Genomic DNA, 57,671 nt, shown 5'->3' with positions numbered 1-57,671 from the left:
GGGGCCGCCGAGCCCGCCCACCTCGGCGGGCCAGCCGTAGCGGATCCAGTCCGCGTCGAAGAGCGCGGCCCTGACCCGCAGCAGCTGCGCGACCTGCCCGTCCAGCGAATGGTCCGGCCCTGGGGTGAGGTCATTGGCCGCCAGCCAGGCCCGCAGCCGGGTCCGGAATTCGGCGACGTTCATCCCTTGGAGCGCTCGAAGGCGTGCGGGATCCCGGAGTCGTGATCCCCGCTGCGCCGGATGAAGGTCATCCGCCGGGTCTTGATCCGCCACCCGTCGGCGGTGCGCACCAGCGCGTCGGTGTAGTAGCCGATGCGCATGTCGTGCGTGCTCTGGTCGATGAAGCAGAGCGGCTGGGTGCCCGCCGCGGTGTCGCCGTCGATCTCCAGCACCGGCAGCCCGGTGAGGAAGAGCCCCTTGGGCGCCGCCGCGACCAGGTCGGGGAAGAGGTCGAGGGTGTAGGTGTCGCCGAAGGCGCTGTAGCTGCCGTCCGGGGTGAAGACCGCGAGCAGCCCCTCGATGTCACCCTTGGTGATGGTCACCGCGTAGCGGGCCAGCGTCTGCTGGATCTCCAGCAGGTCGTCACTTCTGGACATGGATCTTTCCGCCCTTCATCACGAAACGCACGTCCCTGGTGTGCGTGATGTCCTCGATCGGGTCGCCGGGGATGCCGATCACGTCGGCCAGCAACCCCTCGGCGAGCCGCCCGCGATCCTCGACGCCGATCAGCTCGGCGCCGCGCACGGTGGCGGCGCGCAGCACGTCCACCGCGGGCAGCCCGCGATCCACCAGCGCCACCAGCTCGTCGGCATTGCGGCCGTGCGGGATCGCCGGCGCGTCGGTGCCGACGGCGATCTTCACCCCGGCCTTGTACGCGGCCAGCACCGAGGTGCGGGCCTTGGGGAACATGAGCGCGGCCTTGGCCTGCAGCTCCGGCTCGGCCTTGGAGATGTCCATGGCGTCGGCGAGCCGGGTGGTCGGCACCAGCCAGGTGCCGTGCTCCACCATGAGGTCGATGGCCTCGTCGTCGATGAGGAAGCCGTGCTCGATGCAGTCGATGCCCGCCGCGACGGCGTGCTTCACCGCGTCCGCGCCGTGCGTGTGCGCCGCCACCTTCAGGCCGCGCCGGTGCGCCTCGTCGACGATGGCGCGCAGCTCCTCGTCCGAGTAGTGCTGCGCGCCCGGCGCCCCGGTGAGCGACATGACCCCGCCGGAGACGCAGATCTTGATCAGCTGCGCGCCGTGCTTGATCTGGTAGCGCACCGCCTTGCGCACCTCGTCCACGCCGTTCGCGAGCCCCTCCTCGACGGTCAGCTTGAGCACGTCGGGGGCGAAGGCGGCGAACATGGTGGGGTCCAGGTGCCCGCCGGTGGGGGTGATGGCGTGCCCGGCGGGCACGATCCGCGGCCCCTCGATCCAGCCCTGGTCGATGGCCTTGCCCAGCGCCACGTCGAGCAGGTAGCCACCGGTCTTGACGAAGAGCCCGAGGTTGCGCACGGTGGTGAACCCCGCGCGCAGGGTGCGCCTGGCATTGCCCACCGCGCGCAGCACGCGCAGCGCCGGGTCGTCCTTCACGCTGGAGGAGAGCCCGGTCTCGCCGCGCCCGCCCATCAGCAGGTTGACCTCCATGTCCAGCAGCCCGGGCAGCAGCACGAGATCGCCGAGATCGACGACCTCGCCGGTCACCGGGCCGCCGACCCCGACGATCCGCTCGCCCTCGACGCGCAGGATGCCGGGCCGGACGATCTCGCCGGAGTCGACATCGAGCAGCCCGGCCGCCTTCAGCGTCAGCACCGTCATCGGCGGCACCTTCCTTTCCTGCAAGGAGAATTACGTTCTCAAAAGTCAACTAGTAGATTTCCACGCAGGCGGGGCCCTGTCAACGCCGGGTCGCGGTCCGGCCGCGCGGGGCCGGCGGATGCATGATGCATAGTGTCACTCTCGCAAAATCAGATATTGATTATCCAATTCTGAGAAGATAGTTTCCGTTGCAGTGCAGCGGCAGAGGAGGACCACGGTGAAACCGCAGCGAACAGTCGTCGCCCTGATGGCGATCGCGCTCCTGATAGCGGGGTGCGGTCGCGAGGGCGGCTCCCGCGAGGAGACCCCGGCCGGTGGCGGCAACGCCCCCGCGGCCTCCGGTGATTTCGGCTCCCTGACCGATGTCTGCAAGTCCGGCGACCCCAAGAGCTCGTCGGCGCAGGGCGTCACCGACGACGAGATCGAGATCGGCGTCTTCTCGGATATCGGCTTCACCAAGAACCCCGACTTCGTCGACGCCGCCAAGGTCTTCACCTCGTGGTGCAATGCCGCGGGCGGCATCAACGGCCGCAAGATCAGCACCAACCTGCGCGACGCCAAGCTCATGGAGGTGCGCCAGCGCATGCTGGAGGCCTGTCGCGAGGACTTCTTCCTGGTCGGCGGCAGCGCCGCGCTGGACGGGCTCGGCGTGAAGGACCGGCTGAACTGCCTGCTGCCGGAGTTCCCCGCGCAGGTCACCCAGACCGCGAACACCGGCTCCGACCTGCAGCTGAACGCGGGCACCACGATGTCGGAGAACGTGAACCCCTACACCGGCTTCCAGGATTGGCTGATCAACACCGCCTACCCGGACTCCAAGGGCGCGATCGGCATGATCAACGGCGACAACCCGATCACCAAGGTGATGGGCGACAAGCTCACCGAGTCGCTGACGGCGGCGGGCGGGAAGATCACCTACAGCGATCTGTACCCGATCTCCGGCGTGCCGGACTGGACGCCCTACGCGCAGGCGATCAAGGCCGCGAACGTCAAGGGCCTCATCTTCCTGGGCGAGTTCCGCTACCTGGCGAAGCTGGAGGAGGTGCTGACCGGCATGAACTACAAGCTGGACTGGATCGACGCGAACTCCAACTCGTACAACGAGATCTTCCTGGATGCCGCGAAGACCTCGCTCGGCTACCAGAACAACGTGGCCGACCTGACCGACACCGCGCCGCTGTCGGCGGCCGACAAGCTCCCCGCGGTCCAGCAGCTGAAGGACCTGTACGAGCAGTACGCGCCGGACGCCGACATCACCTTCCAGGGGCTCAAGTCCTTCGGGGCCTGGCTGCTCTTCGCCAAGTCGGCCACCGCCTGCGGTGACGACCTGACCCGCGCCTGCGTCTACAACACCGCGGCCAAGGAGACCAAGTGGACCGGCGGCGGGCTGCAGGCCCCGGTCGATCTCTCCAAGCCCTTCGTGGATCAGAAGCGCTGCTTCAACGTGCAGCAGGCGACCCCGGAGGGGTGGAAGGCCGCGGACTTCAAGCCGAATACCGACGGCGTCTTCAACTGCGGCTTCACGCCGTACAAGTACACCGCCGACTTCGGCAAGCCGCTGACCCTCGCCGACGTCGGCAAGAGCCTCGCCGATCTGAAGTGATGCCCTGATGGAGCAGTTCCTCGCGTTCGGCATCGTCGGTCTGAGCACCGCGGCGATCTATGCCGTGATCGGCAGCGGTCTGGTGCTCACCTACACCACGACCGGCGTGTTCAACTTCGCGCACGGCGCGGCCGGCATGGTCTCGGCGTTCGTGTACTGGCAGCTCTCGGTGGGCTGGGGCTGGCCGGTGCCGCTGGCCCTCGCCGCCGTGCTGCTGGTCTTCGCACCCGGGTTCGGGCTGCTCTTCGGCAAGGCGCTGGCGCCGACCCAGGGGCTCGGCGACGCCGAGAAGCTGGTGATGACGATCGCGCTGCTGAGCGGGCTCATCGTGCTGGCCCGCTGGATCTGGAATCCGAACGAATCCCGCTCGCTACCGCGGTTCTTCGCGGACCAGCCCTCCATCGACCTCGGGGTGGTGACGCTCACCTGGCACCAGGCGCTCACCATGGTCGTCGCGGTGGCGGTCGCGGTCGGGCTGCGGATCCTGCTGACCCGCACCAGGACCGGCACCGAGATGCGGGCCACCGTCGACGACCGCGCGCTGGTCGGGCTGACCGGCGCCGACCCGCGCCGGGCCAATCGGATCGCCTGGATCCTCGGCATCGAGCTGGCCGCCATCGGCGGCATCCTGATCGCGCCGACGGTCACGCTGGACGCCGCGCAGCTCTCGCTGCTCATCGTCTCCGCCTACACCGCCGCCATCTTCGGGCGGCTGCGCAACCTGCCGATGGTGTTCCTCGGCGCGGTGGTGGTCGGGCTGCTGGAGAGCTACCTGACCGGCTACCTGCCGCAGAACGAGTACCTGCCCGGGCTCCGGCTGGCGGCGCCCGCGCTGCTGCTCTTCCTGGCGCTGCTGGTGTTCCCGCACGGGCGGCTGCGCGGCCGGGACCGCAAGCTCGGCGCGGTGCCGCTGCCAACGCTCGGCGGCTCGGCCGCCTTCGCCGCGGCGGTGGTGGTGCTCGGGCTCATGCTGGCCAGCATGCTGAGCGAACCGGACATGATCACCTACGGCGCCATGTTCGCCTGGGGCATGATCGCGCTCTCCTACGTGCCGCTGCTCGGCTTCGCCGGACAGATCTCGCTCTGCCAGCTCAGCCTGGCCGGGATCGGCGCGGTGGCCTACGGGCACCTCGGGCCGGACGGCCAGTGGTGGGCGCTGCTCGCCGCGATGGGCATCGCCGGCGTGGTCGGGGCGGTGATCGCGATCCCGGCGCTGCGGCTCTCCGGCGTCTACATGGCGCTGGCCACCGCCGCCTTCGCGGTGATCCTGGACCGCTGGATCTTCACGCTGCCCTCGTTCGAGCTGTTCGGGATCGAGATCTCGCTGTTCGACCAGGGGTCGGTCTCCGTCGTCGGGCCGGATCTGTTCGGGCTGAAGGTCGAGACCACCGCGGGGATCACGGTCTTCGCCGCGGTCTGCCTCGCGGTCGTCGGCGTCGGGATCGCGCTGCTGCGGCGCAGCAAATTCGGCCGCAGGCTGATCGCGCTGCGCGACAGCGAGGCCGCCTACGCCACGCTCGGCGGCAACCTGCTGGTGGCCCGGGTGCTGGTCTTCGCGCTCTCGGCGGCCATCGCCGGGCTCGGCGGCGCGCTCTACGGCATGCAGATCAGCGCGGTGGCGCCGGAGCAGTTCAACCTGGTGGCGGGGTTGCCGATCTTCCTGATCGTCACCATCGCCGGGCTCGGCGCGGTGGGCGCGGGGCTCTTCACCGGCCTGGTCTTCGCCGGGCCGCTGAACGTCATCCCGGTGCTCTGGCCGGGGCTGCTCAACCTCTCGCAGGTGCTGCCCTCGCTCGGCGGCATCCTCTTCGGCGGCGGCGCGCTCAAGGAGGGCGCGATCGCCCCGATGCGGCGCCAGTGGTTCCCGATGCTGCGCGACCCGCTGGTCTCCCCGGTGCTGATCGCGGTGATCCTCGGGCTGTGGGGGCTGCGGCTGCTGGAGACCATCGACGGCTGGGAGTTCACCGGCGGCGTGCTGCTCGCGCTGATCGCCGCCCGGGTCTGGCACGGCTCGCGGACCGCGCCCGCCCCGGACCCGGCCGTTGTCCCGGTCGAGTGGTGGGGCGTGAAACGGCCGTTCACCAGCGAGGACGAGGAGGTGCTCGACCGTGCCGTCACTACTGGAAGTTGACGATGTGACCGTCGTGTTCGGCGGCAACCGGGCGCTGGACGGCGCCGGGCTGCGCGCCGAGCGCGGCGCCGTCACCGGGCTGATCGGCCCGAACGGCGCGGGCAAGAGCACGTTGTTCGACGTGATCTGCGGCCTGCGCAACCCGACCACCGGCAGCGTCGCCATCGGCGGCAAGAATGTCACCAAGCTCGGTCCGGCCCGCCGCGCACGACACGGGCTGGCCCGCACCTTCCAGCGGCTGGAGCTCTTCGGCCGGCTGAGCGTGCGGGACAACCTGCTGGTCGCGGCGGAGCTCGGCCCGGCCAAGCGCAAGGCGGCGCAGGTCGTCACCGAGATCATCGAGCGGCTGGCGCTGCACCACGTCGCCGACCACTCGGCCGACGAGCTGCCCACCGGCACCGCCCGGCTGGTCGAGGTCGGGCGGGCCATCGCGGCCCGGCCGCAGCTGATCCTGCTGGACGAGCCCGCCGCCGGCCAGGACCACACCGAGACCGACCGCTTCGCCGGGCTGCTCCGCTCGCTCGCCGACGACGGCACCGCGGTGCTGCTGGTCGAGCACGACATGGGGCTGGTCATGAATGTCTGCGACGAGCTCTACGTGCTCGATCTCGGGAAGATCATCGCCTCCGGGCCGCCGTCGGTGGTCCGCTCGGACGCCTCCGTGCTCGCCGCGTACCTGGGGGAAGTATGACCACCGGATTCACCGCGGCGGCGGTGTCGCGCAACGGCTCCGGCCCCGCCCCGCTGCTCGCGCTGGACGGCGTCAAGGCCGCCTACGACGCCATCACCGTGCTGCACGGCGTCGACCTCGAGGTCAAGGCCGGACAGGTGGTGGCGCTGCTCGGGCCGAACGGCGCGGGCAAGACCACCGCGCTCAGCGTCATCTCCGGCACGCACCCGGCGGCCGCGGGCCGGCTGCTGCTCGGCGGCCGCGACGTCACCGGCGCCAACCCGCGCGACCTGGCCAGGGCGGGCGTCTGCCTGATCCCGGAGGGGCGCGGCGTCTTCCCCAACCTCACCGTGCGCGACAACCTGCTCATGATGACCTTCACCGGCCGCCCGCGCGCCGAGATCGAGGAGATCGCGTTCCGCCGCTTCCCGATCCTGGGCCAGCGCGCGAATCAGCTGGCGGGCACCATGTCCGGCGGCGAGCAGCAGATGCTGGCGCTGGCCCGCGGGCTGGTCACCGACCCGGCGGTGCTGCTGCTGGACGAGCTCTCCATGGGGCTGGCGCCGCTGGTGGTCGGGCGGCTCTACGAGGAGGTCGCCGAGATCGCGCGGCAGGGCGTCGCGGTGCTGGTGGTCGAGCAGTTCGCCGCCGCCGTGCTCGACCTCGCCGACCACGCCGCCGTGCTCGTCCGCGGCCGCGTGGTGCGCCAGGGCCACCCGGACGACGGAATCCGCAACGAATTGGCCGCCCTCTACCTAGGAAGTCACACCCCATGACCGAAACCCGCGCCGACCGTTTCGTCCGCGAACTGCAGGAACTCAAGATCCCCGACCCGGCCGCGGGCCGCAGCGGCCTCTGGCTGCGCACCGGCGTCGTGCTCCTGGCGCTCGGCCCGGTCGCGGCGGTGATCGCCTACTTCATCTCGCACGGCACCACCGACCCGCTGGTGCAGCGCGACGCCATCACGATCGGGCTCGCCGGCATCGCGGTCACCGTCGCCGGCTCCGCGCTCTTCCTGCGCTATTCCCTCACCAACTTCCTCCGCTTCTGGCTGGCCAGGCAGTCCTACGACCTGGACGCGCTCGGGCACCGGGTGGCGGGGGAGCAGCGCCTCGACGATGCGGCGCCGACGCCGGTGAACTCGGCGTCGCACTGACCCCGGTGCCGTCGGCACCAGGGCGACCCGCGCTCGTCCGCGCGCACCCGCCTCGGACTGGGGAGGCACAGTGGTGCCGCGCCGGATGGACGATCGCCGGTCGGAAGCCGCCGGTGCGGGAGGTTGGATCGGCCTCCCGCACCGGCGTGCCCCGGCCCGCACGATGCGAGAACTGGAGGTGCGACAGTGTCCGAAGGCATGAACTTCGACCTGTCCGAGGATCAGGAACTGATCCGGTCGTCGGTGGCCGAGCTGTGCCGCAAATTCGACGACCAGTACTGGATGGAGAAGGACCGGGCGCACGAGTTCCCGGCGGAATTCTACGAGGCGGTCGCGAGCGGCGGCTGGCTCGGGATCACCATCCCGGAGGCGTACGGCGGCCACGGCCTCGGCATCACCGAGGCGACGCTGCTGGCCGAGGAGGTCTCGCGCTCCGGCGGCGGCATGAACGCCGCGAGCTCGATCCACATGTCGATCTTCGGCATGCACCCGGTGGTGGTGCACGGCTCCGAGGAGCTCAAGCAGCGCACGCTGCCCCGGGTCGCCGCCGGTGACCTGCACGTCTGCTTCGGCGTGACCGAACCCGGCGCCGGGCTGGACACGCCGCGGATCACCACCTCGGCCAAGCGCGACGGCGACCACTACGTGATCAACGGCCGCAAGGTGTGGATCTCCAAGGCACTGGAGTCGGAGAAGATCCTGCTGCTCACCCGCACCACGCCGTACAGCGAGGTGAGCAAGAAGACCGACGGCATGACGCTGTTCCTCACCGACCTCAACCGCGACCACGTCGACATCCGGCCGATCGCCAAGATGGGCCGCAACGCCGTGAGCTCCAACGAGGTCTTCATCGACGACCTGCGGGTGCCGGTGGCGGACCGGGTCGGCGAGGAGGGGCAGGGCTTCAAGTACCTGCTCGACGGGCTGAACCCGGAGCGCATGCTGATCGCCGCCGAGGCGCTCGGGCTGGGCCGGGTCTCGCTGGACCGGGCCGCGCGGTACGCGAAGGAGCGGGTGGTCTTCGACCGGCCGATCGGGCAGAACCAGGGCATCCAGTTCCCGCTCGCCGACTCGCTGGCGCACCTGGACGCCGCCGAGCTCATGCTGCGCAAGGCCACCTGGCGCTACGACAACGGCAAACCCTGTGGCCGCGAGGCCAATACGGCCAAATACCTGTGCGCGGACGCCGGCTTCACCGCGGCCGACCGCGCGCTGCAGACGCACGGCGGCATGGGGTACTCGGAGGAGTACCACGTCTCCCGCTACTTCCGGGAGGCGCGCGTCATGCGGATCGCCCCCGTGAGCCAAGAAATGATCTTGAACTACCTGGGCACGCACGGCCTGGGACTACCGAGGAGCTACTGATGGCGCCGCGCAACCTGTTCGACCTCACCGGCCGCTCGGCCCTGGTGACCGGCGCGGCCGGCGGCATCGGCTCGGCGGTGGCCGAGGCGCTGGCCGCCGCCGGCGCCGCGGTGCTCGTCACCGACCTGGACGGCGCCGCGGCCACCGCGGTCGCGGAGAAGATCACCGGAAACGGCGGCACGGCGGCGGGTTTCGCGCTGAACGTCACCGACCGGGACGCCGCGGGCGAGGCAGGCGAGCGCGCGGCCGCGCTGACCGGCGGCACGCTGCACATCGTGGTGAACAATGCCGGGGTCACCGCGCCCGCCATGTTCAAGGACACCACCGCCGACTCGGTGCGGCAGCTCTTCGAGATCCACGCGCTCGGCACGGTGAACGTCACCCAGGGGGCGCTGCCCTTCCTGGCCACCGACGGCACCGGGCGGGTCATCAACGTGACCTCGGCGGCCGGGCTGGTCGGCACGCTCGGGCAGGTGAACTACTCGGCGGCCAAGGCCGCCATCATCGGCATCACCAAGTCGCTGGCGAAGGAGTTCGCGCGCAAGCAGATCCTGGTGAACGCGCTGGCCCCGCTGGCCGCGACGCCGATGACCCAGACCATCCGCACCGACGACCGCTTCGCGCCGCAGATGCTGGACCGGATCCTGCTGCGCCGCTGGGCCGAGCCGGAGGAGGTGGCCGGCGCCTTCGTCTTCCTGGCCTCGGACGCCGCGTCGTTCATCACCGGGCAGGTGCTGCCGGTGGACGGCGGCACGGTGATCTGATGGGGCCGCTCGCGGGCGTCACCGTCGTCGCGCTGGAGCAGGCGGTCTCGGCGCCCATGTGCACCCGCACGCTGGCCGATTTCGGGGCGCGGGTGATCAAGGTGGAGAACCCGGCGGGCGGGGATTTCGCCCGGCACTACGACGATGTCGTGCTCGGGCAGGCCGCGCACTTCGTCTGGGTGAACCGGGGCAAGGAGTCGGTGGCGCTGGATCTCAAATCCGAGGCCGGGGTCGCCGTCCTGCACCGGCTGCTCGCCGGGGCCGATGTGCTGGTGTCGAATCTGGCGCCGGGTGCCGTCGGGCGGCTCGGGTTATCCTCGGCCGAGCTGGCGGAGCGGTATCCGGAGCTGATCTCGGTGGAGATCGACGGTTTCGGGGCCGGGGGGCCGCTCTCGCACAAGCGGGCGTACGACCTGCTCGTGCAGGCGGAGTCCGGGGTGTGCGCGGTGACCGGCACCGCCGACGCCCCCGCCAAACCCGGGCCGCCCATGGCCGACGTCACCACGGGGCTCTACGCCGCCCTGTCCATCCTCGCCGCGCTGTACGAACGGGACCGCGCGCGCCCGGCCGCGCCGAGCGGCGCGGCGAAGCGCGGGAACGGCGGTGCCGAAGGCACGAGCATCGCGGTGAGCCTCTTCGACACCATGGCCGAGATGATGGGGTATCACCTGACCTACGCCAGGCACTCCGGCATCGACCAGCTGCCGCTGGGCATGAGCTCGCCCGCCGTGGCCCCCTACGGCGCGTACCCGACCCGCGACGGCCGCACCGTCGTCCTCGGCACCACCAACGACCGCGAGTGGCAGCGGCTCGCCACCGCCATCCTGGACCGCCCCGACCTCGCCGCCGACGAGCGCTTCCGCACCAACCCCGGCCGCACCGGGCACCGCGCCGAACTCGACGAGGCGATCGCGGGTTGGTGCGCGCAGCACGATCTCGCCGAGATCCAGCGCATCGCCGACGCCGCCGGAATCGGCAACTCCCAGTACAACCGCCCCAGCGAGGTTTTGGACCATCCCCAGCTGGTCGAGCGGAACCGCTGGCGCGACATAGAGACTCCCGCAGGGTCCATCCCCTCCCTGCTGCCCCCGGCGATCCTCTCCGGCTACGACCCACCCATGAACCCGGTCCCGGGGCTGGGTGAGCACACCGCCGCGGTGCTGGCCGAGTTCGGCTACGCCGCCGAGGAGATCGCCACCCTCCGGGCGTCGTCCGTAATCGGCGGCGAAGCCCCAGCCGAGGCCATCTCATGAACACCCCGCCGCCCGATCCCGAGCCGAAAGGCGAGGGATCGGGCGAAAAAACCCAGGCCGCCGTGGCGGCCGGCCGCACATCCGGACGCGACGGCACCGTCCTGCTGACAGCCGACCACAACGGCGTCCGGACGCTGACCCTGAACCGCCCGCACCGCAGAAACGCCATCGACGCCGAACTCTGGCAGGCCCTGGCCGACGCCTTCCGCACGGTGGCGCAGGACAGGACCGTGCGCGCCCTGGTCCTCCAGGGCGCGGGCCCAGCCTTCTGCTCCGGCGCCGACATCTCGGTCCCGGACAACGCCCACCCCATCTACCGCATGCGCGCCCTCACCGACGTGGCAACGCTCCTGCACGAGCTCCCGCTCCCGACCATCGCCAAGGTCACCGGCCCGGCGATCGGCGCAGGCTGGAACCTGGCCCTCGGCTGCGACCTCGTAGTGGCCGCCGAATCGGCGACCTTCGCCCAGGTCTTCACCAAGCGCGGCCTCACCATGGACCTCGGCGGCTCCTGGCTACTTCCGAAACTGGCCGGAATGCAGCAGGCCAAACGCCTCACCCTGCTCGCCGAGACCATCGGCGCCGCCGAGGCGAAGGAGCTCGGCCTCGTCACCTGGGTCGTCCCGGACGACGAGATCGACCCGTTCACCGGCGATCTCGCGCAACGACTGGCCGAGGGCCCACCCGTGGCCCTCGCCCAGACCAAAGCCCTCCTGCACGAGGGCGCCGACAACACCCTGCGCCAGGCCCTCAGCGCCGAGGCCAGAGCCCAGGGCCTCAATTTCGCCACGGCGGACGCACCCGAGGCCTTCGCCGCGTTCGCCGAACGACGGGAGCCGCGATTCACCGGCCGGTGGACCATCCACCGCCCGCCGATCCGCCCCGAGAACGGGAGCTGAACATGCCCGAGGTAGTCATCGCCGGAGCGGTCCGCACCGCCGTCGGCAAACGCAACGGCGGCCTGTCCGAGGTGCACCCGGCCGACCTCTCCGCCGTGGTGCTGACCGCGCTCGCCGAGCGCACCGGGCTGGACCCGGCCCTGGTGGACGACGTGATCTGGGGCTGCGTCTCCCAGGTCGGCGACCAGTCCAGCAATATCGGCAGGTACTCGGTGCTGGCCGCGGGCTGGCCGGAGAGCATCCCCGGCACCACGGTGAACCGCGCCTGCGGCTCGTCGCAGCAGGCACTGGATTTCGCCGCGCAGGCGGTGCTCTCCGGCCAGCAGGACGTGGTGGTCGCGGGCGGCGTCGAGTCCATGAGCCGGGTGCCGCTCGGCGCCGCCAAGGCGGGCGGCGCGCCGTACGGGCCCCGAGCCCTGGCCCGCTATAACGGCTTCGAGTTCAACCAGGGCATCGGCGCCGAGCTGATCGCGGAGAAGTGGGGCTTCGACCGCACCCGGCTGGACGAGTTCTCCGTGCTCTCGCACGAGCGCGCCGCCGCCGCCCAGGACGCGGGCGCCTTCACCGACCAGATCGTCCCGGTCGACGCCGTCACCGCCGACGAGGGCATCCGCCGCGGCAGCACCGTCGAAAAGCTCGCCGGGCTGAAACCCGCCTTCCGCGAGGACGGCGTGATCCACGCCGGCAACTCCTCGCAGATCTCCGACGGCGCCGCCGCCCTGCTGCTCACCACCCCGGAGAAGGCCCGCGAACTCGGCCTGACCCCGCTGGCGAAGTACCGGGCGGGCGCGGTGGCGGGCTCGGACCCGGTGCTCATGCTCACCGGACCGATCCCGGCCACCGAGAAGGTGCTGCGCAAGACCGGGCTCGGCATCGGCGATATCGGCGTCTTCGAGGTGAACGAGGCCTTCGCCCCGGTCCCGCTGGCCTGGATCGCCGAAACCGGCGCGGACCCGGCCCTGGTCAACCCGCTCGGCGGCGCCATCGCGCTCGGCCACCCGCTCGGCGGCTCCGGCGCCGTGCTCATGACCCGCATGCTGCACCACATGCGGGACAACGGGATTCGCTACGGCCTGCAGACCATGTGCGAGGGCGGCGGCACCGCCAATGCCACCGTCGTCGAGCTGGTGGGCTGAGCCGTGCGCCGCGAACTCTTCACCCCCGACCACGATGCCTTCCGCGAGCTGGTCCGCACCTTCGTGGAGAAGCAGGTGGTGCCGAACTACGTCGGCTGGGAGAAGGACGGCAAGCTGCCGCGCGAGCTCTTCGCCGAGATGGGCGAGCTCGGCCTGCTCGGCATCGCGCTGCCCGAGGAGCACGGCGGGGCCGGGCTGCGCGACTACCGCTACAACGTGATCCTGCAGGAGGAGGCGTACCGGGCCCAGGTCACGCTCGGCACCGTCCGCACCCAGCTGGACGTCATCCTGCCGTACTTCCTGGAGTACGCCGACGCCGCCCAGCGGGCGCGCTGGTTCCCCGGGCTGGCGAACGGCACGCTGCTCACCGCCGTCGCCATGACCGAGCCCGGCACCGGCTCCGACCTGGCGGGCATGCGCACCAGCGCGGTCAGGGACGGCGACGACTACGTGCTGAACGGCGCCAAGACCTTCATCACCGGCGGGCTCCTCGCCGACCTGGTGGTCGTGGTCGCCCGCACCTCGACCGACCCGGAGAACCGCCGCGCCGGGCTCACCCTGCTCGTGGTGGAGGACGGCATGCCCGGCTTCGAGCGCGGCCGCATGCTGGAGAAGATGGGCTGCAAGGTGCAGGACACCATGGAGCTCTCCTTCACCGACGTCCGCGTCCCGGCCCGCAACCGGCTCGGCGAGGAGGGCGCCGCCTTCGGCTACCTCGGCCACAACCTGCCGCAGGAGCGGCTCACCGTCGCCGTGGGCTCGGTGGCGCAGGCGCGCGCCGCCATCGCCGCCACCATCGACTACACGAAGGAGCGCAAGGCCTTCGGCACCCCGGTCGCCTCGTTCCAGAACACCAAGTTCGAGCTGGCCGCCATGAGCGCCGAGGTCGAGGCGGCGCAGACCATGATCGACCGGGCCGTGCTCGACCTGGTCGACGGCGTGCTCTCCGGCGCCGACGCCGCCCGGGTCAAGCTCTTCTGCACCGAGACGCAGGCCAGGGTCGTCGACCGCTGCCTCCAGCTCTTCGGGGGGTACGGCTACATGATGGAGTATCCGATCGCCCGGCTCTACACCGATGCCAGGGTGGCGCGGATCTACGCCGGGACCAGCGAGGTCATGAAGATGATCGTCGCGCGCGACCTCGGGTTGAAGTAGCGCTCCGCGCTCCGCGACGGCCGGTCGGGCCTCTCCAGCGGGAGGGACCCCGATCGGCCCTTCGGCGTGTCCGCGGCACGGCGGTTCTCCCGGATATTGACGATTTCCGCTTGGAGTGGAAGTCTGTTGTTCGGATATGAGAATGCTATTCTCATAGCGGAGACGGCCACTGCCCGTACAAGAGGAGACCGACAATGCCCTTCTTCCCGAAGCCCGAGGCGGGTACCTGGACCGAGAACTGGCCCGAGCTGGGGACCGCTCCGGTCAACTACGAGGACTCGATCGACCCCGAGCACTGGCTGCTGGAGCAGCAGGCCATCTTCAAGAAGACCTGGCTGCAGATGGGCCGCGTGGAGCTGCTGCCGAAGAAGGGCAGCTACGTCACCCGCGAGCTGCCGTCGGCCGGGCCGGGTGTCTCGCTGATCATCGTCAAGGACACCGACAATGTGGTGCGCGCCTTCTACAACCTGTGCAGGCACCGCGGCAACAAGCTGGTGTGGAACGACTACCCCGGCGAGGAGGTCTCCGGCACCTGCCGCCAGTTCACCTGCAAGTACCACGCCTGGCGGTACAGCCTGAAGGGCGATCTGACCTTCGTCCAGCAGGAGGGCGAGTTCTTCGACCTGGACAAGAACCAGTACGGCCTTGTCCCGGTGCGCTGCGAGGTGTGGGAGGGGTTCATCTTCGTCAACCTCGACGACAACGCGGTGCCGCTGGAGGAGTACCTCGGCGAATTCGGCGAGGGGCTGAAGGGCTACCCGTTCCACGAGATGACCGAGCACTACAGCTACCGCTCGGAGATCAACGCCAACTGGAAGCTCTTCATCGACGCCTTCACCGAGTTCTACCACGCGCCGATCCTGCACATGAAGCAGGCGGAGCGGGAGGAGGCGGAGAAGCTCGCCAAGTTCGGCTTCGAGGCGCTGGCCTACGACATCAAGGGCGACCACTCCATGGTCTCGTCCTGGGGCGGCATGTCCCCGCCGAAGGACCTGGGCATGGTGAAGCCGATCGAGCGGATCCTGCACAGCGGGCTCTTCGGGCCGTGGGACCGGCCGGACATCAAGGGCATCCTGCCCGACGAGCTGCCGCCGGCCATCAACCCCGGCCGCCACAAGTCCTGGGGCACCGACTCCTTCGAGTTCTTCCCCAACTTCACCCTGCTCTTCTGGGCGCCCGGCTGGTACCTCACCTACAACTACTGGCCGACCGCCGTCGACAAGCACATCTTCGAGGCCGACCTGTACTTCGTGCCGCCGAAGAACCTGCGCGAGCGGCTCTCCCAGGAACTCGCCGCGGTGACCTTCAAGGAGTACGCGTTCCAGGACGCGAACACCCTGGAGGCGACGCAGACGCAGATCGGCACCCGGGTCGTCACCGACTTCCCGCTCTGCGACCAGGAGATCCTGCTGCGCCACCTGCACATGACCGCCCACCAGTACGTCGACCGCTACAAGGCCGAGCGCAACGGCTCGGCCACCGCCGCCACCAACGGGAAGGATCGCGCCAATGTCTGAGCTGCCCGAGGAATTCGCCGATCTGGAGCGGTTCAGCGACTGGTGCCTGCCCACCGAGGAGGAGCGCTACCGCAAGCGGCTGAACTCCACCATGGACGAGATGCAGGAGCTCTACGACGCCGGCATGGCGCGGCTCGAGGAGATCATGGTCTACGTCGACGCCCGCTTCCCGCTCGCCTCCATGCCGGACGACGCCAAGGCGCTGGTGCACCTCGGGCAGTCCATCGTCATGGTGAGCTTCCCCATCGAGGTGTGGAAGCAGCCGCGGGTGCTGGACAGCGGGGCCGCCTACATTCAGCTGGTCAAGGAGCCGGTTGTGTGAGTTCGGCCAGGAGGGCCTCGAATACCGGGATCGGCACGGCCGCGAGGGGGATGGTCCATGACGCGATCGAGAGCGCCTCGACCAGCAGTTCGTTCGAGCCGGGGACGCCGAGTCCGGCCAGGGCGGTGAGTGCGACGGCCCGCTGCGTCGCATCGTGAATCTCCCTGGCGATGGCGGTCGCCCGGACCGGGTCGGCCGGGGCGAGGGTACGGGCGACGGCCGCCAGGGGGAGCGCGTGGTGACGCGGTCCGGTGAGTTCGCGGGCGAGCGCGAGGGCGCGCTCGGGGTCGGTCTCCGCGATCGCGAGCGCGACCCGCATGAGTGCGAAGGACCGCTTCTCGGGTGGGAGGTGGCGCCGGGCGGTGACCTCGGCCCGGTCCGGATCGAACTCGACCAGGGCGCCGACGATGCGGTTCAGCGCGGCATGGCGCCTCGTCTCGTCGGGGATGGTCAGGGCGATCTCCTCGGCGCGGCCGGGGTTCGTGCGGGCCACGGCCTCGGCGACTCCCGGCAGCGCCCGGTCCATCTCCTCGGTATCGGTGATCTCCCGCGCCAGTGCCTCGGCGCGGTCGGCGAACGCGCGGGATCGCTCGGGGTCGCTCCGGGCCAGGGCGGTCGCGGCCCAGGACAGGTTCACCACGCTCGGGTCCCGCTGGGTCGCCGACTCCGCGGGGGCGGGGTCGGCCGGTGTCGCGCGGTGATCCGGCCGGGCGATCACGGCGAGCGTGTACCCGCGCGTCTGATCGTTTGCGATGTGCTCGGCGACGGCACCGGCGCGGACCGGATCGCGCTCGGCGAGCGTGCGGGCGAAGCACAGCAGGGTGAGGTCGCGGTCGTATCCGGTGAGCTGGTCGCGGCGCCTGGCCAGCCGGGCGGCCGCGAGCAGGTCGGGCGCGGGCTGCGCCCTGATCCGCTCGAACTCGGCCGCGATCAGCTCCCGCTCACGGAGCTCGGCCGGGCTCGGCGTCGGTGGCTCGGGACGCACCTGCGCCCCCTGTTGCCGCAGCAGCCGGGCGATCCGCGCCTGCACGTCCTCCGGTTCGCCGGACATCGCCACCTCCTCCCTGCCATCGAACCCGAAAACGGTGCGCGGGGTGGCGATGGCCCCGCGGGCGCGGGTCAGGAGGGCAGCAGGGCGGCGCTGGCGTAGATGGTCTTGTACTCCAGGAACTGCTGGAACCCCTCCGGTCCGAGTTCGCGGCCGATGCCGCTGCCCTTGACGCCGCCGAACGGGGCGTAGAAGTCGTTGAGGTAGTAGTTGACCCCGATGGTGCCGGTGCGGACCCGGCGGGCGATAGCGAGGCCGTGCTGTTCGTCGGCGGTCCACACCGACCCGGCCAGGCCGTAGTCGCTGTCGTTGGCGAGCGCGACGGCCTCGTCCTCCCCGGTGTAGGGGATGACCGCGACGATAGGGCCGAAGATGTCCTCGCGGGCGATGCGGTGGGTATTGGCGACATCGGCGAAGACGGTGGGTTCGATGAACCAGCCGCGGGTCAGCCCCTCCGGCCGCCTGCCGCCGTAGACCAGGCGGGCGCCGTCGGCGGTGGCGTTGTCGATGCTGCGGCGGACCTTGGTCAGGTGGCGCTCGTTGGCCAGCGGGCCGATGGTGACCGCGGGGTCGAGCGGATTGCCGATGGTCTGGGTCGCGGCCCACTCGGCGAGCGCGGCGACGATCTCGGCGTAGCGGGAGCGCGGGGCGAGCACGCGCCACTGGCCGGTGCAGGTCTGGCCGTTGTTCATGAACGCGGCGGTGGCGATGCCGGTGACGAAGGCGTCGATATCGACGTCGTCGAGCACGATGGCGGCGGAGTTGCCGCCGAGCTCCAGCGTCATCCGCTTGAAGCGGCGCCCGGCCTCGGCGCCGACCCGCTCGCCGCTGGCGGTGGAGCCGGTGAAGGCGATCTTGTCGACCAGCGGGTGGCGGGTGAGCAGGCTGGCCGGTTCGCGGTCGGCGAGCACGATATTGAGCACGCCGGGTGGCAGCCCGGCCTCCTCGGCGGCCTCGCCGATGACGTAGGAGTCCAGCGCGGCGTCGGGGGAGTGCTTGAGCACGACGGAGCAGCCCGCGGCGAGCGCGGGCGCGATGGAGATGAGCGCTTTGGCCTGCGGGTAGTTCCACGGCGTGATCACCCCGACCACGCCGACCGGCTCCCGGCGCACGATGGTGGAGCCCTGGGCGCTTGGCCGGATCTCCTCGAACTCGGTGGCCGCGGCCAGGTCGGCGTACTGGCGCAGCAGGTGCGCCGGGGCCTGGCCGTTGAACGCCTGCGAGAGCCCGATCGGCATGCCGTTCTCGCGGGTGGCGAGTTCGCTGGTGACGTCGCCGCGCGCGGCGAGCGCGTCGGCGAAGCGGTGCAGCACCTTCGCCCGCTCGCCGGGGGCGGTCGCCGCCCAGTCGCCGCGCTGGTGGGCGGCGTGCGCGGCGGCGATCGCGGCCTCGATATCGGCCTCGCCGCCGAGTGCGGCGACGCCGATCGGCTCGCCGGTCGCCGCCTCGATCGCCTGCCACTCGGCGGAACTCTGTGGGGCGACCCATTTTCCGTCGATGAAGAAGGTCCGGCGGTCGATCGCCGGGGTCGACGGATCGGCAGTAGGCATGCGCAGCTCCCGCTGAATCGTACGGCTCAAGATCTCAATCATTATAGGGATAGTGGGCAGCTGGCCGGAGCGGAATGGCCGTCGCGCCGACGGCCCCGCGCACTCGTGACCGATCACGGCAATGCCCGCAACTTTGTGGGCTGACCCTCCGGCCCATTCCCCGATAAACAGGGCGGGCGTCGGGTTTACTCGAGCGAGCGAATCACGTCGGGCGGGTGGCTGGGAGGCGTCTTGGAGGTGCTCGGAGCGGGCGGTGGGAAGGCGGCCGGGCTGCAGGCCCTGGTGGCGGCGGGGGCGCGGGTGCCGGAGTGGACGGTGCTCGGGACCGAGGTGTTCGCCGGCTTCCTGGCCGGAGCCGGGCTGAGCGAGCGGTTCGCGGCCTTCGCGAGCGCCACGGAGCTGGAGCCCGCACTGACCGCAGCCGCCGACCTGCGCGCGGCGATCACCGAGGCGGAGCTGCCTGCCCCGACCCGGGCGGCGATCGATGCCGCCTACGGGCAGGTGGGCGGCACGGTGGCGGTGCGCTCGTCCGGGGTCGGGGAGGACGGCGGTGCCGATTCCTTTGCCGGACAGTTCGATTCCTTCCTGCACGTGACCGGCGCGAGCGCGGTGGCCGAGCGGGTGCGGCGGTGCTGGGCCTCCGGTTTCGCCGAGCGGGCGGTGCGGTACGCCTTCGCCCGCGACCGGCCGCCGATCACCGAGCTCGCGGTGGTGCTGCAGCGCTTCGTCGCGGCACGGGCGAGCGGCGTGCTCTTCACCGTCGACCCGGTGACCGGGGACGCCGATCGGCTGGTGGTGAGCGCCGTGTACGGCCTCGGCGAGGGGCTGGTCTCCGGCGCGGTGGACGCCGACACGGCCGTCATCGACGCCGAGGGCGCCGTGCTCGAGCTGACCGTCGGCGCCAAGGAGCAGGAGTATCTGCCCGGCCCCGGCGACGGTGTCCAGGCCGTCGAGGTCGCCGCCGAACGCCGGGCGGCCGGGGTGCTGGACGCCGCCGAACTGGCCGAGCTGGCCGACCACGGCCGCGCGCTGGCCACCGCGCTCGGCGGCCCGCAGGACATCGAGTGGGCCATCGACGCCGACGGGCTCTGGTTCCTCCAGGCCCGCCCGATCACCACCCTCGGCGCCCCGGCGCCGAGCCTGGACCAGGCGCTCGACCAGGGCGCGGGCGAAATCGTCCCCGCGGGTGAGTTGCGCATCTGGGACAACTCCAACATCATCGAGAGCTTCAACGGCATCACCTCGCCGCTCACCTTCACCGTCGCGGCAGGCATCTACGGCCGGGTGTACCGGGGCTACGCGAAATCGCTCGGCGTGCCGGAAGAGCAACTGCGGCAGCTGGATTCGTGGACGCCGCATCTGCTGGGCCGGTTCAACGGCCGGGTGTACTACAACCTGCTGCACTGGTATCGCATGGTCGGCATCGCGCCGGGCTACCCGCTGAACCGCAGGGTGCTGGAGGCGGCGCTCGGCGTCGCCGAGCCGCTGCCGGACGAGATCGCGAAGACCCTGCGGCCCTTCACCTTCGGCTCCCCGCTGCGGCGGGCGCGGTCCCGGCTGCGCACGGCTGTTATCTATCGGCGCCGGCTGCGCGATATCGACGGCATGATGGCGGAGTTCTGCGCCGAGTTCTACCGGGTCTACGACCGCTACGAGGCGGTCGAGTACTCCGGCGGGGCCGAGGCGTATGCCGCCTACCGCGCGGTGGACCGCGACCTGGTCGAGCGGTGGGGCCCGATGATGGTGCTCGACGCCATCCTGCTCACCCTCACCGGCACCATGTTCCTGCTCACCAAGCTCTTCCTGCCGCGCGCGCCGGAATCGCTGCTCTACGCCCTGCTCGGCCCCGGCGCCGAGGTGGAGTCGGCCGAACCGGCGCGCGCCATGACCGAGCTGGCCGAGCGCGCGCACGCCGAGCCCGCCGTCGCCGAGCTGGTGCGCACCACCGACCCCGGCGCGACCTACGCGGCGCTCGGGGACCACCCCGAATTCCGGCGCGACGTGGACGCCTACCTCGACCGCTACGGCTACCGCAGCCTGGACGAGCTCAAGCTGGAGATCCCCGACCTGCGCGAGGACCCCTCGGGGCTCTTCGTCCTGCTGCGCAGCGCGCTCGGCCGGCTCGGCGCCGACGACACCGCCGTCCCCGGCGCCATCGACCCCGACGCCTACCTGGACGCGCACCTGCACGGCATCCGGCGCCGCGTCTACGACCGGGTGCGGGCCAAGACCGCGCGCTGCGCCGCGCACCGGGAGCGGCTGCGGTTCTGCCGCACCCGCGCCTTCGGCATGGTCAAGCGGATGATCCGGGCCATGGGGCGCGACCTCGCCGCGCGCGGCGTGCTGGACGACTTCACCGACGTCTTCACGCTCACCGTGGACGAGCTGTGCGAATGCTACGACAGCGCGCCCGCCCCGGAGCTGCGGGACCGGATCGCCGCGCGGCGGATCGCCCGCACCGCCGATGCCGGGCTGGTCGCCCCGGCCCGGTTCGAGACGCGCGGAACGGATTTCACGCCGGGGGCGCTGGCCGCGCAGGGCTGGGTCCCGGTCGCCGAGGTGCCCGCGGCGGCGCCCGGCGATGTGCTCGGCGGGATCCCGTCGGCGGCGGGCGTGGTCGAGGGCTACGCGGTGGTGGTGGACGAGCCGCGCGACGTGGCGGGCGGCATCCTCGTCACCTACCGCACCGACCCGGGCTGGGTGGCGGCGCTGCCGTCGGCGGCGGCGCTGGTGATCGAGCGGGGCAGCCCGCTCACGCACGTGGCGATCGTCGCGCGCGAACTCGGGGTGCCGACCGTGGTGCAGGTGCCGGGCAGCACCCGCAGGCTGCGGACCGGCATGCGGATCAGGGTGGACGGGACTGCGGGCACGGTCACCGTGCTCGCCGATGGAGGAGCCGAGAGTGCAGCCTGACGAGCACGTCGCGACGATCCGGAACTGGCTGGCCGCGCCCGCCACCGACGCCGGGGTGTACTTCGCCGAGGAGGGCGACGGCTGGGAGTACCGCAGTTACGCCGAGCTCGCCGACCTCAGCTGGTCCATCGCCGCGCTCATGCGCGAGCGCGGGCTGCCGGGCGGGGCCGGGGTCTGCGTCATCATGCCGACCGGATTTCCCTGTGCCGCAGCCTTCTACGCGGTCTGGGCGTGCGGGGGGATCTTCACCCCGGTGGCGCCGCCGCTCTTCGGCGACCTGCAGCAGTACATCGCGCACGTCGCCGCCATCCTGGAGCAGGCGCGGCCCGCGCTGGTGGTGACCTCGGTGGAGTTCGCCGACCTCGCGCGGCAGGCGAACGCCGCCGCGGGCCGCACCGACGAACCGCTGGTGGTCGACCCGGCCACGCTGCTCGCCGGTGCCGAGCGGGAGTTCTCCGATCCGGACGAGTGCGCGCTGCTGCAGTTCACCTCCGGGTCGACCGGGACGCCGCGCGGGGTCCGGGTGAGCTGGCCGAACCTGGCCACGAATGTCGCCATGATCTCGGCGCTGGTGGATTGGCGGCCGGGCGAGGCGATGGTGTCGTGGCTGCCGCTCTACCACGACATGGGGCTGGTCGGGGCGTTCCTCACGACCGTCACCAACCAGGGCGATCTGTATCTGATGCGGCCGGACCAGTTCGTCCGCGATCCGGCGCGCTGGCTGCGGGCCATGACGAAGGCGCAGCACTCGCCGTCGCCGTCGTTCGCGCTGGGGTATGTGGCGCACCGGGTGCGGCCGGAGGAGATCGCCGGGCTGGATCTCTCCGGGTGGCGCACGCTCGCGGTCGGCTCGGAGCCGGTGGAGCTCGCCGACCTGCGCTCCTTCGCCGCGCTGACCGGGCCGCTCGGGTTCTCCATGCGGGCCTACACGCTGGCCTACGGGCTGGCGGAGTCGACGCTCATGGTGACCTCGTCGGCGCGGGATCGGCCGATCACCGCGCTGCGGGTGGATACGGCCGGGCTGCGCTTCGGGGCGGCCGTCCCGGTGCTGGAGGCGGCGGAGTTGCGCGACGGGGCGGGGGTCGAGGGGTCGGGGTGGATCACCGGGCTCGGGTTCTCCACTCCGGAATCCACGGTGCGGGTGGTGGATTCGGAGGGGAACGAGCTCCCGGACGGCACGCTCGGGGAGATGACGGTGGCCGGCGGGTCGGTGGCGCTCGGGTACTCCGGGCCGCCCGGGCCCGCGTCCTCCACCCGGATCGAGGATGGGGTGCTGTACTCGGGGGATGCCGGGTTCCTGTATCGCGGCGAGGTCTTCGTGCTCGGACGGATGGGGTCGAGCCTGAAGGTCAGGGGGAAGCCGGTGTTCATGGAGGACATCGAGTCGCGGGTGGCGCGGGAGGCCGGGATCACCAAGGGGAAGCTGGCGGCGGTCGCCGTTCCCGATGCCGGGCAGCAGGGGATCGTGCTCTTCGCCGAGTCGGCGCCGGGGGAGTGGTTGCCGAAGGCGCACACCATTATTCGCGGTGAACTCGGTCCTGCGCAGTCGGTGCGGATCGTCACTGGGCCGCGCGGGATCATCCAGCGGACGTCGAGCGGGAAGCCGCGGCGCAGGCACATGTGGGAGCTGTTCCGGGCGGGTGGGATTCCGGGCAGTGCGGTGTACGAGCCGGATCGGGGCGAGATCGCACCGAGCGGTGGCGGGCCGGACCCGGCGGCGGACGCGCGCGGATCCGTGCGGGAGCCCGCGCTGCCCGCGGAGCGGGTCGCGGGGCTGCTCGAGGCGGCGCTGCGGCACGTCCGGGTGCCCGCGGGGGCGGCCGTGCTGTTCGAGGGGTCGCTGGCGGAGGGGTTCGGCAATGCCGGGTCCGATGTGGATTTCCTGGTCGTGGCGGCGGGGGACGAGGAGTTGCCGACCCTGCCGACCGTGCTGTTCGTGGATGGGCGGCGGGTGGAGATCCGCACCCGCTCGGTCGCCCAGCTGCGCGGGCAGCTGGCGACCGTCGCCGCGGGTTCGGCGCTCGACGAGGACGTGCTCAACCGGTGTCAGCGGTTCCTCGGCGCCACCGTGGTCAAGCCCGGATCCGAGGTGGATCTGGACGCACTGCGTGCGGTACTCCCGGCGGCGGAGCTCGCCGCCCGGCTCTCCGGCTGGTGGAGTGCGCGGGCTCGGCAGGCGCTGCGGTACGCCGTGCTGTGGCGGACGCTCGGCGCCGATGCCGAGGCGCTGGAGTGGGCGCGGGACGGAGTGAATCAGGCGCTGAAGGCGTGGGCGGCGCGGGCCGGGGAGACGTACCTGGAGGCCAAGTGGCTGCCGCAGCAGCTGGCGCGGGCCGGGGGCCCGGCCGTCCCGGCCGCCGCCGACGTCGCCGGGTTGCTCGCCTTCGCGGCGGAGCTCGGGGTCGATCCGGGGCCGGACGATCCGGCGCCGCTGCTCTTCGCCCGGCGTCCGGGGGTGACCACCTGGCAGATCGGTGACCGGGTGCACGTGCTGCGCGGGGACGATGTCTTCGTGCTCACCGACGCGGCGGCGCGGGCCTGGCGCTCGGTGGTGTTCCGGCGGCCGGTGGGCGCGGTGCTGGAGCGGGGTGGGGCGATCGGCGCCGAGCTGGCGGAGTTCGTGCGGCTCGGGTTCGTCGCCGTCGAGTGGCGGGGGGACGGGGTTCTCGCCCCCGCGCTGGCCATGTGTGACCCGGTGCGGCCGTACACGCCCGTTCCGTACGGTGCCGCTCCCGCGCTCGGCGTGCGCGGGGCGGTGCGGGGCGGTGCGCCGGTGACGCTCTCGCCGTTGCCCGCGCGCCGCTTCACCGAGTGCGCGCTGCGGCTGGTGTGGTCGAACATCGTTCTGGAGAATGCCAGGGAGGATCTGGCCGGTGCGGTGAAGGACGGTCAGTGGGCGGTCGCCGATATCGCGGCGCACCGCATGCTGGCGATGGGTGTCCGGGTGCTGCTGTCCGCCTTCGGCATGCACCCGCTCCCCGCCGACGTCGCGGCCGCCGCCACGCTCGAGCGGCTGCTGCCGCCCGCCGCCGAGCACCGCGCCGAGCTGCTCGCCGCCCTGGCGGTCGCCCAGGCGGTGCGGTTCGGCGCCGCCGACGACCCGGCGTCCGCCCTGACCCTCCTCGACGACTTCGTCACCCTGGTCCGCCGGGTGGCGGGCGGCAGCGACTTCCCCGCCTCCTTCGACTCCAGGGAGCAGTGGCGCCGCACCCTCGCCATCGGCTACGACTGGCTGCGCATCGCCGGATACCTGAACACCGACCTCCCGCTGGACGAGGCCCGCGACCTGCTCGCCTCCGGCGGACAGCAACCGCATCTGCGGGAAGGAGCCGAGGCATGAGCGACCCCACCGTGCCCACCCGGGTGCGCGACATGGTCGCCGCCATGGCGCCGCGCCCGGCCGCCGAGCTCACCGCCGAGCACCGCCTCATCGAGGACCTCGGCTACGACTCGCTGCGGCTCATGGAGCTCACCGTCGTCCTGGAGCGCACCTTCGGCCTGCCGGGCTACAAACCCGAGCAGCTCGCGGGGGTGCTCCGCGTCGGCCAGGTGGAGGCGCTGATCGGCTCCTCGCTCGCGGAGCGCACCGCGTGACCGGCGCCGTGCTGGTGACCGGCGCCAGCGGGCTGGTCGGCGCCGAGGTGGTGGCCCGGCTCCGGGCCGCGGGGCGCCCGGTGATCGCGCTGCTGTACGCCGCCTCCGCCATCGTCCGCAACGACGGCACCGTGCTGGAACCGGACGAGCGGCTCGCCGGCGATATCCGCGAGCCCGAGTTCGGCGGCGCCGCGGCCGGTCTCGACGGCCGGGTCGCGATGATCGTGCACTGCGCCGCAACCACCGCCTTCGACGCCACCGAGCGGCAGTACGCGGAGCTGAACGTCCGCGGCACCGAGAACGTGCTGGCGCTCGCCCGCCGCCTGGCGGTTCCGCTGGTGCACGTGAGCACCGCCTACGTCTGCGGCATGCGCGGCGGCACCGTGCTCGAGGCGGAGCTGGAGCACGACCAGGGCTTCGGCAACGGCTACGAGGCGAGCAAATACCGGGCCGAACAGCTGGTGCGCGGGTCCGGGCTGGAGTGGGCGGTGGTACGGCCCGGCATCGTCACCGGCGCGAGCGGCACCGGCGCCATCCGCGACCACAAGAACCTGTACACCGTGCTCAAGCTCATGGTCGAGGGGAAGCTGCGCTCGCTGCCCGGCCGCTACGACGCCACCCTCAGCCTCGCCCCGCTCGACCACGTCGCCGAGGTGATCGCCGCCGCGGCCACCGATTTCGACCGGGTGCGCGGCCGCACCCTGCACGCGCTCGGCCGCGACACCCTCTCGCTGCGCGAGGTCTCCGACGTGCTGGCCGAGTATCCGTCGTTCGCCGTGGCGACCTTCGTCCCGGAGTCCACCTTCGACGAGGCCGACCTCCCGCCCATCGAGCGCGAGTACTACCGGCGCATCGGCGCGCTCTACACCAGCTACTTCGTCCGCAGGCTGCGCTTCGACACCCGCGGCGCCGACCTGCTGTGCCCGGCCCCCGAGTCCGGCGCCGACTACCTGCGGCTGCTGCTCGACCACAGCCTGGAGGTCGGCTACCTCGGCGACCCGCTGCCCTCGATCGAGGAGATCCTGGCCAGGAGCGGGTCGTGAGTGAACTCGAGCCGCTGCTGGCCCGGCTGACCCCGCAGCCGGAGAAGGTCGCCGCCTACCGCGGCGACACCTACGTGGCGGAGACCGTCGAGCAGCTGGAGCGGCTCGGCGTCGACCCGGCCGCCTTCGCGACCGGCCACTCCATGCTGCTGCTGAAACCGGACGCCATCGTCGCGCGGGCCGTCGAGCCGACCCTGAAGTGGCTGGCCGACAACGGCTATGGCGTGGTGGCGGCCGAGATCGTCCCGGTGAACCGGCATCTCGCCCGCGCGCTCTGGTACTACGCCTGGAATATCGCCTCACCGGAGCGCCGCCGCCTGGCCGACCTGCTCGTCGACATCTCCGACGCCCTCGTCCTCGTCGTCACGGCCCCCGACGACCCCCTCCCGGTCCCCGTCCGCCTGGCCCGCGCCAAGGGCCCCACCGATCCGCGCAAGCGCCGCCCCGGCGAACTCCGCCACCTCCTCGGCCGGGACAACTACCTCCTCAACCTGGTCCACACCCCCGACGACCCCGCCGACGTCCTCCGCGAGCTCGCCATCTACTTCCCGGAGCCGCTGCGCGCCCGGATCATCGCGGCCAGCGGACAACCAAGCCGAGCAGCCGCAGGCGATGCGAGAGTCACCCCGCTGGAACGCGCCGGTGCCCTGGCCGCGGAGCTGTACGCCCGGAGCCCGGAACGCTCCTTCGACCGCGACACCGCCCTGGCGCGGATACTGCAGGACCTCGGCCCGGCCGAACCAGACCCCGCCACCCTGCTCGATACCGCGCTCACCAACGGCACCCCCGTCGACCCCTGGTCCGCCATAGTCCTCGGCTCACGGGAACTGCCCATGCGCACCGGCACCGGAGCGCAGACCCTGCGCCCGGTGACCGCCACCGACTGGACGGAGAAATTCGGATGAGCCTGGAAGCGGTCGTCGCCGGCGTCTCCCACCAGCAGCCCGTGCGCCGCGAGCTGACCCACCGCGCCGCCGTCGCCGAGGTCTTCGTGACCTCGCTGGCCGCGCGGGACGGCGGCGGCTACCTGGCCGGCGCCCAGCTGCCGCGCATGCACGCCTACTACGGCGACCACACCGGCACCCCGGCGCGGCTGCACGACCCGCTGCTCGTCATGGAGACCGCGCGGCAGGCGTCGATCGCGCTCTCGCACGAGTTCTTCGGCGCACCGCTGGACTCCGCGTTCCTGGTGCGCACCTTCAATGGGGCCGGTGTCGCGGGCGTCGGCTGGGAGTGCACCCCCGAGCCGACGAATCTCGTGCTGTCGGTGGATGTCCCGCGGGTGCACCGGCAGGCCGGTGCGGTGTGCGGCCTGGACATGGTGCTGGAGATCTCCTGCCCCGCCGGCCCCATCATGACCGTGGACGGCTCCTTCTCCTGGACCTCCCCGGACCGCTGGTCCCGGCTGCGCGGCGCCTTCCGCCGGAGCCTCGGCCTCCCGGTCGCGGTCGGCCCGGAAGTCGCGGCCGCACCGGTGTCCCCGGGCACGGTGGGCCGGGAGAACCGGCGCAATGTCATCGTCGGCGCCGCGCGGCCCGACGGCTCCGCCGTCGTGCTCCCGCTCGCGGTCGATCCCCTGCACCCCTTCCTCTTCGACCACCGGCTCGACCACGTACCGGGCAGCGTCCTGCTGGAGGCCGCCAGGCAGTCCGCCGTCACCCTGCTCGGCGCGAACCCGCAGCTGCTCGCCGTCGCCAGCCGCTTCGACCGCTTCGCCGAGCTCGACCTCCCCACCGAGTGCCGCGCCGAGGTGACCGCCCGGACCGGCGACCGGGTGACCGTGCGCTGCGTGATCGGCCAGGAGGGCACCGCCGCCGAGATCGACCTGACCTTCCTGGGCCCGGTGTGATCGGCACCGTCACCCGGCTGGCCCGCTTCACCCGGGTCATGTACAAGCCGCACTACCTGCTCTACGGAGTCCTGTGGGTCTGCGCGCTGGAGGCCACGCTGGCCCTGCTCGCGGGAGCGCCGTGGCGCCCGTCCTGGTCGACGGGGCTGCGCGTAGTGATTGTCGCGGTGGTGCTGCTCTACCTGCGCATGGTGGACGAGCAGAAGGACCTCGAGTACGACCGGGTGCACAACCGGGATCGCCCGCTGGTCACCGGCGCGGTGACCGCGACCGACCTGCGGAGCGGAATGGCGGTGATCGCCGTGCTCGCCGTGGCCGGGAGCCTGCTGCTCTCGGTGAACTCCGCGCTCGCCATCGCCGCGGTGCTGCTGTACGGGCTCGGGCTGTGGGGGCTGGAGCGGATCTCGGCGCGGGTCAGGGACGACATCCTGCTCAACCTCGTGGTCACCTACCCGGTCCAGCTCCTGGTCACCGCCTACGTGCTGGTGTCGGTCCTGGACACCGAGGGGTTGGCTGCCGGGTTCTGGCGGCTGGCCCCGGCGGCGCTGATCTTCGCCGGTGCGTTCCTGCAATTCGAGTTCGCCCGGAAGACGGCGCACGAGCCACGCCCTGGCGAGCACTACTACTCGAATGTGCTCGGCGCGCTGGGCAGCACGGTTGTCTCACTGCTCTTCGTGGCGCTCGCCGTCGGCGCCGATCTGGCGCTGGTGCGGCCGTGGGATCACACCGCCTGGTGGCTGGGGCTGCTCGTGGTGCCGCTGGTGCTGCTGCCGGGGTACGGCGCGGCGCGGTTCCTGCGCGGCGGCGAATACCCGCTCGGCCCCCCGGTGCTCTTCATCCTCGGCCTCTACGCCGTGCTCATCGCGCAGTCCGCGGTCGGAGCGTGACCGGCAGCCGCGACGGCGCGGCGACGAAATCCCCGCTCGACGGCTTGACCGTATAACCGCTCTCCAGCACCGGATTCCAGTGCGTGAAGAGCGCGGCGGTGGCGAGGGTGATGGCGAGCAGCGCGAAGTTGTTGCCGGGGCAGTGCCTGGCGCCGACGCCGAAGGGGAGCACGGCCTTGCGGTCGATGTTGTCCACCCGCTCCGGGGCCCAGCGCTCGGGGTCGAAGCGGCCGGGGTCGGGGTAGTGCCTGGGGTCGTGGTGCACCAGGTAGGGGCTGTAGACGATGACGGCGCCGTCCGGCAGGGTGAGGCCGTCGAAGGTGACCGGGCCGTCGGCGTTCTGCGTGCTCACCCACGGGCCCCAGTAGCGCAGCGTCTCCAGGATCACCCGGCGCAGGTAGGGCAGCCGGTACAGGTGGTCGGGCTGCACCGGACCCGCGCCGACCTCGGTATCCAGCTCGGCGCGAACGGCTTTCGCGATCTCCGGGGCGCGCAGCGTCTCGTACCAGACCCAGGCCAGGATGGAGGCGGTGGAGCCGACGCCCGCCGCCAGCATCAGGATGAGCTCGTCGACGATCTCCTCGTCGCCGAGCGTGGCGCCGGTCTCCGCGTCCACGTGGCCGATGAGCGCGGAGAGCACGTCGCGGTGGTCCCGGCCGTCCGCGCGGTAGGCGCGCACCACCGCGCCGATCTCGCCGCGCAGCGCCGCCGCCTTGCGGGCGAACCTCCGGTCGGCGAGGAAGCGGGCCCGGTTCACGGCGTCGGGCAGCGCGGCGCGCTGCACCACCCGGGCCAGCAGCCAGGGGATGTTCTCGCGCACCTCGGTTTTGGCGGCGGCGCCGAAGTCGGCGGTGAAGAGGGTGGCGGAGATGGTGTCGAGGACGAGGGCGTGCGCCGACTCCATGAGGTTCACCGCGGGCGGGAGGGCGGCGGCCCAGTCGTCGGCGATGCCCGCGGTGATCGCGGCGTAGTCCTGGAGGCGGCGCTGGCGCAGGGCGGGGGCGATCATGCGGCGGCGCAGTTCGTGCGGGGTGCCGCTGAGGACATTCGAGGCGCCGCGGATCACCTCGTGCATGGCGGCGCGCAGGTCGTCGCGGTGGAACTCGCCCGCGGTGCCGAAGCCGACCTGGCGGATCAGCTCCGGCGTGGTGAGGACGTAGGCGGGGCGCGGGCCGAGGTAGACGCGCACCACCGGGCCGACCGCGGCCAGGGAACTCACGAAACCGAGGCTGTCGCGCAGGGCCGCGACGCTGTGGCCGAGCAGCGGGAGCCGGCCTGGGGCGGTCGGGACCTCGTCGAGCGTGCCCGGCATGCGGGTGTGCGGCGGGTCGGCGATCAGGTCGGCATAGAGGGCGGTGATCTCGGTGCTGAGCACGGATTGGCGGGCGGGGAATGCGGTGGCCGCGACCGCTTCGCGCAGGGTCGCCAGGTCGGCGGGGGAGTCCGCGATGGCACGGAGGGCGGCGGCGATGGCGTCGGGTTCGGGGCCGGTCAGGAGGCCGCCGCCCGGGGGGACGGATTCGCCGAGCGCGGGGTCGCAGTAGAGCACCGGGAGTCCCGCCGCCGCGGCCTCCAGCAGGGCCATGCCCTGGGTGTCGAAGCCGAGGGAGGGGAAGAGGAGGAGGTCGTGCTCGCGCATGGCGTGCAGGCAGTCGCGCTGCGAGCGGGCGCCGTGGAAGCGGATTCGCGGGTCCGTGCCCGCGAGATCGCGGGCGGCTGCCAGCTGGTCGCCGTCGCCGTAGACGTCGAGCACGGCGCCGGGAACCCGGAGGACGGCCTCGATCGCGGCCAGGGGGCGTTTCTCCGCCGAGAGGCGAGCGCACCACAGCACCCGCAACGGTGCGGCGCGCTCGACCGTCCCGAGGTCGGCGAGCGCCTGCCCGGATTCGTCGGCGCCCGGCGGCGCCAAGGTTTCCAGCTCGTCCAGCAGCTCGTCGTCGACCCCGTTCGAGATCACGTGCAGCGAACCCCCGAACCCGTGCTCCCGCAACCGCGCGGCGAAGTGCGCCGACGGCACGATCACCGCATCCGCCGCCTGCGCCTGCGCGATCATGGTGTGCCAGGCGTGCCTGGCCGCCCTCGGCTCCCCGGTGCGCGGCATCCGCCCCCGGTGCGGCAGCACGCTGTTGTGCAGCGCCCGCAGTGCCAGCGCCGCCGGATACGGTGCGGGCGAGGTGTGCTGGAGGAAGACGTCGTCCCGGCTGTGGATCGTCTGCACCAGCGGGAGGCCGTGCCGCCGCGCCGCCAGCACCCCGGCGACGGCGACCCCGTAGGTGGTCTGGGTGTGCACGATGTCGACCGGCCCGCGCGCGGCGAAGACCGCGTCGATGAGCCGCGCGTTCCTCCTGGTCGGCAACACGGTGGCGAAACCATTGACCGAGAGCGCGCGCACCGGCGAAAGGACCACGAGTTCCGGGTCCGATTCGGTAGATTCCGGACCGGGCGCGGTGAATACCGTGACGCGGTGCCCGAGCCGCCGAGCACCGCGGTACTGGGCGGCGACCGAGGTCTGGATGCCGCCGACGGTTCCGGGGTGGAAATCGGTGAACAGCGCGATGTGCATACGGCCACGGTAGTGAGGAAGCTGGTGTGAAGATCGCAATTCCGTTGACCGGGACCAGAGGTGACGTGCAGCCCGCCGTCGCGCTCGGGCTGACGCTGCGCGACCGCGGTCACGACGTGATCGTCGGCGCCCCGCCGAACCTGGTCGACTTCACCGCCGGCGCCGGCCTCGCCGCCCAGCCCTGCGGGCCGGACGTGCAGCAGCTCTACTCCTCCGAGGAGGGGCAGCGGGCGCTCGCCGCGGGCAGCAGCCTGCGGCTCATGCAGCTCGTCGGCAAGCAGATGGCCGCGTACGCGGAGCGGATGAACCGCGAGGTCATCGAGGTCTGCGCCGGCGCCGAGGTGATCGTCTCCACGCTGCTCACCGAGGACAGGGCGGTCTCGGTCGCCGAGGCCTCCGGCGCCGCGCTGGTGACGCTGCACGGCTTCCCCGGCCGCAAGACCGGCGCCTACCCGTTCCCCGGCGCGCTGCCGCCGCACTGGCAGCCGCCCGCCGCGGTGAACCGGGCCACCTGGTCGGTCGCGGAGAACCTGCGGCGGGTGGTGTTCCTGCGCTACCTCAACCAGCTGCGCGGCGAGCTCGGGCTGCGTAAGAGCACCAAGAGCCCCGCGGCCATGTGCGCCGAGCGCGGGGTGCCCGAGGTGCAGATCTACGACCCGGCGCTGGTGCCCGGGCTGGCGGAGGACTGGGGGCCCCGGCGCCCGCTGGTCGGCTTCCTGGCGCTGCCGCGCGCGGCCCGCGAGGCCGTCGGGGAGCTCGCCGACGACCACACCGAGCTGCTGGCCTGGATCGATGCCGGCGAGCCGCCGGTGTACTTCGGCTTCGGCAGCATGCCGATCCGGGACACCGGCCAGGTGCTCGCCATGGTCACCGAGGTGAGCGAGCGGCTCGGGCGGCGTGCGCTGGTGAGCGCGGGGTGGAGCGATCTGGACGCGGCCGAGGCGGAGTCCGGTGACGCGGTGCGGGTGGTCGGCCCGCTCGCGCACGACATCGTCTTCCCGAAGTGCGCGGCCGCGGTGCACCACGGCGGCATCGGCACCACCTTCGAAAGCCTGCGAGCCGGGCTGCCGACGCTGGTCTGCTCGGTCTCCTTCGACCAGCCCATGTGGGGCGGGCAGGTCGAGCGGCTCGGGGTCGGGGCGCACCTGCCCTTCGCCGAGCTCGACACCGACCGGCTCACCGCCGGGGTGCGCACGCTGCTCGCGCCGGAGACGGTGGCGCGCACCCGCGAACTGGCGGCGAAGCTGGCGGCGCGCTCCGATGCCGCCGAGCGCGCCGCCGACCTGGTCGAGGCCGCCGCTCGGTGAACCGGTTCGCGGCCGGGTGCGCCGACTCCGTCGTCATGTTCCGGCGCGTGCTGCGCCGGACCGTGCGCGGGCGCGACACGCTGCTCGTCTCGGCGCTGCTGCCGATCCTGCTCATGCTGCTGTTCGTGTACGTGTTCGGCGGTGCCATCCAGGTCGGGATGCCGTACCTGGAGTACGTGCTGCCCGGAATCGTGCTGCTGTGCACCGGGTTCGGCGCGTCGATCACCGCGACCGGGGTCGCCACCGATGTGCAGGGCGCCGCCGTCGACCGCTTCCGGACCTTGCCGATCTACCGGCAGGCGCTGCTCGCCGGGCACGCGCTGGAGGGGGTGGTGCGCAATCTCGGCGTCGTCGCGGTGGTCTTCGGTGTCGCCCTGGTGCTCGGGTTCCGCACTGCGGCCGGGCTTCCCGGGCTGCTCACCGCCGCTGGGGTCGTGCTGCTGCTCGTCGTCGCCGTCACCTGGATCGCGGTGGCGATGGGGTTGCTCGCGCGCACACCCGAAGCGGCGGGCGGCTTCACCTACGCCATCATGTTCGTGCCGTACGTGAGCAGCGCCTTCGTGCGCACCGAGAGTATGCCGCCCTGGTTGCGCGGTTTCGCCGACCATCAACCGGCCACGCCGATTCTCGGTGCCATCCGCGGTGCGCTCACCGGTGCGGGTGGGGGAGTGGTGCCCGCCGTTCTGTGGTGCGCGGGGCTCGGCCTCGCCGGATACATCGGCGCCGCCGCTCTTTTCGCGCACCGTGGACGGGATTGAGGCCGTCACCCGCCTGAACCAGGGACCGTGCGCCGCTCGGTGGTGCACGGGGATCGAGTAGTCGGCTACGCGTGTCGGGTGGCAACCGGCGATCGAGGATGAGAACCGGCCGCGCCCCGCGGTAACCCCGAGCGTCGCGGGGTGCGGCCCTCCCGGCGAGCCCCGGCACCGGCACTGCCGCGCCGACAGTGCAGGCGCGGCCGATTGTTCTCGCGCACGCCGGTGAGGTGCCAGAGCCCGGGGACGGTCGGAACGAGGCGATTGTGAGCACAACGCAGCCGCCGGACCACGCCGCGATTGTCTCGCGCTGGTGGAACGTGCGTACGCCCGGCGGCGCGACGACCATCCTCAGCCCGGCTCCAGAGCTGGAGAAACGCTACCCCTCCGGCGAATAGCCGAGAATGCCCTTGATCTCCAGATAGTCGTGGAACCCGAATTCGCCCCACTCCCGCCCGTTCCCACTCTTCCGATACCCGCCGAACGGGCAGTGGAAGTCGAAGGCGTCGTTGATGGAGACCCAGCCGGCGCGGATGCGGCGGGCGAGGGAGCGGGCGACGTCGAGGTCGGCGCCGGCGATATTGCCGGCGAGGCCGTACTCGGTGTCGTTGGCGATCTCGACGGCGTGGTCCAGGTCGTCGTAGGCGAGGATCGTGAGGACCGGGCCGAAGATCTCCTCGCGGGCGATCGTCATGTCATTGGTGACGTGGGCGAAGACCGTCGGTTTGACGTAGTACCCGCGGTCGAGGCCGTCGGGGCGGCCGGGGCCGCCGGCGACGAGGGTGGCGCCCTCGTCGATGCCGGCGGCGATGAGCGCCTGGATCTTCTCGAACTGGGTTCCGGAGACCACCGGCCCGACCGCGACGTCACCGGCGGGGTCGCCGACGGTGAGCGCGGCCGCGGCCTCACGGGCGGCGGCGATGGCGTCGTCGACCCGGTGGCGCGGCACCAGCATGCGGGAGAGCGCGCTGCAGGTCTGGCCGGAGTTGTTCATGAGGGTGCCGACGGCGATGCCGACATTGGCGGACAGGTCGTCGTCGTCCAGCACGATATTGGGGCTCTTGCCGCCCAGCTCCTGGGTGACCCGCTTGACGCTGGGCGCGGCATTGCGCGCGATCTCGATCCCGGCCCTGGTGGAGCCGGTGAACGACACCAGGTCGACGTCGGTGTGCGCGGAGAGCGGTACCCCGACGTTCGGCCCGTCGCCCTGCACCAGGTTGAAGACCCCGGCGGGGACCCCGGCCGCGTCCAGGATCTCGGCGAAGATCTGCCCGGAGAACGGCGACTGCTCGGAGGGCTTGAGCACCACGGTGCAGCCGGTGGCGAGCGCGGGGAAGACCTTGACCGCGATCTGGTTCAGCGGCCAGTTCCACGGCGTGATCAGCCCGCAGACCCCGATCGGCTCCTTCACCACCAGGGTGGCGCCGCGCTGCTCCTCGAAGGAGAACTCCTCGAGGATGCCGATGGCGGTGCTGAGGTGCCCGGCGCCGAGATCCACCTGGAAGCCGCCGGCCAGCGCGGCGGGCGCGCCCATCTCCTCGGTGAGCGCCGCGGCGAGATCGCCCTTCCGCTTCTCGTATTCGTCGCCGATGGCGCGCAGCACGGCGGCGCGCTCGGCGACCGGCGTCGCCGACCAGGCCGGGAACGCCGAGCGCGCGGCGGCCACCGCGCGGTCCACGTCGGCGGCCGAGCCGAGCGCGACCGTGCCCGCCACCTCCTCGGTGGCCGGGTTGATCACCTCGAAGGTGGCCGCGGTCGCCGGCTCGATCCACTTGCCGCCGATGTAGAAGGTGCTGAATGTGCGCATGACTACTGCATCCCCTCGGCGTACCAGGTGCGGAACTCGTCGTAGCTCGGCATCTCCTCGGAATTGGCCTTCGGGTCGACCACCACGTGGATGACGCCGGGTTTGCCGCTGGCGTAGGCGCGCTTGATCGCGGGCGCGATGTCCTCCTCGCGCTCCACGTACTCGCCGTGGCAGCCGAACCCCTCGGCGATCTTGTCGAACCGGGTCTCGGTGCTCCAGTGCGTGCCGGTCTCCAGCGAGCCCTGCCCGAACAGCCCCTTGTAGACGCCGACCTCGAGCCCCCACGAGTAGTCCACCGCGACCACGCAGACCAGCGGCAGGTTCAGCCGGGCCGCGGTCTCCAGCTCGCCGATGTGGAAGAGGAACGAGGAGTCGCCGGTCACCAGCATGAGCGGGCGCTTCCTGCCCTCGGCGACCGAGGCGCCGATGGCGTAGGGGAGCCCGGTGCCGAGGTGCCCGAAGTTCTGGTTCCAGATCACGTCGTGCGGCTTGGCCTGCGAGTAGGTCCAGCCGAAGATGGTGGTGGCGCCGCCGTCGCGGACCATGATGCCCTCCGGCGGGAACGCCTTGGTGGCCTCCACGATGAGCCGGGCCGGGTGCACCTGCTGCTGCCCCGAGGGCGCGGTCTCGGCCAGCTCGGCGAGGCGCGCGGCGTCCTGCTCGATCCAGCCGGCGAGCTCGGGGGTGGCGGTGCGCGGGGTGTCCTTCAGCGCCTCGACCAGCTGCGGGACGATGGCGCGGAGATCGCCGACCAGCGGCACGTCGATCGGCCGGTTCACCCCGATGGCCTCCGGATTCTGCTCCACCAGAATCCATTTCCGGTTCGCCTCACCGGCGACCCAGTGCCTGCCGACGCCGTAGTGCACCGGCTCGCCGAGCTCGGTGCCGATCGCCAGCACCAGGTCGGATTTGACCACCGCGTCGATGGAGGAGGGCGAGAAGCCGTAGGCGAAGGTCCGGTCCTCCAGCCCCTCGATGAACGAGGTGCCGCCGGAGGTCTGGATCACCGGCGCCGCCATGAGCTCGGCCAGCGCGCGCACCGGCTCCGCGGCGCGGGTGGTGTGCACGCCGTGCCCGACGATGAGGATCGGCTGCTTCGCGGCGCGGATGAGCGCGGCCGCCTCGTCGATCCGGTCCTGCCCGGCGGTCTGCCCGATCAGCCGGTAGCGGTGCGGGGGCAGCGGCTCCGGGACGTCGAGCTCCTCCTGGATGATGCCCTTCGGCCACTCGATGTAGACCGGGCCGGGGGTGCCGGTGAGCGCGCGGCGCAGCCCCTCGCGGATGATCTCGTCGGTCTGGTCGGCGTACTCGATGCTGGCGCTGTACTTCACCGACGGCGCGAAGAGCTCGGCCTGCTTGACGAACTGGATCCGGCCGCGGCGCACCCGCTGCTCGGTGATCCGGGCGCGCTGCCCGCCGAGGAAGATGACCGGCGAGTTCTCCACCTTGGCGCACTGGATGGCGCCTGCCATGTTCGCCATGCCGGGGCCGAGGGTGCCGATGCAGACCGCCGCCTTCCCGGTCATCCGGGAGACCGCCTCGGCCATGAAGCCGGCCGTCTCCTCGTGGTGCGGCGCGATGACATTCCAGCCGCGCTCCTCGGCGAGGTGGAACATGTGCACGAAATTGGGGTCGGGGATACCGAATACGGTGTTGATGCCCTCGGCTTCGAAGAGCTGGATGATGCGTTCGTAGACCTTAACCGACATGCTGCGCACCCTCCGTGGCCAGCGCGAAACTTCTCGTCAAATGGTCGACGTGCCCGGTGGTGGTGGGCAGGATCCAGGAGTTCGCGGTGTCCCGGATCTCGTCGATGCGCTCGCCGACCTGCTCGACCGTCCAGGCGGGCTGGTACACCCCTGCGGTCTCGGCGAGATAGACCCGCGCCACCCGCCCGGCCACCGCGGCGTAGATCTCGCCGCTGACCGTGCAGGATTCGTGCGCGAGCCAGCCGACGGCGGGTGCCGTCAGCTCGGGGCCCATGGGCGGGTAGGCGGAGGTGTCCAGCCCGTCCGCCAGCCTGGTGACCGCGGCGGGGACGATGACATTGCTGGTCACGCCCGCCTCGGCGCCCTCCAGGGCGATCACGTTGGAGAGGCCGAGTACCCCGGCCTTGGCGGCCGCGTAGTTCGCGACGCCCTTGTTTCCGTACAGCCCGCCGATGGACGAGGTGAGGACGATCCGGCCGTAACCGGCGTCGGCCATCGGCGCGAACGCGGCCTTCGCCACGTGGAACGCGCCGCGCAGGTGGACGTCGAGCACCGCCTCGAAATCCTCGTAGCTCAGCTCACGCAGCGAGCCGTAGCGGACATTGCCCGCATTGTGGATCACGATGTCGACCCGGCCGAAGCGGTCGAGCGCGGTGCCGACGATCGCGCGGCCGCCCTCGGGGGTGGCGACGGAGTCGGTCGAGGCGGTGGCGGTGCCGCCCGCGGCCTCGATCTCGGCGACCACCTCGGCCGCCGGGCTGCCGAGCACCTCGTCGCCGCGCACGCTGCTGCCCAGGTCGTTCACGACGACCCGGGCGCCGCGGGCGGCGAGCAGCAGCGCGTACGCGCGCCCCAGCCCGCGCCCCGCGCCGGTGATCACGGCGACCCGCCCGTCGTAGCGCAGCTCGCTCATCCGCGCGCACCCGTCTCGAGCCCGGGGCTCACTTGCCGAGCTCCAGCCCGGGCAGCTCGCCGGTGTCGCGCCACGCCTGCAGCACGTCCTCGAAGGCGTAGAACCCGGGCCAGTACGGCTCGCCGAGGTGCGAGCGGATCTGCCGCTCGCCCTCGTTGTTGTAGTAGCCGGGCGTGCATTCGCGCTGGAAGCTGGTGTTGTCCACCGCGGTCTCCCGGACTGTGGTGCACCACTCCTGGACCGCCTCCGGCGTCGGCTCGATGGAGGTGACCCCGGCCCCCTCGGCGTGCGCCAGGATGTAGGCGATGTGCCCGGCCTGCTGGTCGAACATGTCGGTGGTGCTCGCGGTGACGCCGCCCTGGATGAACCCGGTGAAGAAGATGTTCGGGAAGCCGCGGGTGGTCAGCCCGTGCAGCGTCTTGTACCCGTCGCCCCAGTGCTCGTAGAGCGAGAGCCCGTCGCGGCCGGTGAACGGCGCGATGCCGAGCCGCCGGTCCAGGTCGGTGGTGATCTCGAAGCCGCTGGCGAAGATGATGCAGTCCACCTCGTGCTCGACCCCGTCGGCGACGATGCCCTTCGCGGTGATGCGCTCCACGCCCTTGGTCTTCGAGACGTCGACCAGCGTCACATTGTCCCGGTTGAAGGTCGGCAGGTACTCGTCGTTGAAGCACGGCCGCTTGCACAGGAACCGGTAGTACGGCTTGAGCGCCGCCGCCGTCGCCGGGTCGTGGACCAGGGCGTCCACCCGCTGCCGCACCCGCTCCATGGCCCGGTAGTCCGCGAGCTCGCGCAGCTCCATGAACTTCTCCGGGGTGAGCGTGGCCCAGCCCCCGGTGGCGGTGATCTCCGCCTCCACATTGCGGCTCACCTCGGTCCAGCCGTCGCAGATGAGGTCCGGCTGGCCCGGCGCGAACGCCTCGAAGGCGGCGGTGTGGAAGTTGCGCTTGCGCTCCCTGGTCCAGCCCGGCTTCAGGGTGGCGGCCCACTCCGGGTCGGTCGGCACGTCGCCGCGCTCGTAGACGTAGGAGGGGGTGCGCTGGAAGACGTACAGGTGCTCGGCGGACTTGGCGAGGTGCGGGATCACCTGGATCCCGCTGGCGCCGGTGCCGATGACCGCGACCTTCTTGCCCGCGAGCCCGTCCAGCCCGCCCTGCATGCTGCCGCCGGTGTAGGCGTAGTCCCAGCGGGCGCTGTGGAAGGTGTGCCCCTCGAACTCCGAGATGCCGGGGACGCCTGGCAGTTTCGGCTTGTTGAAGGGGCCCTGCGCCATGATCACCCAGCGCGCCCGGATGGCGTCGCCGCGGTTGGTGCCGATGCGCCAGCGCTCGCTCGACTCGTCCCACTCCAGCGACTCGACCAGCGTGCTGAAGATCGCGCGCTCGTAGAGGTTGTAGTGCTTGCCGATGCGCTGCGCGTGCTCGAAGCACTCGTCGCCGCGGGCGTACTTCTCGGTCGGCATATAGCCGGTTTCCTCGAGCAGCGGCAGGTAGGCGTAGCTGTCGGTGTCGCACTGGATGCCGGGGTAGCGGTTCCAGTACCAGGCGCCGCCGAAATCGCCGCCCAGCTCGATGATCCGGAAGTCGGTGACGCCGGCCTCCTGCAGCCGCGCGGCCGCGATCAGCCCGGCCCAGCCGCCGCCGAGGATGGCGACCCCGATCTCGTCGGTGATCGGCTCGCGCGGCTCCACCGCGGTGTACGGGTCGCCCGCGTAGAACTCGTCGAAGCCGTCCTCGGTGACGAGGTACTGGCCCTGCCCCTCGGTCCGCAGCCGCTTGTCCCGCTCGGCGAGGTAGATCTCGCGCAGCGCGGGCAGGTCGACCTCGGGGGTCTGCGTGGGTGCACAGTCGGTCATGGGGGTGGTTCCTTCAGCTCAGCTCGGTGGGTTCGCCGGTGCCCATGTACCTGGCGAGGTTGTGGTGCAGGTTCACGACGCTGCGCTCGCGGTACGGGTTCGGCTTGGGGCCGGAGAAGCCGCGGGACTTCATGCCCTGCTGCACGGCGGCCATATTGTCGAAGTCCTGCGGCAGCACGGTGCGCCAGCCGGGGTCGCCGACCGGGGTGTACTCCCACTGCGTCTCCGGCTCCTGCCCCTCGGGGAAGAGCTCGAAGACGGCGGCCTCGAAGAGGCACTTGTCCGGATCGGTGCCGGAGGGCCGGAAGCGGTAGCACAGCATGTTGTTCACCGCGTGCCCGATCTGGAAGTTCGGGAAGATCTGCCACGCGGTGCCCGCCTGCGCCACCACCGACGGGTCGACCTTGGGCCAGTCGACGCCGCGCGCCTGGTCCTCGGCGCGGGCGGTGTCCAGCCAGTAGCGCAGCACCTGGTCGCTCGGGGTGCCCTCGGGCAGCTCGTCCACCAGCCGGTTGGCGACATCCACCAGGGTGCGGGTGGTGTTGGTGTTGGCGTTCTCCCAGGTGAAGTTCTGCAGCGTGGCGGTGGAGACCCTGGCGTCGGCGCCGCCGCCGACCCGCAGCTTGGCCTGGTTCTCCTCCATGCCCTTCGGCGCGTCGTAGCCGATGTTGGAGTGCTTGCCCTGCGCCCGGGCCCAGCCGAGGAAGCTGCCGAAGTTGGCGAACTCCGGGTGCGTGTAGGGCACGTGGTAGGTCTCCATGAAGGCCTCGAAGGCGACCTTCCAGTTGCAGTCGAACTCCACCCAGCGGCGCCAGCGGTACCGCATCTTCTCCAGCTCGAAGTGCTCGAGCAGCGCGGCGGCCGGGTTCAGGTAGTCGCGCAGCGGCTCGGCCTCGGGGTCCATGGTGATCCAGAGCCAGCCGCCCCAGGTGTCGACCCGCACCTGGTTCAGCCCGTCGTTGCGCTCGGTGAGCGCGCAGCTCCAGTCCTCGCGCTCGGGCACGAAGGTATTGCGGCCCTCCAGGTCGTAGCGCCAGCCGTGGAAGCCGCAGACGAACTGCTTGGCGCTGCCGCGGGCGTCGTGCGCGCCGGGCGGGGTGTCGACCAGCCTGCGGCCGCGGTGCGCGCAGACATTGTGGTAGGCGCGGAAGGCGTTCTCCGCGGTGCGCACCACCAGGATGGAGTCGTTCATGATGTCGTAGGTCAGGTAGTTGCCGACCCGCGGGATCTCCTCCACCCGGCCGACCTGCTGCCAGACCTTCGCCCACAGCTTCTCGCCCTCGGCGCGGGCGTACTCCGGCGAGATGTAGGCGTCGACGCCGATCTCCACCGGGGTCGAGAGTGGTTCGGTTGCGTTGTCGGTCATGACATCCTCCCGTTCGAAGGTCAGCGGGTGATCGCGGCCCTGAAGTCCTCGTTCTCCAGGAAGAGCGAGGTGTGGTCGGCGCCGAGGTGGCTCCACTTGAGGTTCAGCCCGCCGTCGACCAGCAGCGTCTGGCCGGTGATGTAGCTCGACAGGTCGGAGAGCAGGAACAGGATCGGCCCGGCCTGCTCCGCCGGGGTGCCGCGGCGGCCCATGGCGATGGCGGTGCGGTCGCGCTCCGGGTCGTCGCCGACGTAGGCGGTGGAGGCGGGGGTGGCGGTGACGCCGGGGGCGACCGCGTTCACCCGGATCCCGGTCTGCGCCAGCTCCACCGCGAGCGTGCGGGTGGCGGCGACCAGCGCGGCCTTCGCGGTGCCGTAGGCGATGTGGAACGGCGCCGTGTTCATGCCGCTGATCGAGGAGAGCGAGACGATCGAGCCGGGGCGGCCGTGCTCCGTCAGCTCGGCGGCGACCGCCTGGCTGAGGAAGAACATGGTCTCCAGGTTCTGCGCGAAGAGCGCGCGCCAGTCCGCGCGGGTGACGCGGGTGGCGGGCATCCAAGTGTCCGGGGCCGCGCCGCCCGCGATATTGACCAGGCCGTGCAGGTCGCCGTCGGCGGTGCGGGCGCGCTCCAGGATGCTCTCGACGCCCTCGTCGGTGCTCGCGTCGGCGGCGAAGGGGATGACCGGGAGTCCAGCGGCGGCAAGGGGTTCGACGTGTGTGGCGAGGTTCTCCTTGCCCCGGCTCACCGCGATCACGGTGGCGCCTGCCCTGGCGATGAGCTCGGTGACGGCGGTGCCGATGCCGCCGCCGCCCGCGCCGGCGACGATCACCACCCGCCCGGCCAGCCCGAGGTCGATGTCGCTCATGCCGTGTGCTCCCGGCGGAGCGTGGGTTCGCGCATCGCGCTCACCCCTCGATGCGGACGGCGAGGACGCTGCCCTCGGCGTCGGCGGAGACGTAGACGGTGCCGTCGGGGCCCGCGGCGATACCGGCGAACGGGCCCATGGGCCCGGAGAACGGCGGCGTGCCCTTGAGCGGCTTCGCGGTGACACCCTCCGGCACGCCGAGCGGGAGCTCGGAGGCGAGCGTCTGCCTGGCCTTGGTGACCAGGTCGACCGCGATCAGCGCCTTGAGCCCGACATCCACGATGAGCAGCTGGTTGCCGCGCACCAGGATGCCGTGCGGCGTCTCCAGGCCGTCCACCACGGTGTCGACCCCGCCCGCGCCCACCGCGACGACGCGCCCGGCGCCGGACTCGGAGATCAGCACCGCGTCGTCCGGGCCGATGGCGACGCCGATCGGGCGCTGCAGCCCGGCGGCGAGCACCTCGGTCTGCCCACCGCGGATCGAGGCCACCTTGCCGGTGCCGGCGTCGGCGGTGACGATGGTGCCGTCGGCCGCCACCGCGACGCCATACAGCTGGTCGAAACCGTCCGCGATGAGCGCGGTCTCCGGCTCCGGGCCGTGTTTGTAGCTCACGATCTGCCCGGTCGAGGTCGACCCGATGAACTCACCGACCCCGGTCGCGGTCACGCCGCGCACGTAACCGGGGCTGTTGAGGCTGAACAGCGAGGCGACCACCTGCAGCCCGCCGCCGCGGTACTCGTAGAGGAAGGTGCCGTCGGCGACGTAGAGCGTGCCGTCCGGGCCGACGGTGAGGTCGAGCGGCCAGAGCAGGCCACCGGGGAGCACCGACTTGCTGTCGCCGCCGCCGAGCACCTCGGTGATGGCGCCGTCGAAGCTGGAGACGAAGAGCCGGCCGTCCACGAAGGTGCAGTTGTCCAGCCCGGGGGCGAGCTGGGCCAGCACCTCGCGGCTGCCGGTGCGCGGGTCGACGCGCAGCACCTGACCGGAGCCGGCCTGGGTGGAGACGATGAACCCGGCGGCGTCGAACTTCACCGAGTCCGGCCCGGCCAGGTCGCCGACGACCCGCTCCGGGGTGCCGCCGTCCGGGTCGATGCGCCAGATGTCGTTGGTGCCCATGACCGGGTAGTAGAGGAGCCCGTCCGGGCCGACCTCCATGGCGTTCGGCATGGGCAGGTTGTCCTGCAGCACCACCGGCGCGCCGCCGTCCAGCGGCAGCTCCATGAGCCGCCCGCCGATCCGGCACTCGTTCACGAAGAGCCTGCCGTTGTGCACGGTGATGCCGTTGGCGCCGGGCAGGTCGTCGCGGAGCACCCGGCTGCTGCCGTCGGTGCCGCGCACGCTGACCCTGGCGTCCATGTACTCGGTGGCGATGAGGTTGCCCGCCGGGTCGAAGGCGATGTCGTCGGGGGCGACGATATCGCCGCCCTTGGCGCTGATCGTCTCCAGCTCGCCGGTCCGGACATCGAGCGCGCTGATCTGACTGCCCGCCACCTGGGCGATGTAGATGCGGTTGTCCGGGCCGGTGCGCAGACCGTTGGCGCCGAACAGCCGGCTCGGCGGCGTGAGCCGCTCGACGCCGACCCCATCGGCCAGGGTGAACGGGGTGGTGGTGCTGTAGCGCGCCCCTCGAGTCAAGGCGGGGCCTCCCATCCGGATCGGAGGAGTGTGTCGCGGGCCACGCTACGTCAATCCTCACAAGGATTGCAATACTTGCCTGGAGTCGGGAAAACCGAAGGCGGGCAGGGGTCGTCGGGTGGGCGCGCGGGATCGTCCGGCGTCGGGGCGGTCCGCGCTCCGCTGCCGGAATATGATATGAGCAATTGTGAGAATGAGATTACCCAACGGGCACGCGGGAAGGGCCGGTATGGCCGAAGCCGGGTTACAGCCGGGTGCGCGACACCGTCTGCGTGGCGAGCCTGGCCCCCGCGGAGGAGGCGTTCACCACGCCGCCGTCGAACTTCTCCAGCACCACGGCCTGGCTGGCGGCGAGGTGGGTCCGGTAGAGCCGCTCCGCCTCGGCGGCGCGCCCGGCCTCGATCTCCTTGGCGATCCGGCGGTGCGTGCGCACCACGGCGTTCGCCTCCTCGTTGGACGGATATTCGCCCTGCCTGGTGATCGCCTCCGCCCAGGCCTCCTCCTGCGCCGACCACAGCGTGACCAGCGTGCTCACCACGTAGCGGACGGTGAGATTCGGTGTGTGCGCGACGATCAGGTCGTGGAACTCGCGCGCGGTGTGGGTGAAGGCGACGCCGTTGTCCAGCAGCTCCGCGGACTTCGCCACGTTCGCGGTGAGCGCGGGGACGACGGTCTCGGCGCGGTCCGGCCTGCCCGCGCACTCGGCGGCGCACATCGGCTCCAGCATGCGCAGCCCCGCGGCCAGGTCGCCGAGCGTCACCCGGGCGCCCTGCAGGGCGAGGCCGAGGTGGTAGGCGGCCGAGGTCTCGTCCGGCCGGTGCACCTCGGCGCCGCCGACATTGCCGCGCCGCACGGTGACCAGCCCCTCGGTCTCCAGGATGCGCAGCGCCTCCCGGATCGAGGGGTAGCTGACCCCGAAGTCCTGGACCAGCTGGTCCTGGGTGGGGAGCCGGTAGTTCTCGTCCCCGGCCAGGATGCGGGTGCGCAGCTCGGCGGCGACGGTCTCGGCGATCCGGCGCTGCGGCACCCGGCCGCGGCGGGCGCTGGTCACTGCGGCTGCCCGTCGCCGGTCCGCCCGCGGGTCGCTCTCACCGTCATGGCGGCAGTGTAGTCAGCCGTGGATGACCATACAAATATTGCTATCCTTATGAGGATTGAAGTACGGTGCGACGCATGGACTTCACCATGGGCGAGGCCGCCGCGAGGCTGCGGGGTGAACTCCGGCGGCTGATCGCCGCGGAGGTCCCGGACGACTTCCTCGGCGCCTTCACCGACGACCCCGCGGATCTCGCGGTGGCGCAGCGGTTCTGCGGCGTGCTCGCCGAGCGCGGGCTGCTCTGCGCCGCCTGGCCGGAGCGGTTCGGCGGGCGCGGCGCCTCGGTGTGGGAGCAGACCGTGGTGCGCGAGGAGATGTGGGCCGAGCACGAGCCGCGCGGCGCCCAGTACATGGGCGTGAACTGGGTCGGGCCGACGATCATGCGGCACGGCACCGAGCGGCAGCAGCGCGAGCACCTGCCGCCGATCGCGCGCGGCGAGGTGATCTGGTGCCAGGGGTTCAGCGAGCCGGACGCCGGCTCCGACCTGGCCTCGCTGCGCACCGCCGCGCGCCGGGACGGGGACGGCTGGGTGATCTCCGGGCAGAAGATCTGGACCTCGTACGCGACCATGGCGCAGTGGTGCTTCCTGCTCGCCCGCACCGGCACCGGGGAGCGGAAACAGCAGGGGCTCACCGTCTTCCTGCTGCCCATGTCGGCGCCGGGGATCCTGGTGCGGCCGATCCGGTCCATGCTCGGGCCGCATCACCTGAACGAGGTGTTCTTCGACGGGGTGCGGGCGACCGAGGCCGATGTGCTCGGGCAGGTCGGCGCCGGGTGGTCCGTGGTGCGGGAGGTGCTCGCCTTCGAACGGGTCGGGATCGCGCGCTACGCCCGCTGCGAGCGGTTGCTGCTTACCGCGCCGGAGGTGCTCGGGGAGCGCTGGGAGACCCTGCCCGCCGCGCTGCGCGGTCGCTGGGCGCGCATGCTCACCAGGGCGCGGCGGGCGCGGCTGCTGGCGTACCAGGTGCTCGCCACGCAGAGCACCGGGAAGGTGGATCCCGCCGACACCGCCGCCTACCGGATCGCGGTCACCCGGCTCGACCAGGAGAGCGCCGCGCTGCTCACCGAACTCGCGGCGCACGTGCCGGACGAGGCGGGGGAGCGGCGGTTGTTCCGCCGGGCGGTGGACGACCACTGGCGGTACGCGAATGCCGCCACCGTGGCCTCGGGGAGTATCGAGATGCAGCAGATCCTGCTGGCGCGGGCCCTGCTCGGCGGGGGCCGGCGGAACGGGGAGGCGGCATGAGTGCCGCGGCCGTTCCGCCCGACGGGGTGGTATCGGCGGCCGGGGTGGGCCGGGCGGACGGTGCGCCGGGGCGGCACGACGGCGCCGCCACCGGGTTCCCGGCCGACGGGGTGCGTCGTCCGGGTCGAGACGGCGAGCGGCCGGGGGTCCCCGGCGCGGCCGCGGGGCGGGCGGCGCCGGAGGCGAGTCCGGTGGACGGGGGTGCGATGCGCATCGAATTGTGCGACGAGGCAGCGGAATTCGGAGCGCAGGCGCTGCGGGCGCTGCGCGCCGCGGGCGGGGACGAGCTGGTGCAGCGGGCGGAGGCGGAGCCGGGGGCTCGGCACGGGCTGATCGCGCCGGTGCTGGAGCGGCTCGGCGCCTGGGAGCTGGCGCCGTCCCGGGATCCGGTGGAGCTGGAGGCCGCGGCGGCGCTGTGCCGCAGCGCGGGGTACTGGGCGACGCCGTACCCGGTGGCGGAGCGGCTCGCACGCCCCGACGATCTCGAGGTGGAGGCCCTGGTCGTGGTGGCGGGGCCGGAATCGGCCGCCGCGCTCGCCGGGCTCGAGCTGCGGGTGGCGACGGTCGGGCTGAGCGGTGCGCGCGGTTCGGTGCGGGCGCTGCCCGGCAGCGGGACCGCGCGGGAGACCGCCTTCGTGGTGCCGATCGAGGTCGAGCCGATCGATACCGCCGGCGACCCGGCGCTCGCGCTGACCCTGCCCGGCTGGACGCTGCTCGGCATGCTCGATCGCGCCGTCGAACTGGCCCGCGAGCACGTGCTGGTGCGCGAGCAGTTCGGCCGGCCGCTGGCCGAGTTCCAGTCGGTGCAGTTCCAGCTCACCGATGCCGAGGTGGAGCGCCGCGGCGTGGAGATGCTCGCCCGGTACGCGCTCTGGAGCATTCAGGCCGGGCGCCCGGAGGCCGTCACCGACGCGCTGGCGCTGCGGCTGGCCGCGCTGGAGGCGGCGGAGACCGTGTTCCGGGTGGCGCACCAGCTGCACGGCGCGCTCGGCTTCTGCGACGAGGCGACGCTCTCCTGGCTCTCCAGGCACAGCCTGCCGCTGCGCCGCCTCCCGCTCGGCATCACCGGTACCGAGGAGGCGCTGGCCGGCCGGATCGGCACCGCCGGGCTGGCCGGGCTCTTCTCCGACCCGAGGGGGGTGTGAGGTGCTGCCCCCCGGACTCACCATCACCGCCGACGGGCCGGTGCGCATCGTGCTCATCGACCGCCCGGACGAACTCAACGCGGTGAACGCGGAGCTGCACCGCGCGCTCGCCGAGGTCTGGCGGCAGCTGGCCGCCGACACCGCGGCGCGCGCGGTGGTGCTGACCGGCGCGGGCCGCGCCTTCAGCGCCGGCGGCGACCTGAACTGGATCACCTCGTTCCTGGACGACCCGGTCGCCAGGGACGAGAGCATCCGGGAGGGCGCGCAGATCATCGAGGAGCTGCTGCGCTTCCCGCTGCCGGTGATCGCCGCGGTGAACGGCGCCGCCATGGGGCTCGGCGCGAGCATCGCGGTGCTCTGCGACGTGGTGCTCATGTCGGAGCGGGCCTACCTCGCGGATCCGCATGTGGCGGTGGGGCTGGTCGCGGGGGACGGCGGCGCCGCCTTCTGGCCGCTGCTCACGCCGATCCTGCGGACCAGGGAGTTCCTGTACACCGGGGATCGGATCGATGCCGCCACCGCCGTGCAGGTGGGGCTGGCGAGCCGGGTGGTCGCGCCGGAGGCGCTGCTCGACGAGGCGCTCGCGCTGGCGCACCGGCTGGCGGCGCAGCCGGTCGAGGCGCTGCGCGGCACCAAGCGGGTGGTGAACATGTACCTGTCGCAGGCGCTGGGCGGGCCGATGCAGGCGGGGTTCGCGGCGGAGGTGGTGTCCATGCAGAGCGCGGAGCACCGGGATCGGCTGCGGGCACTCCGGGACCGGGCGCGATGAGCGCGACGCCATGGCCCGACGATCTCGACGTGTTCCGGGAGCGGGTCGGGGAGTGGTGCCGGAGCGAGATACCCGCGGGGTGGCGGCAGGCGCAGACCGGGGTGACCGGTGCGGAGTTCGTCGCGTTCCAGCAGGACTGGTTCCAGCGGCTGCGCCGGGCCGGGTTCGCGGTCCCGCACTGGCCCGCGGAGTACGGCGGCGGCATGCCGGTCGCGCACCAGATCGTGCTCTACCGGGAGCTGGCCGCGCACGACGCGCCGCGGCTTGTGCTCGCCTTCGTCTCGGTGCACCACGCCGCCGCCACGCTGCTCGGGGCGGGAACCCCCGAGCAGCGGCGCAGGCACCTGCCCGCCATTCTGGACGGCGAGATCTGGGCCCAGGGCTTCTCCGAGCCGGGCGCCGGGTCGGACCTGGCCGCGCTGCGCACCGCCGCCCGCCGGGACGGCGAGCACTACGTGGTGACCGGGCAGAAGGTGTGGGCCAGCGGCGCGCAGTACGCCGACTGGTGCCTGCTGCTGGCCCGCACCGACCCCGAAGCGCCCAAGCGGCGCGGGATCTCGTACTTCCTGCTCGATATGCGCAGCCCCGGGATCGAGGTGCGGCCGATCCGGCAGGCCACGGGCGACGCGCACTTCTGCGAGATCTTCCTGGACGAGGTGCGGATCCCGGCCGGGAACCTGATCGGCGCGGAGAACCGGGGCTGGCAGGTGGCGCAGCAGACGCTCGGCGCCGAGCGCGGGCTGACCATGCTGGAGCTCGCGGAGCGGCTGGGCCACGCGGGATTTCGATGGCTGGTGTCGGCGGCGCGGGAGCACGATGATCCGGTGGTGCTGGATCGGCTGGCCGCGCTGGAGATCGAGCTCACCGGGTTGCGGGCGCTGTGCCGGGATCTGGTGGAGCGGCACGCGGCCGGGACGGCCGGGCCCGCCGACGCCTCGGTGGTCAAGCTCGTCTACAGCGAGCTGTTGCAGCGGATGACCGATTTCGGGGCCGAGCTCGGCGGGGTCGGGGCACACGCGGTGCTGCGCAAACCCATGTCCGGCGGGTGGGAATCCGGGGCCTGGGTGCTGGACTTCGTGGGGTCGTGGGAGTGGACCATTCCCGGCGGGACCAGCGAGATCCAGCGCAGCATCATCGGGGAGCGCGGGCTCGGGTTGCCGCGGGAACCGGTGCTGCCGTGAACGCGTTCGCCGAGTTCCACGACGAGTTGCGCTCCGTCGCACGGGACCTGCTCGGCAAGGCCGGGGAGGGGCCGGTGCCGTGGGCCGACGTCGCCGGGGCCGGGTGGGCCGGGCTGGCGGTGCCGGAGGAGTTCGACGGCGCCGGTGCCGGGGTCGCCGAGGTCGCGCTGCTGCTGACCGAGGCCGGGCGGGCCGCCGCGCGGACCGCGCTGCCCTCGGTGCTCGCGCTCGCCGTGCCCGCCCTGCTCGCCGTCGGCGCCGATCCGGTCCGCGACGGGCTGCTGCGCGAGGTGGTGGCGGGGCGGAGCGTGCCCATCGTGGTGCTGCCGGGCGACGCGGCTCCGGTGCCACCCGGAGCTTCCGGTCTCCGGCGCGATGGCGCTGGGCTCGTGGGTGCCGACGTGGCATTCCGGCTGGCGGACGGTCGCCTCTCCGGCTCCGCGCAGTTCGTGCTCGACGCCCCGGTGGCGGAGTTGCTGCTGATCCCGGCCCTGGACGCCGCGGGCGAAAGCGTGCTCGCCGCCGTCGAGCCCGGTGCGGTGACCCGCACCCCGGTGCCGCTGGTGGACGCGACCCGCTCGGCCGGCTCGGTCACCGCCGACGGGGTGCGGCCGCGCGGGGTGTGGCGCGTCGAGCGGCCGGTCGCGCTCGGCGCGCGGGCGGCGCTGGCGACGGCCTGCGATGCGCTCGGGATCGCGGAGGCGATGCTCGACGCGACCGTCGCCTACGTCAAGGTGCGGGAGCAGTTCGGCCGCCCGGTCGGCTCGTTCCAGGCGGTCAAGCACGCCTGCGCCGACATGCTGGTGCGGGTGACCGTCGCCGGGCACCTGGTCGCCGAGGCGGTCCGTGTTCTGGAGATCTCCGCACCCGGTGCGGAGATCGCCTGCAGCATGGCCAAGTCCTACGCCACCGAGGCGGCGGTCGCGGTCGCAGGCTCGGCCATGCAGCTGCACGGCGGCTACGGCTACACCTGGGAGAGCGGCATCCACACCCACCTCAAGCGGGCCACCCTCGACCGCGCCCTCTACGGCACCCCCGCCGCCCACCGCCGCACCCTCGCCGCCCGCTACCGCAGCTGAGGCGGCGGCGTCGCCAGCGCACCGGCGAAAGCGGGCGCGGCGCAGAGCGCGGCGTGGCCGGGCCCGGCGGCGGGCACGACGACGCTCCCGCTGATCGTCACCGCCGGCGTCAGCGGAATGGCCGCGATCCGCCCGGACCCCAGCTCGGCGACCTGGTCGGCGGGGAGCACGGTCCAGCTCTCCGGATCGGCCCCGATCTCGATGACGGCGTCCCGTGCCGCCCCGGCCGGCCGCCCGAGCCGCGGCCGCACCCCGGACTCGCGCACCGCCGTCGCCACCGCGTCGTGCAGCTGCCGGTCGTGCTCGCGGGCCGGCATGCGCAGCACCCCGCCCGCCAGATCGGCGAACGAGACCGCGGGGAGCCCAGCCGCGGCGTGCCTGCTGGAGACGACCGCGAGCAGCGGTTCGGTCCAGGTGGGGAGCACGGTGAAGCCGGGCGCCGCGACCGCGCCGCGCGCCAGCACCAGATCGAGCTCCCCGCGCTTGAGCGCCCGCAGCCGGGCGGTGAGCGGCAGGTCGACGAGCACCACGTCGAAGGGCTCACCCGCCTCGCGCAGCGCGTCGATCCCGCGCTCCAGCCGGGCGCCGAGCCCGGGCGCGATCCCGATCCGCAGGGTGGCCGCCGGCGCGCCCGCCGCCGCCCTGACCTCGTCGGCGGCGGTCAGCGCGGTCCGCGCCGCCGCGAGCACCCGCTGCCCGGCGGTGGTGAGCCGGACCCGGCGCGGCGACCGGTCGAGCAGCCGCACCCCGAGTTCCCGCTCCAGCCGGGCGATCTGCTGGCTCACCGCGGGCTGCGCGATGTGCAGCCGCTCGGCGGCCCGGCCGAAGTGCAGCTCCTCGGCGACCGTCACGAAGTATCGGAGCGCCCGCAGTTCCATAAGCGGAGCTTATCGCTGCGCGTGCGGTTCCGGTCTGGCTCCCCGCCCGCGCGGCTGCTGAAGTCATTGCATGGGTATCGAATTGGGGTCGCTCGGCGCGCATCTGCGCGAGCACGAGGTGGATGCGGCCGGGGCCGCGCGGCTGGAGGAGGCCGGGTTCGGCACGCTGTGGCTGGACGCCTCGCCCCCGGCCGACCTGGCGTACGCCGAGCGGCTGCTCGCGGCCACCGCCCGGCTCGTCGTCGGCACCAGCGTGGTGAACGTGTGGTCGGCGGCGGCGGCGACGGTGGCGGCGTCGTACCACCGGATCGCCGGGCGGTACCCGGACCGGTTCCTGCTCGGGATCGGCATCGGGCACCGGGAGGTCGACACCGCCTACGCCTCGCCGTACGACACGCTGGCCGCCTACCTGGACACGCTGCTCGAAGCCGAAGTGCCGCAGGAGCGTATCGTCCTCGCCGCGCTCGGCCCGCGCATGCTGCACCTGGCCCGCGAGCGCGCGGGCGGCACCCTGCCGTGCCTGGTCACCCCCGAGCACACCCGCCGCGCCCGGGCGATCCTCGGCCCCGACCGCCTGCTGCTCCCCGGCCACTTCGCCCTCGTCGAGCCCGACCCCGCCGCCGCCCGCACGCGCGCCCGCTCCGGCCCGCCCGGCACCGCCCTCGCCGTCACCAACTACGCCGCCAACCTCCGCCGCCTCGGCTTCACCGACGCCGACCTCGCCGGCACCGGCAGCGACCGGTTGATCGACGCCCTGACCGCGCACGGCACCGCTACCGACGTCGTCACCGCCCTCACCGCCCACCTCGCCTCGGGCGCCGACCACGTCGGCATCTACCCCCTCGGCGACGACCCCGTCACGACCCTCTGCACCCTCGCCGCCGCGGCTCGCACTCGCTGACGTCGCAGCGCCTCAGCACTCGCCTCCCGTGACCGGCACAGCCAACGCCACCGCACCGCGTGCGCGGCCCTGCCGAACCCCGTCGCTGCTCCGCGCGAACGAGAGCGAGGGGCTCCGGGACCGACTCCGTTGTCAGCACCCGGAACCCCTCGCGCGCAGCCCCGGCACCACACCGTTGTGGCGCCGGAACCTCAGCCGCCCAACCGCTTCGCGGCCAGCTCCCGCAGCTCGGACGACTTGATCTTCGCGCTCCCGGTGAGCGTGAACTCCTCCTCCGCGAAGAGCAGCACGTGCCGCGGCACCTTGTAGCTCGCCAGCCGCTCGCGCAGGAACCCGCGCAGCGCCTCGCCGTCGACCCCGGCCCCCGGCTGCGGAACCACGCAGGCCACGACCACCTCGCCGAGCGTGTCGTGCGGCACCCCGACGGTCCGCCCCACCTTCACCCCGGGGAACCGGGCCAGCTCCTCGTCCACCTCGAGCGGCGAGACATTGGCCCCGCCGGTCTTGATGATGTCGGTGAGCCGCCCCTCCCAGTACAGCCGGTCGATGTCGTCCAGGTACCCGCCGTCGCCGGTGTGGAAGTACCCGTCGGCGTCGAGCGTCTCGTCCAGCGGGATCCCGAGGTAGCCGAGCATGAGCGTCGGCCCCTTCACGCAGATCTCCCCGCTCTCCCCGCGCCCGAGCACCGCCCCGGTGAGCGGATCGGCGATCTTCACCGTCACCCCGGGCAGCGGCAGGCCGCTGCTGCCCGCGTGCACCTCGTCGGGGGTGCACGCCGGGTAGCAGGTGGTGATGGTGAAGGTCTCGGTATTGCCGTAGGCGTGCCCGCACTCGGTCCAGTCCGTGGTCACCGTGGGGTGCGCGGCGGCCGGGGTGTGCTTGTCCACGAAGGTCAGGCTGCTCAGGTCGGCGTCCGCCCAGTTCGGCGCCCCGGCCAGCTGGGCCCACTGGTGCGGCCACGCCACCGGGAAGGTGACCCGCTCGGACTCGATGAGCGCCACCGCCTCGGCCGCGTCGAAGAGCCGCTGCAGCACCAGCGTCCCGCCCGCGGCGAGGGTGGCGCCGAGCGCCTGGCCGAAGTTGCCCGACCAGAAGAACCCGTTCGCGGTCCAGCAGCGCACGGTGTCCTCCGGCCCGAAGCCGAACATCCGCGCGAAGCGCCACATCTGCACCGCCACCCCGCGGTGCGCGCTGCGAATCCCCTTGGGCTTGCTGGTGGTTCCCGAGGAGAAGAAGAGCACGGCGGTGTCACCGGGCTGCACCGAATCCGACGCGGCCTGCACCAGCTCGACCGGTTCGCCCGCCCCGCGCGCGAGGAAGGTCTCCCACCCCTCGACGGCGCCACCGGGCACCTCGCCGACCACGGCCAGGTGCCGCAGGAACGGGTACGCGGCCGAGCGCAGCTCGCCCGGTGCGGTCTCGGCGAGCGCCGGTTCGAGCTCGGCGAGCACCGCCGCGAAGTCGGCGCGCGCCACGTGCCGCTCGAAGAGCAGCACCGAGACCCCGGAGACGCGGAGCAGGTGGTCCAGCTCGGCCGGGGTGGAGAAGGTGCTCAGCGCCACCGCGACACCGCCGGCCAGCGCGGTGCCGAAGACGGCGGCCAGCCACTCCGGCCGATTGGTCATGAGCACGCCGACGCGCGAGTCCTTGCCGACCCCCGCGGCGCGCAGCGCCTGCGCGACCTCGACGGCGTGCGCGTGCAGGTCCCGGTAGGTCCAGCTGACACCGCCGGGGACGCGCAGCGCCTCGCGCTCCCCGTAGCGCGCGGTGACCTCGCGCAGGAAACCGGGCAGGGTGAGCGGGCCGAGGCCCGGTTCGTCGGCGAGCGGCGGCCCCGCGGCGATGGCGGGGGAGACGGTGGTCATGGTTCCGGCGCCCCTCAGTGCGGGAGTTCGATCTCGGCGAGGCAGCTGACCAGGGTGCCGAAGTTCTGGTCGGTGAGCTTCAGCTTCACCTGCACCAGCGGCACGCCCCACGCCGAATCGGTGATCTTGTCCACGATCTCGGCGTCGAAGTAGGTGACGTCGCCCTCGAAGGCGGGCAGCCGGAAGTCGGCCTTGGTGTGCCGCACCAGGCCGTCGTTGCCCGCCCAGTACGCGAGGTAGTCGGTGCACCAGGCGCCCATGGTGGCGCCGTAGCCGTAGGCCCGCGCCATGCCGACCTCGCCCGCCTTGTCGCCGTCGATGTGCCCGCGCGAGGGGCCGACGTAGAGGCCGTCGCGCTTGCGCGGGTCGATCTTGGCGCCCTCCTCGTCGAACTCGAACCCCTCGGTCCAGCCCGGGTCCTGGTTGATCCACGGATCCTGGATCCCCGGCGGTGCGACCCAGCCGAAGGTGCCCCAGATATTGAAGAGGAAGGCGCGGTACTCGGTGGTGAAGGTGGCGATGCTGTGCGGGCCGATCACCCGGCGCGGCAGCTTGTCGCCGACCTTCACCTCGTCGAAGTGCGGCGAGACGCCGAGCCGGTTGGAGAGGATCCACTCGTGCCGCAGCTGCTCCACCTCGGTGAGCTCGGCGGCGGTCCAGCGCTTCACCGCACCCAGCTGGTTCTCGTACATGCCGCGCTTCGTCGCCTCCTCGGCGAGGTAGCGGATGGCGGTGGAGCGTTCGCGGGCGACCAGCACGCCGTGCTGGTTGCGGTGCGTGGTGTCGCCGCGGGAGAACATGGTCGGCCCGGCGAACTTGGTCTCGGCCACCTTGTAGTCGTGGAAGCGGCGGTCCTGGAACAGGGTGTCGCCGGGGCGCACCGGGGCGCCGTAGAACCACCACTCCTCGCCGCCGAAGATCAGGTGCGAGCCCGGGATGTGGCCGACGCAGGCGGGTTGCGCGCCGTGGCCGTAATCCAGTGCCACCGCGATGGACTGCGGGGCGACGAGCCCGCCGTAGCGCGATTCCCTGGCGAACTCGTGGTCCCAGTGCAGGGGGTTCGGGTAGTCCATGGCCATCACCCAGCGGCGGATGTCCGAGGTGCTGCAGGGATCCCACAGCTGGCCGCCGCCGACGGGTTTGCCCACCCGGTGGTCGACATCGGAGAGGTCGAGCTCGACGCCCGGCGGCGTAGCCGCCGCCTTGCGCGCACCCGCCTTCCGCGCGGGTGCCGCCTTGGCCGCGGTCTTCCGCGGCGCTGCGGAACTTCCTGTGCTCACGACTTACTCCTCAGCGATTCACGTCGACGACGATGCGACCGCGCACGGTCCCGTCGATGAAACGGCCCGCGGCGGCAATGGCCTCGCCCAGCGGAATCTCGGTGGCGATGGCATCCAGCGCGCCCGGGTCCAGGTCGCGGGCCAGCCGCGCCCACGCCTCCAGCCGCCGCGCCCGCGGCGCCTGCACGCTGTCGATGCCGAGCAGCGTCACCCCGCGCAGGATGAACGGCGCGACGGTGCCGGGCAGCTCCATCCCCTGTGCCAGCCCGCAGGCCGCGACCGCGCCCCCGTACTTCGTCTGCGCGGCGGCGTTCACCAGCGTGTGACTCCCCGCGGTCTCGACCACCCCCGCCCACCGCTCCTTCTGCAGCGGCTTCCCGCGCTCGCCGAACTCGGCCCGATCGAGCACGGTGCTCGCGCCGAGCCCCTTCAGGTACCCGGCCTCGTCCGCCTTGCCGGTCGCCGCCGCCACGGTGAACCCGGCCGCGGTGAGCAGCGCGATGGCCACGCTGCCGACCCCGCCGGTCGCCCCGGTCACCAGGATCTCGCCGTCCTCCGGCCGCACCCCGAAGCGCACCAGCGCCTCCACGCACAGGCTCGCGGTGTACCCGGCGGTACCGATCGCCATCGCCTGCCGCGCGTCGAAGGCCGACGGCAGCGGGATCAGCCAGTCGCCCTTGACCCGGGCCCGCTGCGCCAGCCCGCCCCAGTGCGTCTCGCCGACACCCCAGCCGTTCAGGACCACGGCGTCGCCCGCCGACCACTCCGGGTGCGAACTCTCCGCGACCACCCCGGCGAAGTCGATGCCGGGGACCATGGGGAATTTCCGCACCACCGGCGAGGAGCCGGTGATGGCGAGCGCGTCCTTGTAGTTCAGGGTGGAGTAGGCGACGTCGACCGTCACGTCCCCCTCCGGCAGCGCCGAGTCGTCCACGCTGGTCAGCGCCGTGGTGGTACCCGCGTCGCCCTTCTCAATGAGTAGTGCCGAAGACATCGCCGAGAGTGTCCTTCCTCCGGTCGGAGCCGATTCGCATCAGTGATGAGAATCGGATTCTCCTATGGGTAAAATTATGCTTTCATCCAGGTGATCGGGTGTCAACCGGCTCGCGCCGGAAGTTCAGCGGGCGGTCCAGCCGCCGTCCACGACGACGGTCTGCCCGGTGACGTAGCGCGCGGCGTCGCCCGCGAGCCAGGTGATGGCGCCGACCAGGTCCGCGGCGGTGCCCTCGGTGGGCAGCGGGGTATTGCGGCGCAGGTAGGCGGCGCCGCGCTCGTCGTCGTAGAGGCTGTCGGTGATCTCGGAGCGGAAGAAGCCGGGCGCCACCGTGTTCACCCGGATCGAGTGCTTCGCCCACTGCACCGCCAGCTCGGCGGTGAGCCCGGAGAGCCCCGCCTTGCTCGCCGCGTAGGAGGCCTGCGGAATCCCGGGCACTCCCACCCGGCCGCTGATCGAGGAGACGTTCACGATGGCGCCGCCGCCCGCGTCGCGCATGTGCGGGAAGACGGCCTGTGCCAGCAGGAACGGCGCCACCAGGTTGAGCCCGATGGTGTCGTGCACGGCGTCGAGCGGCTCGTCCTCGGCCCGCGCGGTGGTGAAGCGGTTGCCCGCGGCGTTCACCAGGATCGTCGGCGGGCCGAGGTGCTCGACGACGGTGGGCACGATCTGGGCGACCTGGGCGGGATCGCCGAGGTCGCGCGCGATCGGCAGCCCCCCGGTCCGCCCGGCGAGCTCGTCCAGCCGATCCGCGCGCCGCGCCACCACCGCCACCCGGGCGCCCAGCTCGGCCAGCGTCTCCGCCACCGCGGCACCGAGCCCCGACGAGGCGCCGGTCACGATCGCCACCCGCCCCCGCAGCCCGAACAGCCGCAACACCGGCCCCGCGCTCATCGGGCCGGCTCCGCGTCCGCCGCGGTGACCAGCGCGGTGAGCCCGGTGCGCTCCACCTTGCCCATGGCGTTCACCGGCAGCGCGGGCACCCGCGCCCAGATCTCCGGCACCTTGTACCCGGCCAGCTCGCGGCGGCAGTGCGCCGCCAGCTCGGCGAAGTCGGCGGTGCCCTCGACCACGGCGGCGACCTTCTGGCCGAGCCGCTCGTCCGGCACCGGGCAGACCGCCACCTTGCCGACATCGGGGTGGGTGGCGAGTACCCGCTCCACCTCCAGCGGGTAGATATTCGCCCCGCCGCGGATGATGACCATCTTCTTGCGGTCGAGCACCGCGAGATTGCCCGCGGCGTCGACGGTGCCGATATCGCCGGTGGCGAAGGGCCCCGGCTCCGGCGGCCGGACCGCGCCGTCCGCCCAGTACCCCAGCGTAGGCCGCCAGAGCCCGGCCCACGGCCCGGCGCTCGCGGCGGCGAGCCGGAGTTCGCCGAGCGCGCCGGGCGGGAGCCGGGTGCCTGCGTCGTCGTAGGCGGCGACGTCGAGCTGCGGGGTCACGATGCCGCTGCCGCCCGGGGTCCAGGCGGCACCGGGCGGGTCGATGGCGACCACGGTGGGCGCCTCGCTGAGGCCGTAGGTGGCGCGCGGGACGATGCCGTGCGCCGCGGCGAAGGCTTCGCGCAGGGTGTCGGGGGTGTCGCTGCCGCCGCTCCAGACCTCGCGCAGCGAGCCGAGCCCCGCCGCCGGGCGCCGGGCCAGGTCGTGCAGCTGGGCCGGGGCGCCGTTCCACACCGTCACCGCGTGCCGCTCGATCCACTCCGCCACCCCGGCGACGTCGCGGCGGTCCATGATCACCGCGCAGCCCTGCGCCTGCGCGGTGGTCAGGGTGGAGAGCACCAGCATGTTCAGGATGGTGAGCG

General features: G+C 72.4%; 48 protein-coding genes (2 of these 48 cut by a window edge). 28 read left to right on the top strand and 20 right to left on the bottom strand.

From position 1 onward, the window contains the following. The 3 genes in view from AB0H71_RS20175 to AB0H71_RS20165 are tightly spaced (each overlapping or abutting the next) and all read right to left on the bottom strand, a layout consistent with a single transcriptional unit that may run on beyond the window. Nucleotides 1-183, bottom strand: partial view of an acyl-CoA dehydrogenase family protein gene (locus AB0H71_RS20175; protein ID WP_357022815.1) — the 5' end (the start) only. Its footprint begins 906 nt before the window's first position; 183 of the gene's 1,089 nt are visible here — the first part of the coding sequence; its start codon is at nt 181-183; its stop codon lies off the left edge, out of view. Beyond that, nucleotides 180-596, bottom strand: a complete 417-nt coding sequence (locus tag AB0H71_RS20170; protein ID WP_067657639.1) for a nuclear transport factor 2 family protein — start codon at nt 594-596, stop codon at nt 180-182. The genes AB0H71_RS20175 and AB0H71_RS20170 overlap by 4 nt, the downstream gene beginning before the upstream one ends. Further along, entirely contained in the window at nt 583-1,794 is a 1,212-nt protein-coding gene (locus AB0H71_RS20165) for an amidohydrolase family protein (RefSeq protein ID WP_357023301.1), read from the bottom strand. The genes AB0H71_RS20170 and AB0H71_RS20165 overlap by 14 nt, the downstream gene beginning before the upstream one ends. A 223-nt stretch (nt 1,795-2,017) precedes the next feature. Here AB0H71_RS20165 and AB0H71_RS20160 point away from each other — a divergent pair, with 223 nt between their 5' ends. From AB0H71_RS20160 to AB0H71_RS20100, 13 genes are all read left to right on the top strand, one after another. Then, the gene (locus AB0H71_RS20160; protein WP_357022812.1) at nt 2,018-3,403 is read left to right on the top strand and encodes an ABC transporter substrate-binding protein; all 1,386 of its coding nucleotides are present in this window, start codon (nt 2,018-2,020) and stop codon (nt 3,401-3,403) included. A 7-nt stretch (nt 3,404-3,410) separates the two neighbouring features. Continuing rightward, nucleotides 3,411-5,534 (top strand): ABC transporter permease, encoded by a 2,124-nt coding sequence (locus AB0H71_RS20155; RefSeq protein ID WP_357022809.1) that lies wholly within the window; start codon nt 3,411-3,413, stop codon nt 5,532-5,534. Then, nucleotides 5,512-6,225: an ABC transporter ATP-binding protein gene (locus tag AB0H71_RS20150; RefSeq protein WP_357022808.1), complete on the top strand. Its 714-nt coding sequence runs from the start codon at nt 5,512-5,514 to the stop codon at nt 6,223-6,225. The genes AB0H71_RS20155 and AB0H71_RS20150 overlap by 23 nt, the downstream gene beginning before the upstream one ends. Further along, a complete protein-coding gene (locus AB0H71_RS20145; RefSeq protein WP_357022805.1) occupies nt 6,222-6,980 on the top strand; it encodes an ABC transporter ATP-binding protein in 759 nt (252 codons plus the stop codon). The genes AB0H71_RS20150 and AB0H71_RS20145 overlap by 4 nt, the downstream gene beginning before the upstream one ends. After that, complete coding sequence (locus tag AB0H71_RS20140) at nt 6,977-7,360, top strand: hypothetical protein (protein ID WP_357022802.1); 384 nt, start codon at nt 6,977-6,979, stop codon at nt 7,358-7,360. The genes AB0H71_RS20145 and AB0H71_RS20140 overlap by 4 nt, the downstream gene beginning before the upstream one ends. 198 nt (nt 7,361-7,558) lie before the next feature. Next, nucleotides 7,559-8,725 (top strand): acyl-CoA dehydrogenase family protein, encoded by a 1,167-nt coding sequence (locus AB0H71_RS20135; protein ID WP_357023298.1) that lies wholly within the window; start codon nt 7,559-7,561, stop codon nt 8,723-8,725. Then, the gene (locus AB0H71_RS20130) at nt 8,725-9,489 is read left to right on the top strand and encodes an SDR family NAD(P)-dependent oxidoreductase (RefSeq protein ID WP_357022799.1); all 765 of its coding nucleotides are present in this window, start codon (nt 8,725-8,727) and stop codon (nt 9,487-9,489) included. The genes AB0H71_RS20135 and AB0H71_RS20130 overlap by 1 nt, the downstream gene beginning before the upstream one ends. Beyond that, nucleotides 9,489-10,742, top strand: coding sequence for a CaiB/BaiF CoA-transferase family protein (locus tag AB0H71_RS20125; RefSeq protein ID WP_357022796.1), 1,254 nt, complete (start codon nt 9,489-9,491; stop codon nt 10,740-10,742). The genes AB0H71_RS20130 and AB0H71_RS20125 overlap by 1 nt, the downstream gene beginning before the upstream one ends. Continuing rightward, on the top strand, nt 10,739-11,641 hold the full coding sequence (locus AB0H71_RS20120; RefSeq protein WP_357022794.1) for an enoyl-CoA hydratase-related protein: 903 nt from the start codon (nt 10,739-10,741) through the stop codon (nt 11,639-11,641). Before AB0H71_RS20125 ends, AB0H71_RS20120 begins: the two co-directional genes overlap by 4 nt. A gap of 2 nt (nt 11,642-11,643) precedes the next feature. Continuing rightward, the gene (locus tag AB0H71_RS20115) at nt 11,644-12,777 is read left to right on the top strand and encodes an acetyl-CoA C-acyltransferase (protein ID WP_357022792.1); all 1,134 of its coding nucleotides are present in this window, start codon (nt 11,644-11,646) and stop codon (nt 12,775-12,777) included. 3 nt (nt 12,778-12,780) lie between these two features. Further along, nucleotides 12,781-13,932 carry an acyl-CoA dehydrogenase family protein gene (locus AB0H71_RS20110; RefSeq protein ID WP_357022789.1) on the top strand — a complete coding sequence of 384 codons (1,152 nt, stop codon included), beginning with the start codon at nt 12,781-12,783 and terminating at the stop codon, nt 13,930-13,932. Between the two features lie 194 nt (nt 13,933-14,126). After that, nucleotides 14,127-15,449 (top strand): aromatic ring-hydroxylating dioxygenase subunit alpha, encoded by a 1,323-nt coding sequence (locus AB0H71_RS20105; RefSeq protein WP_357022787.1) that lies wholly within the window; start codon nt 14,127-14,129, stop codon nt 15,447-15,449. Continuing rightward, nucleotides 15,442-15,771 carry a hypothetical protein gene (locus tag AB0H71_RS20100; RefSeq protein WP_357022784.1) on the top strand — a complete coding sequence of 110 codons (330 nt, stop codon included), beginning with the start codon at nt 15,442-15,444 and terminating at the stop codon, nt 15,769-15,771. The genes AB0H71_RS20105 and AB0H71_RS20100 overlap by 8 nt, the downstream gene beginning before the upstream one ends. Here AB0H71_RS20100 and AB0H71_RS20095 read toward each other — a convergent pair. After that, a complete protein-coding gene (locus AB0H71_RS20095; protein ID WP_357022782.1) occupies nt 15,752-16,822 on the bottom strand; it encodes a hypothetical protein in 1,071 nt (356 codons plus the stop codon). The genes AB0H71_RS20100 and AB0H71_RS20095 overlap by 20 nt on opposite strands. Nucleotides 16,823-16,890: 68 nt before the next feature. Continuing rightward, nucleotides 16,891-18,369, bottom strand: coding sequence for an aldehyde dehydrogenase (locus tag AB0H71_RS20090; protein WP_357023295.1), 1,479 nt, complete (start codon nt 18,367-18,369; stop codon nt 16,891-16,893). Nucleotides 18,370-18,606: 237 nt separating this feature from the next. Between AB0H71_RS20090 and AB0H71_RS20085 the strand changes: the two genes are divergently transcribed. Genes AB0H71_RS20085 through AB0H71_RS20055 form a run of 7 tightly spaced genes read left to right on the top strand, consistent with a single transcriptional unit; the run spans nt 18,607 to nt 28,655 of the window. Then, nucleotides 18,607-21,282: a phosphoenolpyruvate synthase gene (locus AB0H71_RS20085; protein ID WP_357023292.1), complete on the top strand. Its 2,676-nt coding sequence runs from the start codon at nt 18,607-18,609 to the stop codon at nt 21,280-21,282. After that, nucleotides 21,272-24,622 (top strand): AMP-binding protein, encoded by a 3,351-nt coding sequence (locus AB0H71_RS20080; RefSeq protein ID WP_357022779.1) that lies wholly within the window; start codon nt 21,272-21,274, stop codon nt 24,620-24,622. The genes AB0H71_RS20085 and AB0H71_RS20080 overlap by 11 nt, the downstream gene beginning before the upstream one ends. Beyond that, nucleotides 24,619-24,876, top strand: a complete 258-nt coding sequence (locus tag AB0H71_RS20075; RefSeq protein WP_357022776.1) for an acyl carrier protein — start codon at nt 24,619-24,621, stop codon at nt 24,874-24,876. Before AB0H71_RS20080 ends, AB0H71_RS20075 begins: the two co-directional genes overlap by 4 nt. Beyond that, nucleotides 24,873-25,919, top strand: coding sequence for an SDR family oxidoreductase (locus AB0H71_RS20070; RefSeq protein WP_357022773.1), 1,047 nt, complete (start codon nt 24,873-24,875; stop codon nt 25,917-25,919). The genes AB0H71_RS20075 and AB0H71_RS20070 overlap by 4 nt, the downstream gene beginning before the upstream one ends. After that, nucleotides 25,916-26,824 carry a nucleoside-diphosphate kinase gene (locus AB0H71_RS20065; RefSeq protein ID WP_357022770.1) on the top strand — a complete coding sequence of 303 codons (909 nt, stop codon included), beginning with the start codon at nt 25,916-25,918 and terminating at the stop codon, nt 26,822-26,824. Before AB0H71_RS20070 ends, AB0H71_RS20065 begins: the two co-directional genes overlap by 4 nt. Beyond that, nucleotides 26,821-27,768, top strand: coding sequence for a ScbA/BarX family gamma-butyrolactone biosynthesis protein (locus tag AB0H71_RS20060; RefSeq protein ID WP_357022767.1), 948 nt, complete (start codon nt 26,821-26,823; stop codon nt 27,766-27,768). Before AB0H71_RS20065 ends, AB0H71_RS20060 begins: the two co-directional genes overlap by 4 nt. Beyond that, complete coding sequence (locus AB0H71_RS20055; RefSeq protein WP_357022764.1) at nt 27,765-28,655, top strand: hypothetical protein; 891 nt, start codon at nt 27,765-27,767, stop codon at nt 28,653-28,655. The genes AB0H71_RS20060 and AB0H71_RS20055 overlap by 4 nt, the downstream gene beginning before the upstream one ends. Here AB0H71_RS20055 and AB0H71_RS20050 read toward each other — a convergent pair. Further along, nucleotides 28,627-31,218, bottom strand: coding sequence for a cytochrome P450 (locus AB0H71_RS20050; RefSeq protein WP_357022762.1), 2,592 nt, complete (start codon nt 31,216-31,218; stop codon nt 28,627-28,629). The two genes, AB0H71_RS20055 and AB0H71_RS20050, sit on opposite strands and share 29 nt — an antisense overlap. Before the next feature lie 26 nt (nt 31,219-31,244). Between AB0H71_RS20050 and AB0H71_RS20045 the strand changes: the two genes are divergently transcribed. Continuing rightward, nucleotides 31,245-32,525, top strand: coding sequence for a glycosyltransferase (locus AB0H71_RS20045; protein WP_357022759.1), 1,281 nt, complete (start codon nt 31,245-31,247; stop codon nt 32,523-32,525). Beyond that, complete coding sequence (locus AB0H71_RS20040; RefSeq protein WP_357022757.1) at nt 32,522-33,283, top strand: ABC transporter permease; 762 nt, start codon at nt 32,522-32,524, stop codon at nt 33,281-33,283. Before AB0H71_RS20045 ends, AB0H71_RS20040 begins: the two co-directional genes overlap by 4 nt. 376 nt (nt 33,284-33,659) lie before the next feature. On the opposite strand, the gene AB0H71_RS20035 is transcribed toward AB0H71_RS20040, so the two are convergent. The 8 genes from AB0H71_RS20035 to AB0H71_RS20000 all read right to left on the bottom strand — a co-directional run bounded on the left by AB0H71_RS20035 (nt 33,660) and on the right by AB0H71_RS20000 (nt 44,480). Then, complete coding sequence (locus tag AB0H71_RS20035; RefSeq protein ID WP_357022754.1) at nt 33,660-35,087, bottom strand: aldehyde dehydrogenase family protein; 1,428 nt, start codon at nt 35,085-35,087, stop codon at nt 33,660-33,662. Between the two features lie 2 nt (nt 35,088-35,089). Continuing rightward, a complete protein-coding gene (locus AB0H71_RS20030) occupies nt 35,090-36,796 on the bottom strand; it encodes a thiamine pyrophosphate-binding protein (protein WP_357022751.1) in 1,707 nt (568 codons plus the stop codon). After that, a complete protein-coding gene (locus tag AB0H71_RS20025) occupies nt 36,786-37,709 on the bottom strand; it encodes an SDR family NAD(P)-dependent oxidoreductase (protein ID WP_357022748.1) in 924 nt (307 codons plus the stop codon). The genes AB0H71_RS20030 and AB0H71_RS20025 overlap by 11 nt, the downstream gene beginning before the upstream one ends. Before the next feature lie 28 nt (nt 37,710-37,737). After that, a complete protein-coding gene (locus AB0H71_RS20020) occupies nt 37,738-39,561 on the bottom strand; it encodes an NAD(P)/FAD-dependent oxidoreductase (RefSeq protein WP_357022745.1) in 1,824 nt (607 codons plus the stop codon). Nucleotides 39,562-39,574: 13 nt separating this feature from the next. Further along, nucleotides 39,575-40,927 carry an aromatic ring-hydroxylating dioxygenase subunit alpha gene (locus AB0H71_RS20015; RefSeq protein ID WP_357022742.1) on the bottom strand — a complete coding sequence of 451 codons (1,353 nt, stop codon included), beginning with the start codon at nt 40,925-40,927 and terminating at the stop codon, nt 39,575-39,577. A 20-nt stretch (nt 40,928-40,947) separates the two neighbouring features. After that, complete coding sequence (locus tag AB0H71_RS20010) at nt 40,948-41,793, bottom strand: SDR family oxidoreductase (protein ID WP_357022739.1); 846 nt, start codon at nt 41,791-41,793, stop codon at nt 40,948-40,950. Between the two features lie 40 nt (nt 41,794-41,833). Continuing rightward, nucleotides 41,834-43,429 (bottom strand): SMP-30/gluconolactonase/LRE family protein, encoded by a 1,596-nt coding sequence (locus tag AB0H71_RS20005; RefSeq protein ID WP_357022736.1) that lies wholly within the window; start codon nt 43,427-43,429, stop codon nt 41,834-41,836. Nucleotides 43,430-43,673: 244 nt separating this feature from the next. Next, the gene (locus tag AB0H71_RS20000; protein ID WP_357022733.1) at nt 43,674-44,480 is read right to left on the bottom strand and encodes a GntR family transcriptional regulator; all 807 of its coding nucleotides are present in this window, start codon (nt 44,478-44,480) and stop codon (nt 43,674-43,676) included. Between the two features lie 122 nt (nt 44,481-44,602). Between AB0H71_RS20000 and AB0H71_RS19995 the strand changes: the two genes are divergently transcribed. The 5 genes from AB0H71_RS19995 (at nt 44,603) to AB0H71_RS19975 (ending at nt 49,946) form a co-directional block, all read left to right on the top strand. Further along, nucleotides 44,603-45,772 carry an acyl-CoA dehydrogenase family protein gene (locus tag AB0H71_RS19995; RefSeq protein ID WP_357022730.1) on the top strand — a complete coding sequence of 390 codons (1,170 nt, stop codon included), beginning with the start codon at nt 44,603-44,605 and terminating at the stop codon, nt 45,770-45,772. A 206-nt stretch (nt 45,773-45,978) separates the two neighbouring features. Beyond that, nucleotides 45,979-46,917 carry an acyl-CoA dehydrogenase family protein gene (locus AB0H71_RS19990; RefSeq protein ID WP_357023289.1) on the top strand — a complete coding sequence of 313 codons (939 nt, stop codon included), beginning with the start codon at nt 45,979-45,981 and terminating at the stop codon, nt 46,915-46,917. Between the two features lies 1 nt (nt 46,918). Further along, complete coding sequence (locus AB0H71_RS19985; protein WP_357022727.1) at nt 46,919-47,686, top strand: enoyl-CoA hydratase/isomerase family protein; 768 nt, start codon at nt 46,919-46,921, stop codon at nt 47,684-47,686. Beyond that, entirely contained in the window at nt 47,683-48,867 is a 1,185-nt protein-coding gene (locus AB0H71_RS19980; protein WP_357022725.1) for an acyl-CoA dehydrogenase family protein, read from the top strand. The genes AB0H71_RS19985 and AB0H71_RS19980 overlap by 4 nt, the downstream gene beginning before the upstream one ends. Continuing rightward, a complete protein-coding gene (locus AB0H71_RS19975; RefSeq protein WP_357022722.1) occupies nt 48,864-49,946 on the top strand; it encodes an acyl-CoA dehydrogenase family protein in 1,083 nt (360 codons plus the stop codon). Before AB0H71_RS19980 ends, AB0H71_RS19975 begins: the two co-directional genes overlap by 4 nt. On the opposite strand, the gene AB0H71_RS19970 is transcribed toward AB0H71_RS19975, so the two are convergent. Then, complete coding sequence (locus AB0H71_RS19970; protein WP_357022719.1) at nt 49,934-50,824, bottom strand: LysR family transcriptional regulator; 891 nt, start codon at nt 50,822-50,824, stop codon at nt 49,934-49,936. The genes AB0H71_RS19975 and AB0H71_RS19970 overlap by 13 nt on opposite strands. Before the next feature lie 70 nt (nt 50,825-50,894). On the opposite strand from AB0H71_RS19970, the gene AB0H71_RS19965 reads away from it, so the two are divergent. Then, nucleotides 50,895-51,725 (top strand): TIGR03620 family F420-dependent LLM class oxidoreductase, encoded by an 831-nt coding sequence (locus tag AB0H71_RS19965; RefSeq protein ID WP_357022716.1) that lies wholly within the window; start codon nt 50,895-50,897, stop codon nt 51,723-51,725. 191 nt (nt 51,726-51,916) lie between these two features. Here the strand turns inward: AB0H71_RS19965 and AB0H71_RS19960 are convergent, their stop codons facing one another. The 5 genes from AB0H71_RS19960 to AB0H71_RS19940 form a co-directional block, all read right to left on the bottom strand. Further along, nucleotides 51,917-53,590, bottom strand: coding sequence for a class I adenylate-forming enzyme family protein (locus tag AB0H71_RS19960; protein WP_357022714.1), 1,674 nt, complete (start codon nt 53,588-53,590; stop codon nt 51,917-51,919). A gap of 14 nt (nt 53,591-53,604) precedes the next feature. Then, complete coding sequence (locus tag AB0H71_RS19955; RefSeq protein ID WP_357022711.1) at nt 53,605-54,870, bottom strand: MaoC family dehydratase N-terminal domain-containing protein; 1,266 nt, start codon at nt 54,868-54,870, stop codon at nt 53,605-53,607. A 10-nt stretch (nt 54,871-54,880) separates the two neighbouring features. Then, a complete protein-coding gene (locus AB0H71_RS19950) occupies nt 54,881-55,864 on the bottom strand; it encodes an MDR family oxidoreductase (protein ID WP_357022708.1) in 984 nt (327 codons plus the stop codon). A gap of 123 nt (nt 55,865-55,987) precedes the next feature. Continuing rightward, a complete protein-coding gene (locus tag AB0H71_RS19945) occupies nt 55,988-56,758 on the bottom strand; it encodes an SDR family oxidoreductase (protein WP_357022705.1) in 771 nt (256 codons plus the stop codon). Beyond that, a protein-coding gene (locus tag AB0H71_RS19940; protein WP_357022702.1) for a class I adenylate-forming enzyme family protein crosses the window boundary here: on the bottom strand, nt 56,755-57,671 show its 3' portion. 595 nt of this gene lie beyond the right edge of the window; 917 of the gene's 1,512 nt are visible here — the last part of the coding sequence; its start codon lies beyond the right edge, outside the window — the gene reads right to left on this strand; it ends in the stop codon at nt 56,755-56,757. The genes AB0H71_RS19945 and AB0H71_RS19940 overlap by 4 nt, the downstream gene beginning before the upstream one ends.

The sequence above is a fragment of the Nocardia sp. NPDC050697 genome (assembly GCF_040654395.1).
In the GTDB taxonomy this organism is placed as follows: domain Bacteria; phylum Actinomycetota; class Actinomycetes; order Mycobacteriales; family Mycobacteriaceae; genus Nocardia.
Note: the sequence above shows the minus strand (reverse complement) of the source record. Positions and strands in the feature narration are given on the sequence as shown.

Coding starts and splice junctions, on each gene's coding strand:
- AB0H71_RS20170 (WP_067657639.1), bottom strand. CDS start 596: ATGTCCAGAAGTGACGACCTGCTGGAGATCCAGCAGACGCTGGCCCGC.
- AB0H71_RS20155 (WP_357022809.1), top strand. CDS start 3,411: ATGGAGCAGTTCCTCGCGTTCGGCATCGTCGGTCTGAGCACCGCGGCG.
- AB0H71_RS20145 (WP_357022805.1), top strand. CDS start 6,222: ATGACCACCGGATTCACCGCGGCGGCGGTGTCGCGCAACGGCTCCGGC.
- AB0H71_RS20140 (WP_357022802.1), top strand. CDS start 6,977: ATGACCGAAACCCGCGCCGACCGTTTCGTCCGCGAACTGCAGGAACTC.
- AB0H71_RS20135 (WP_357023298.1), top strand. CDS start 7,559: ATGAACTTCGACCTGTCCGAGGATCAGGAACTGATCCGGTCGTCGGTG.
- AB0H71_RS20130 (WP_357022799.1), top strand. CDS start 8,725: ATGGCGCCGCGCAACCTGTTCGACCTCACCGGCCGCTCGGCCCTGGTG.
- AB0H71_RS20125 (WP_357022796.1), top strand. CDS start 9,489: ATGGGGCCGCTCGCGGGCGTCACCGTCGTCGCGCTGGAGCAGGCGGTC.
- AB0H71_RS20120 (WP_357022794.1), top strand. CDS start 10,739: ATGAACACCCCGCCGCCCGATCCCGAGCCGAAAGGCGAGGGATCGGGC.
- AB0H71_RS20115 (WP_357022792.1), top strand. CDS start 11,644: ATGCCCGAGGTAGTCATCGCCGGAGCGGTCCGCACCGCCGTCGGCAAA.
- AB0H71_RS20105 (WP_357022787.1), top strand. CDS start 14,127: ATGCCCTTCTTCCCGAAGCCCGAGGCGGGTACCTGGACCGAGAACTGG.
- AB0H71_RS20100 (WP_357022784.1), top strand. CDS start 15,442: ATGTCTGAGCTGCCCGAGGAATTCGCCGATCTGGAGCGGTTCAGCGAC.
- AB0H71_RS20095 (WP_357022782.1), bottom strand. CDS start 16,822: ATGTCCGGCGAACCGGAGGACGTGCAGGCGCGGATCGCCCGGCTGCTG.
- AB0H71_RS20090 (WP_357023295.1), bottom strand. CDS start 18,369: ATGCCTACTGCCGATCCGTCGACCCCGGCGATCGACCGCCGGACCTTC.
- AB0H71_RS20075 (WP_357022776.1), top strand. CDS start 24,619: ATGAGCGACCCCACCGTGCCCACCCGGGTGCGCGACATGGTCGCCGCC.
- AB0H71_RS20060 (WP_357022767.1), top strand. CDS start 26,821: ATGAGCCTGGAAGCGGTCGTCGCCGGCGTCTCCCACCAGCAGCCCGTG.
- AB0H71_RS20050 (WP_357022762.1), bottom strand. CDS start 31,218: ATGCACATCGCGCTGTTCACCGATTTCCACCCCGGAACCGTCGGCGGC.
- AB0H71_RS20035 (WP_357022754.1), bottom strand. CDS start 35,087: ATGCGCACATTCAGCACCTTCTACATCGGCGGCAAGTGGATCGAGCCG.
- AB0H71_RS20030 (WP_357022751.1), bottom strand. CDS start 36,796: ATGTCGGTTAAGGTCTACGAACGCATCATCCAGCTCTTCGAAGCCGAG.
- AB0H71_RS20025 (WP_357022748.1), bottom strand. CDS start 37,709: ATGAGCGAGCTGCGCTACGACGGGCGGGTCGCCGTGATCACCGGCGCG.
- AB0H71_RS20020 (WP_357022745.1), bottom strand. CDS start 39,561: ATGACCGACTGTGCACCCACGCAGACCCCCGAGGTCGACCTGCCCGCG.
- AB0H71_RS20015 (WP_357022742.1), bottom strand. CDS start 40,927: ATGACCGACAACGCAACCGAACCACTCTCGACCCCGGTGGAGATCGGC.
- AB0H71_RS20010 (WP_357022739.1), bottom strand. CDS start 41,793: ATGAGCGACATCGACCTCGGGCTGGCCGGGCGGGTGGTGATCGTCGCC.
- AB0H71_RS19995 (WP_357022730.1), top strand. CDS start 44,603: ATGGACTTCACCATGGGCGAGGCCGCCGCGAGGCTGCGGGGTGAACTC.
- AB0H71_RS19990 (WP_357023289.1), top strand. CDS start 45,979: ATGCGCATCGAATTGTGCGACGAGGCAGCGGAATTCGGAGCGCAGGCG.
- AB0H71_RS19980 (WP_357022725.1), top strand. CDS start 47,683: ATGAGCGCGACGCCATGGCCCGACGATCTCGACGTGTTCCGGGAGCGG.
- AB0H71_RS19970 (WP_357022719.1), bottom strand. CDS start 50,824: ATGGAACTGCGGGCGCTCCGATACTTCGTGACGGTCGCCGAGGAGCTG.
- AB0H71_RS19965 (WP_357022716.1), top strand. CDS start 50,895: ATGGGTATCGAATTGGGGTCGCTCGGCGCGCATCTGCGCGAGCACGAG.
- AB0H71_RS19960 (WP_357022714.1), bottom strand. CDS start 53,590: ATGACCACCGTCTCCCCCGCCATCGCCGCGGGGCCGCCGCTCGCCGAC.
- AB0H71_RS19950 (WP_357022708.1), bottom strand. CDS start 55,864: ATGTCTTCGGCACTACTCATTGAGAAGGGCGACGCGGGTACCACCACG.
- AB0H71_RS19945 (WP_357022705.1), bottom strand. CDS start 56,758: ATGAGCGCGGGGCCGGTGTTGCGGCTGTTCGGGCTGCGGGGGCGGGTG.